General features: G+C 40.8%; 47 protein-coding genes and 5 pseudogenes (1 of these 52 cut by a window edge). 31 read left to right on the top strand and 21 right to left on the bottom strand.

Features of this window, described 5'->3' with window-relative positions; translation table 11 throughout:
* The coding region (locus Q3W56_RS12035) for an IS3 family transposase (protein WP_131121716.1) at positions 1–84 on the top strand (84 nt) is incomplete at its 5' end.
* Positions 85–146: 62 nt separating this feature from the next.
* Here Q3W56_RS12035 and Q3W56_RS12030 read toward each other — a convergent pair.
* Together Q3W56_RS12030 and fdhF are read right to left on the bottom strand one after the other, a co-directional pair.
* On the bottom strand, positions 147–629 hold the full coding sequence (locus Q3W56_RS12030) for a helical membrane plugin domain-containing protein (protein WP_268400163.1): 483 nt from the start codon (positions 627–629) through the stop codon (positions 147–149).
* A gap of 18 nt (positions 630–647) precedes the next feature.
* Complete coding sequence (fdhF, locus tag Q3W56_RS12025; RefSeq protein ID WP_302895622.1) at positions 648–3,590, bottom strand: formate dehydrogenase subunit alpha; 2,943 nt, start codon at positions 3,588–3,590, stop codon at positions 648–650.
* A gap of 314 nt (positions 3,591–3,904) precedes the next feature.
* Here fdhF and Q3W56_RS12020 point away from each other — a divergent pair, with 314 nt between their 5' ends.
* The 7 genes from Q3W56_RS12020 (at position 3,905) to cypB (ending at position 10,891) form a co-directional block, all read left to right on the top strand.
* Positions 3,905–4,273, top strand: a complete 369-nt coding sequence (locus Q3W56_RS12020; protein WP_302895620.1) for a Na-translocating system protein MpsC family protein — start codon at positions 3,905–3,907, stop codon at positions 4,271–4,273.
* Positions 4,274–4,535: 262 nt separating this feature from the next.
* On the top strand, positions 4,536–5,336 hold the full coding sequence (locus tag Q3W56_RS12015) for a formate/nitrite transporter family protein (RefSeq protein WP_302895618.1): 801 nt from the start codon (positions 4,536–4,538) through the stop codon (positions 5,334–5,336).
* 389 nt (positions 5,337–5,725) lie between these two features.
* Positions 5,726–5,875, top strand: a complete 150-nt coding sequence (locus Q3W56_RS12010) for a YrzI family small protein (RefSeq protein ID WP_003237348.1) — start codon at positions 5,726–5,728, stop codon at positions 5,873–5,875.
* Positions 5,876–6,031: 156 nt separating this feature from the next.
* A complete protein-coding gene (locus tag Q3W56_RS12005; RefSeq protein ID WP_302895617.1) occupies positions 6,032–6,190 on the top strand; it encodes a hypothetical protein in 159 nt (52 codons plus the stop codon).
* A gap of 186 nt (positions 6,191–6,376) precedes the next feature.
* Positions 6,377–6,916, top strand: coding sequence for a class I SAM-dependent methyltransferase (locus Q3W56_RS12000; protein ID WP_302895615.1), 540 nt, complete (start codon positions 6,377–6,379; stop codon positions 6,914–6,916).
* A gap of 209 nt (positions 6,917–7,125) precedes the next feature.
* Entirely contained in the window at positions 7,126–7,707 is a 582-nt protein-coding gene (gene fatR / locus Q3W56_RS11995) for a transcriptional regulator FatR (RefSeq protein ID WP_268400159.1), read from the top strand.
* A gap of 19 nt (positions 7,708–7,726) precedes the next feature.
* A complete protein-coding gene (gene cypB / locus Q3W56_RS11990; RefSeq protein ID WP_302895614.1) occupies positions 7,727–10,891 on the top strand; it encodes a bifunctional cytochrome P450/NADPH--P450 reductase CypB in 3,165 nt (1,054 codons plus the stop codon).
* Positions 10,892–11,130: 239 nt separating this feature from the next.
* Here cypB and Q3W56_RS11985 read toward each other — a convergent pair whose 3' ends face one another.
* From Q3W56_RS11985 to Q3W56_RS11965, 5 genes are all read right to left on the bottom strand, one after another.
* Positions 11,131–11,427, bottom strand: coding sequence for a YrhK family protein (locus Q3W56_RS11985; protein WP_302895613.1), 297 nt, complete (start codon positions 11,425–11,427; stop codon positions 11,131–11,133).
* Between the two features lie 122 nt (positions 11,428–11,549).
* Positions 11,550–13,466, bottom strand: a complete 1,917-nt coding sequence (locus Q3W56_RS11980) for an acyltransferase family protein (protein WP_302895612.1) — start codon at positions 13,464–13,466, stop codon at positions 11,550–11,552.
* A gap of 112 nt (positions 13,467–13,578) precedes the next feature.
* Positions 13,579–14,436 (bottom strand): anti-sigma-V factor RsiV, encoded by an 858-nt coding sequence (rsiV, locus tag Q3W56_RS11975; RefSeq protein WP_302895611.1) that lies wholly within the window; start codon positions 14,434–14,436, stop codon positions 13,579–13,581.
* Positions 14,436–14,936: an RNA polymerase sigma factor SigV gene (sigV, locus tag Q3W56_RS11970; RefSeq protein ID WP_302895610.1), complete on the bottom strand. Its 501-nt coding sequence runs from the start codon at positions 14,934–14,936 to the stop codon at positions 14,436–14,438. Before sigV ends, rsiV begins: the two co-directional genes overlap by 1 nt.
* Positions 14,937–15,106: 170 nt before the next feature.
* The gene (locus Q3W56_RS11965) at positions 15,107–15,934 is read right to left on the bottom strand and encodes a TrmB family transcriptional regulator (protein WP_019715187.1); all 828 of its coding nucleotides are present in this window, start codon (positions 15,932–15,934) and stop codon (positions 15,107–15,109) included.
* A gap of 149 nt (positions 15,935–16,083) precedes the next feature.
* Here Q3W56_RS11965 and Q3W56_RS11960 point away from each other — a divergent pair, with 149 nt between their 5' ends.
* Positions 16,084–16,716 (top strand): LysE family transporter, encoded by a 633-nt coding sequence (locus Q3W56_RS11960; protein WP_302895609.1) that lies wholly within the window; start codon positions 16,084–16,086, stop codon positions 16,714–16,716.
* Positions 16,717–16,871: 155 nt separating this feature from the next.
* Here Q3W56_RS11960 and Q3W56_RS11955 read toward each other — a convergent pair whose 3' ends face one another.
* Positions 16,872–18,260 (bottom strand): amino acid permease, encoded by a 1,389-nt coding sequence (locus Q3W56_RS11955; RefSeq protein ID WP_302895608.1) that lies wholly within the window; start codon positions 18,258–18,260, stop codon positions 16,872–16,874.
* 575 nt (positions 18,261–18,835) lie between these two features.
* Between Q3W56_RS11955 and Q3W56_RS11950 the strand changes: the two genes are divergently transcribed.
* Complete coding sequence (locus tag Q3W56_RS11950; RefSeq protein WP_302895607.1) at positions 18,836–20,869, top strand: glycoside hydrolase family 32 protein; 2,034 nt, start codon at positions 18,836–18,838, stop codon at positions 20,867–20,869.
* Positions 20,870–20,910: 41 nt separating this feature from the next.
* On the opposite strand, the gene yraA is transcribed toward Q3W56_RS11950, so the two are convergent.
* Complete coding sequence (gene yraA, locus Q3W56_RS11945) at positions 20,911–21,420, bottom strand: cysteine protease YraA (protein WP_302895606.1); 510 nt, start codon at positions 21,418–21,420, stop codon at positions 20,911–20,913.
* 182 nt (positions 21,421–21,602) lie between these two features.
* Here yraA and Q3W56_RS11940 point away from each other — a divergent pair, with 182 nt between their 5' ends.
* Positions 21,603–21,815 carry an HPr family phosphocarrier protein gene (locus Q3W56_RS11940; RefSeq protein ID WP_302895605.1) on the top strand — a complete coding sequence of 71 codons (213 nt, stop codon included), beginning with the start codon at positions 21,603–21,605 and terminating at the stop codon, positions 21,813–21,815.
* A gap of 159 nt (positions 21,816–21,974) precedes the next feature.
* Here Q3W56_RS11940 and Q3W56_RS11935 read toward each other — a convergent pair whose 3' ends face one another.
* Genes Q3W56_RS11935 through Q3W56_RS11915 form a run of 5 tightly spaced genes read right to left on the bottom strand, consistent with a single transcriptional unit; the run spans position 21,975 to position 24,292 of the window.
* On the bottom strand, positions 21,975–22,274 hold the full coding sequence (locus Q3W56_RS11935) for a spore coat protein (RefSeq protein ID WP_302895604.1): 300 nt from the start codon (positions 22,272–22,274) through the stop codon (positions 21,975–21,977).
* Between the two features lie 15 nt (positions 22,275–22,289).
* Positions 22,290–22,487 carry a hypothetical protein gene (locus Q3W56_RS11930; RefSeq protein ID WP_268400152.1) on the bottom strand — a complete coding sequence of 66 codons (198 nt, stop codon included), beginning with the start codon at positions 22,485–22,487 and terminating at the stop codon, positions 22,290–22,292.
* A gap of 18 nt (positions 22,488–22,505) precedes the next feature.
* Positions 22,506–23,642 carry a zinc-dependent alcohol dehydrogenase gene (locus Q3W56_RS11925; protein WP_268400151.1) on the bottom strand — a complete coding sequence of 379 codons (1,137 nt, stop codon included), beginning with the start codon at positions 23,640–23,642 and terminating at the stop codon, positions 22,506–22,508.
* A gap of 18 nt (positions 23,643–23,660) precedes the next feature.
* Entirely contained in the window at positions 23,661–24,029 is a 369-nt protein-coding gene (locus Q3W56_RS11920) for a spore coat protein (RefSeq protein WP_019715177.1), read from the bottom strand.
* Positions 24,030–24,046: 17 nt separating this feature from the next.
* Positions 24,047–24,292 carry a hypothetical protein gene (locus tag Q3W56_RS11915; RefSeq protein ID WP_019715176.1) on the bottom strand — a complete coding sequence of 82 codons (246 nt, stop codon included), beginning with the start codon at positions 24,290–24,292 and terminating at the stop codon, positions 24,047–24,049.
* Positions 24,293–24,686: 394 nt separating this feature from the next.
* Between Q3W56_RS11915 and Q3W56_RS11910 the strand changes: the two genes are divergently transcribed.
* The 7 genes and pseudogenes from Q3W56_RS11910 to Q3W56_RS11880 form a co-directional block, all read left to right on the top strand.
* On the top strand, positions 24,687–25,046 hold the full coding sequence (locus Q3W56_RS11910; protein WP_302895603.1) for an SH3 domain-containing protein: 360 nt from the start codon (positions 24,687–24,689) through the stop codon (positions 25,044–25,046).
* A 51-nt stretch (positions 25,047–25,097) separates the two neighbouring features.
* A complete protein-coding gene (locus tag Q3W56_RS11905) occupies positions 25,098–25,454 on the top strand; it encodes an SH3 domain-containing protein (protein ID WP_302895602.1) in 357 nt (118 codons plus the stop codon).
* Positions 25,455–25,760: 306 nt separating this feature from the next.
* The gene (locus tag Q3W56_RS11900) at positions 25,761–26,513 is read left to right on the top strand and encodes a metal-binding protein ZinT (protein WP_302895601.1); all 753 of its coding nucleotides are present in this window, start codon (positions 25,761–25,763) and stop codon (positions 26,511–26,513) included.
* 337 nt (positions 26,514–26,850) lie between these two features.
* A complete protein-coding gene (locus Q3W56_RS11895) occupies positions 26,851–28,632 on the top strand; it encodes an acid phosphatase (RefSeq protein WP_302895600.1) in 1,782 nt (593 codons plus the stop codon).
* Positions 28,633–28,782: 150 nt separating this feature from the next.
* Positions 28,783–28,983, top strand: coding sequence for a hypothetical protein (locus tag Q3W56_RS11890; protein WP_302895598.1), 201 nt, complete (start codon positions 28,783–28,785; stop codon positions 28,981–28,983).
* A 288-nt stretch (positions 28,984–29,271) separates the two neighbouring features.
* Positions 29,272–30,399, top strand: a complete 1,128-nt coding sequence (locus tag Q3W56_RS11885) for a Rap family tetratricopeptide repeat protein (RefSeq protein ID WP_302895597.1) — start codon at positions 29,272–29,274, stop codon at positions 30,397–30,399.
* Positions 30,400–30,780: 381 nt separating this feature from the next.
* Positions 30,781–30,923 (top strand): annotated as a pseudogene (locus tag Q3W56_RS11880) (hypothetical protein); the annotation flags it as partial.
* Between the two features lie 90 nt (positions 30,924–31,013).
* Here the strand turns inward: Q3W56_RS11880 and Q3W56_RS11875 are convergent.
* From Q3W56_RS11875 to Q3W56_RS11865, 3 genes are all read right to left on the bottom strand, one after another.
* Positions 31,014–32,057, bottom strand: a complete 1,044-nt coding sequence (locus Q3W56_RS11875; RefSeq protein ID WP_302895596.1) for a nitronate monooxygenase — start codon at positions 32,055–32,057, stop codon at positions 31,014–31,016.
* A gap of 443 nt (positions 32,058–32,500) precedes the next feature.
* Positions 32,501–33,760, bottom strand: coding sequence for a cytochrome P450 family protein (locus tag Q3W56_RS11870; RefSeq protein WP_302895595.1), 1,260 nt, complete (start codon positions 33,758–33,760; stop codon positions 32,501–32,503).
* Positions 33,761–33,887: 127 nt separating this feature from the next.
* On the bottom strand, positions 33,888–35,348 hold the full coding sequence (locus Q3W56_RS11865) for a DHA2 family efflux MFS transporter permease subunit (RefSeq protein ID WP_302895594.1): 1,461 nt from the start codon (positions 35,346–35,348) through the stop codon (positions 33,888–33,890).
* A 229-nt stretch (positions 35,349–35,577) separates the two neighbouring features.
* Here Q3W56_RS11865 and Q3W56_RS11860 point away from each other — a divergent pair, with 229 nt between their 5' ends.
* A complete protein-coding gene (locus Q3W56_RS11860; protein WP_302895593.1) occupies positions 35,578–36,174 on the top strand; it encodes a TetR/AcrR family transcriptional regulator in 597 nt (198 codons plus the stop codon).
* Between the two features lie 202 nt (positions 36,175–36,376).
* Here Q3W56_RS11860 and Q3W56_RS11855 read toward each other — a convergent pair whose 3' ends face one another.
* On the bottom strand, positions 36,377–36,652 hold the full coding sequence (locus Q3W56_RS11855; protein WP_368045774.1) for a hypothetical protein: 276 nt from the start codon (positions 36,650–36,652) through the stop codon (positions 36,377–36,379).
* Positions 36,653–36,866: 214 nt separating this feature from the next.
* Here Q3W56_RS11855 and Q3W56_RS21185 point away from each other — a divergent pair.
* Positions 36,867–36,968: pseudogene (locus Q3W56_RS21185) on the top strand (recombinase family protein); the annotation flags it as partial.
* 139 nt (positions 36,969–37,107) lie between these two features.
* Here Q3W56_RS21185 and Q3W56_RS11845 read toward each other — a convergent pair.
* Together Q3W56_RS11845 and Q3W56_RS11840 are read right to left on the bottom strand one after the other, a co-directional pair.
* Positions 37,108–37,506: pseudogene (locus Q3W56_RS11845) on the bottom strand (sigma-70 family RNA polymerase sigma factor); the annotation flags it as partial.
* Positions 37,506–38,024, bottom strand: a complete 519-nt coding sequence (locus tag Q3W56_RS11840; RefSeq protein WP_095432931.1) for an ImmA/IrrE family metallo-endopeptidase — start codon at positions 38,022–38,024, stop codon at positions 37,506–37,508. The gene Q3W56_RS11840 and the pseudogene Q3W56_RS11845, both read right to left, overlap by 1 nt.
* Positions 38,025–38,390: 366 nt before the next feature.
* On the opposite strand from Q3W56_RS11840, the gene Q3W56_RS11835 reads away from it, so the two are divergent.
* From Q3W56_RS11835 to Q3W56_RS21030, 3 genes and pseudogenes are all read left to right on the top strand, one after another.
* Entirely contained in the window at positions 38,391–38,957 is a 567-nt protein-coding gene (locus Q3W56_RS11835; protein ID WP_302895591.1) for a cysteine dioxygenase family protein, read from the top strand.
* A gap of 12 nt (positions 38,958–38,969) precedes the next feature.
* Positions 38,970–39,080, top strand: a pseudogene (locus Q3W56_RS11830) (transcriptional regulator); the annotation flags it as partial.
* 38 nt (positions 39,081–39,118) lie between these two features.
* Positions 39,119–39,445, top strand: a pseudogene (locus tag Q3W56_RS21030) (transposase family protein); the annotation flags it as partial.
* A gap of 350 nt (positions 39,446–39,795) precedes the next feature.
* Here the strand turns inward: Q3W56_RS21030 and sknR are convergent.
* Positions 39,796–40,146: a transcriptional regulator SknR gene (sknR, locus tag Q3W56_RS11820; protein WP_172850896.1), complete on the bottom strand. Its 351-nt coding sequence runs from the start codon at positions 40,144–40,146 to the stop codon at positions 39,796–39,798.
* Positions 40,147–40,322: 176 nt separating this feature from the next.
* On the opposite strand from sknR, the gene Q3W56_RS11815 reads away from it, so the two are divergent.
* The 8 genes from Q3W56_RS11815 to Q3W56_RS11780 all read left to right on the top strand — a co-directional run.
* Positions 40,323–40,553, top strand: coding sequence for a helix-turn-helix transcriptional regulator (locus Q3W56_RS11815; protein ID WP_302895633.1), 231 nt, complete (start codon positions 40,323–40,325; stop codon positions 40,551–40,553).
* A gap of 35 nt (positions 40,554–40,588) precedes the next feature.
* On the top strand, positions 40,589–40,729 hold the full coding sequence (locus Q3W56_RS11810; RefSeq protein WP_003229902.1) for a hypothetical protein: 141 nt from the start codon (positions 40,589–40,591) through the stop codon (positions 40,727–40,729).
* Positions 40,730–40,802: 73 nt separating this feature from the next.
* Positions 40,803–41,372, top strand: a complete 570-nt coding sequence (locus Q3W56_RS11805) for a helix-turn-helix domain-containing protein (protein ID WP_015714341.1) — start codon at positions 40,803–40,805, stop codon at positions 41,370–41,372.
* Positions 41,369–41,626 carry a YqaH family protein gene (locus Q3W56_RS11800; protein WP_302895589.1) on the top strand — a complete coding sequence of 86 codons (258 nt, stop codon included), beginning with the start codon at positions 41,369–41,371 and terminating at the stop codon, positions 41,624–41,626. Before Q3W56_RS11805 ends, Q3W56_RS11800 begins: the two co-directional genes overlap by 4 nt.
* Positions 41,623–41,796, top strand: coding sequence for a hypothetical protein (locus tag Q3W56_RS11795; protein WP_142393729.1), 174 nt, complete (start codon positions 41,623–41,625; stop codon positions 41,794–41,796). The genes Q3W56_RS11800 and Q3W56_RS11795 overlap by 4 nt, the downstream gene beginning before the upstream one ends.
* Positions 41,756–41,950: a YqaI family protein gene (locus Q3W56_RS11790; RefSeq protein ID WP_103750532.1), complete on the top strand. Its 195-nt coding sequence runs from the start codon at positions 41,756–41,758 to the stop codon at positions 41,948–41,950. The genes Q3W56_RS11795 and Q3W56_RS11790 overlap by 41 nt, the downstream gene beginning before the upstream one ends.
* A 105-nt stretch (positions 41,951–42,055) precedes the next feature.
* The gene (locus tag Q3W56_RS11785) at positions 42,056–43,015 is read left to right on the top strand and encodes a YqaJ viral recombinase family nuclease (RefSeq protein WP_302895588.1); all 960 of its coding nucleotides are present in this window, start codon (positions 42,056–42,058) and stop codon (positions 43,013–43,015) included.
* Positions 43,016–43,017: 2 nt separating this feature from the next.
* On the top strand, positions 43,018–43,101 hold the beginning of the coding sequence (locus Q3W56_RS11780; protein ID WP_302895587.1) for a recombinase RecT. The gene runs 771 nt beyond the window's last position; 84 of the gene's 855 nt are visible here — the first part of the coding sequence; it begins with the start codon at positions 43,018–43,020; its stop codon lies beyond the right edge, outside the window.

Here is a 43,101-nt window from a genome sequence, read left to right as displayed (position 1 = left end):
TACATTCATTATTATAACAATATTCGTATTCAAACGAAACTAAACAACCAATCACCGATAAACTATCGACAATTGGCTGTTTAAAAGGTGTTTTGATCCCTGTCTCAAAAACGGGGGTCAGTCCCCTCAGGGATGGCTGTTTTTTATTATTTTTCCTGCAGTTCTTTTCCCATGCCTTTTAAAAACTGAAGGCCGAAGCCGACGGCTCTGTTGATATCAGGATCGTTCATTGCTTTTAAAAGGTCAAGAATTCCTACTTTCTTATCTTCTTTTAAAAAGCTTTGCGCCTGTTCAGTTCCAGCCATCACGCTTTCTAAAAGCCTTCCTGTGAACACAGGATCTGCTTTTGTTAATGCGCCTCCTGCGGCCATCATCGTGTTAATGAGATTGGTGACAGGCTCACGCGAAACTTGGCCAAGCGCAATCTTGGCGATGTCTTCCTTCGCTCTCAGCATGCTTGTTGCCGCATCAAAAATGCCAAGTTCATTGAGTTCATTCATTAACGTCATCGTTTTAGAGACGGCATCCTCATTTTCCGCCAGCAGCTCTTTCAGCTCTTCTATTTTTTCAAGCTTAATTTGTTCTGCTGTTTTTGTTTCTTTTTTAATCGTCGTAATTGGAGTGGCCATTCGTTTTCCTCCTTTCGTTTAATCAGTCAGATGGACATAGTCCGGACGGTTCCATTTTCTTTCTGCTTCGACCCCGTTTTGCGGATGCCGTTTTTTGTTGCGCGGATTTGTTTTCGGAAGCGGCGCTGTTTCGCAGCCCCCAAGCACCTCCATGCGGACCATCGTCTGTTTATATGCAGGCGTGTTCGTCCGTTTATCAGCTGCAGGTCCCGTCAGGAAATTAATCGCTGACTCTTTGTCTGTTGAGTTCATTGGCAGATAAAGTTCATTTTTCCGCACACGGTCTGTGACCAGCGCGTTTAATTTGACTGCTCCGAACGGTGAAACGAGCCGTACAAGCGAACCGTCACAAACCCCCCGCTCCTGTGCTAGTTCAGGCGAGATTTCAACAAATATATTCGGCACTTTTGATTGAATGCCTTTCGATTTATTTGTCATGTTTCCTTCGTGGAAATGCTCCAGCATCCGGCCGTTATTGATATGAAGATCATATTCTTCCGGAAATGCCGCTGGCTCAGTCCAATCAGAAAGGGCAAAGCGGGCTTTTTTGTCAGGGAAATTAAATCCGTCTTCATACAGAAGCGGTGTGCTTTCACCTGAGTAGCTGCCCCATAGGAAGCTGTTCCAGCCTTCAAGCACCTCATAACTTGCTTTGGCAAACAGAGGAGAAAGGCTCGCCATTTCTGAGAAAATGTCACTTGGATGGCTGTAATTCCAGTTTGCTCCTAAGCGGTTTGCCACCTCTTGAATGATCCACCAATCCGGTTTCGCGTCACCAAGTGTCGGCAGCGCCTGATATAATCGCTGCACGCGGCGTTCTGTATTGGTAAATGTTCCGTCTTTCTCAAGTGAAGGAGTAGCCGGTAAAACGACATCCGCATATTGAGCTGTTCTTGACAAGAAAATATCCTGAACCACAAAGAAATCTAGGCTAGATAAAATATCATGCACATGGTTCGCATTTGAATCAACAAGTGCCATATCCTCACCGACAAGATACATAGCTTTCATTTTTCCTTCTTCAATGGAATGAAGCATTTGAATATTATCTAAACCAGGCTTTCCATCAATCGAGACACCATAAGCCTCTTCAAATTTAGCGCGGGCTTTGTCATCTGTAATATGCTGATATCCCGGCAGCCAGCCAGGCAGTGTCCCCATATCGCAAGCGCCTTGTACATTATTGTGTCCGCGCAGAGGATAAGCGCCGGCACCCGGACGGCGATAGTTACCTGTAGCGAGAAGCAGGTTTGAAATCGCTGCTGACGTATCAGAACCGCCTGTATTTTGTGTGACACCCATTCCCCAAAGGACACAAGTGCCGTCAGCGTCACGGATCATTTCAGCGATTTGAATAATGTGTTCTTTTGAAAGGCCTGTGATGCGTTCTGCATAATCAAGCGTATAGGTTTTAAGCGTTTCTTTATAATCCTCAAAGTAATTGACATTCTCATCAATAAACGCCTGATCGTGCCAGCCTTGGTCGATCATATATTTCGTAACGGCCATCAGCCAAACCTGGTCTGTGCCTTGTTTAGGGCTGATGAACAGATCAGACCGCTCAGCCATTTCATTTTTACGCAGGTCGGCAACAATCAGTTTTTGGCCATGGAGCTTATGGGCCCGTTTGACGCGTGTGGCAAGCACCGGGTGTCCCTCCGCCGGGTTGGCGCCGACAATGATGACGAGACCGGCTTTGGCAATATCTTTAATCGTGCCGGCGTCACCGCCCATGCCGACAGTGCGGAACAATCCGTCTGTAGCAGGAGACTGGCAGTAGCGTGAGCAGTTATCGACGTTGTTTGTTTCAAATACCTGACGCGCTAATTTTTGAATGACATAGTTTTCTTCATTCGTAATTTTAGAAGAAGAAATAAACCCGACAGAGCCTTTGCCGTACTGCTCTTTAATTGATCCTAATCTGCTAGCGACAAGATCGAGGGCTTCTTCCCAAGAAGATTCCACAAAAGCCCCGTTTTTACGGATTAAAGGCTTTGTGATCCGCTCTTCAGAATTGACGAAATCCCAGCCGAATTTCCCTTTGACACATGTAGAAATCGCGTTAACCGGAGCGTCAGAAACAGGCTGAATCTTTAAAATATCCCGTCCTTTTGTCCATACTTCAAAAGAACATCCGACACCGCAGAATGTACATACAGTTTTGGTTTTTTTCGTTCTCGTTTCACGCATTGCCGCTTCGACTTCAGAAATGGCAAAAATGCTGCCATACCCAGGTTCAACGTTTTTCACGAGGTCAATCATCGGCTCCATGACATCCTCCTTGATGCCTGTCATAAAGCCAGCCTGCCCGAGCATTGATTTTTCCATCAGCGCATTACATGGGCATACTGTGACACATTGGCCGCAGCTGACACAAGAAGATTCATTGATCGGAACTCCCTCATCCCATATCACGCGAGGACGTTCGCGTTCCCAGTCGATTGAAAGTGTTTCATTTACCTGAAGGTTTTGACACACCTCAACACACTGGCCGCAAGCAATACATTGGTTTGGATCATAGCGGTAAAACGGGTGAGACATATCAACCGCGCAAGACGGGTCTTCTTTTGGCGTGTATGGGTATTTTTGATGCTCGATCCCCATCATTTCTGCTGTATTATGCAGTGTACAGTTCCCATTGTTATTATCGCAAACTGTACAATACAGCAAGTGATTTTCAAGAAGGCGGTCCATCGCTTCGGTTTGTGCTTCTTTCACACGACTTCCCGAAAGATCAATTGACATTCCATTTTCTGCGGCCGTAGAGCATGAACGAACCAGCTTGCCGTTTGCCTCTACAATGCAAGTATCACAAGTTTGAATCGGGTCAACCTCTGGAACGTGGCAAATCTGCGGATACTCAATCCCGTTTTCATTTAAAATGTCTAATATTGTGGCCCCTGCTCGTGCTTGAATTTCTGTTCCGTCAACACGGACTTTGATCGACTTAACGTCCATCATATTCATATTCCCCTCCATCTTTCTTTCAAGAAGTCAAAAAAAGCCATGTATAGATACACCTGTCCTTAATGCTAAGAAGGTGTAAACACACATGGCGGAATAGTTCACTAGCAAGTCTTACTAACAGACCAATCCTTGATTTTTATAAACCGATAGACTCATAACAAGATCCTATTACAAATCCATCAACACTGCTTTTATTATAAAGTGATATTTATTATAATACAATATATCAGGAAAATTTTAACCTAGTGAAATGTCCTGAGGGGAACCGGGAAAAGCCTTATGAGGCAGTATCGGAAGGGGTAATCAGCATGTCTAAAAAAATTCATGAGTTCAATGATATTATTCGAAAACTTCGCAAAGAATTGTTCGGCAAAGGGCCTGAACGGATTCATACTGTATTTGTAGAAAATATGGCAGTCTCAACACTGTACGGAAATCTGAGTGCAAGCGAGCAGTTTATCGCCCGCACACCTGAAGGCAGGGAAATGGTACATGCGGCCCGGACAAGCCTGATTCAAGATCTTTATTCCAAACAAACGCCGGAAGGAATGGAGGAACTGATGGGGGCTAAGCTTGTCCATTTGTTTTCTGATATTAAAATTGAGGAAAATATCGCTGTATCTGTGTTTGTCTTTGACCAAAAAATAGATGATCAAAAAGAAACTCTGCAAAGCTAGCATAATTGGCATTGACACAAATTTGTCACATTTGATATGATGTTGCTACAGTTATAGAAGGCAAAAAGCGATGGGATTGTATGCACGAATTGTATATATTCTCTTTCAATATCCTAATTCTGCTTGGTATTGTTGTATGGGTATGCACACAAGTTAGGCAGCATTCAAACGCCTGTTTTACACAGGTTATTTGAGTGCTGCCTTTTTTAGTGCCTTTCTGCCATAACTGTGAGAAAAGAAGAAATAATGGAGGCGTTTTAGTATGGCTTTTCGGAAACCGGATGAAATAGCGGATACAGCAATTGAAGCAGGGGTGAAAAAAGTAAAGCTGCCGCTGCCGTCTCTGCTTGTGCTGGGGTTTTTAGGAGGCGCATTTATCGCGCTTGGGTACTTGCTTGATATCAGGGTAATCGGGGACCTTCCGAAAGAATGGGGAAGCCTGTCCAGCTTGATCGGGGCTGCAGTATTTCCCGTCGGTCTGATCCTTGTGGTTCTTGCTGGCGCTGAACTGATCACAGGAAATATGATGTCCGTTGCGATGGCTTTATTTTCGAGAAAAATATCAGTAAAAGAATTGGCGGTTAACTGGGGAATTGTCACGATTATGAACTTAATCGGCGCATTATTTGTTGCTTATTTTTTCGGGCATATGGTTGGATTAACTGAAACAGGCCCTTATTTAGACAAAACAATCGCCGTTGCACAAGGAAAGCTCGATATGAGCTTCGGCAAGGTTCTCATTTCCGGCATCGGCTGTAACTGGCTTGTATGTCTTGCCGTTTGGCTTTCTTTCGGCGCTCAAGACGGAGCAGGAAAAATTCTTGGCATCTGGTTCCCAATTATGGCTTTTGTGGCAATCGGATTTCAGCACGTTGTCGCCAACATGTTTGTGATACCCGCTGCCATATTTGCTGGCTCGTTCACGTGGGGGCAGTTTATCGGAAACATCATTCCGGCTTTTATCGGCAATGTCATCGGCGGAGCAGTATTTGTCGGTCTCATTTACTTTATCGCATATCATAAGAAAGACCGCTCCAGAAAAGAAATGAAGCAGGTATCATGATCAAAGGACAAATCTATTCCATGATTTGAACAATTTTCGTCCATTTTTAGAAAAAGATGTTTACAAAATGGAATTTAGTGGATATACTTACAAAGTAAGAAAAAGCAAAGGAGGCTGAACAAAATGACAATGAGACAACGACGTCAACCTGTACGTGATACACAAGTAAAAGTTCATGGTTCATTCAGCCTGTGGAAGAGTTCGTGTCCTTCCTTAACCGATGCTTATCGCACGCATTAAATTCGGAATTAGTCGGACATACGCAACTCCCCGCAGGCAGTAGAGGCATTGGTGTCTTCTTTTGTCTGCGGTTTTTATTTACCCGCGGCAGAAGGACTGATGCCGCGGGTTATTTCGCTTGAAGCGGACTTTGAAAGGGGGTGAGCGATATGACGATTAACCTTTTCTTTTTAACGTTAACGATTAACAAACGGTTTAAAAGCCCGGAAGAATTCGAACGAGAACAGCAGATTGAGCAGATCTATGATGAAATGAAAGAGTCTCAGTTAAAGCATCTTTATTTAACGAACTGGCGCTAAAAGCAATGAAAAAGCTGAAGGGGGAGATGACATATGCTTAGAATGGAATTATTGATGCATTATACAATGGAGAAGGACCAAGTTTAGCGAAACAGCTGTCAAGAAAATGCCGGCTTGCATATCATAAATCAACGTTACAGCAAGGCAGGTGATGGCATGATGAATGATTATCAAAAAAGGCTGCCGTCGATAGGCCATGGTTATGCGTCCATGCCGCATTCCTTCAAACATGGTTATGGAAATCCATTCCGCCAGCAGAGGCTGATGGCCATACAGCAGCATAGGCTGTATGTATTCCCCTATCATTGGCATTAGAAAGAGGGCAGAAAACATTTTGTTTTCTGCTTTTTTGGCGAAAAAATGAAAAAGTTCAGTTTCATTGAAACATTTTTAAACACATTGCCGTCTAGTTGATATCTTCATATCTATTTAGAAATGAAGATGATGTTTATTTTTCGAATATAATAAATAAACATAGGAAACCAAAAGCAGGTGTTTAAAATGCTAGAAAGTAGACTCTATAAACGATCGAATCTTTTGAAATTATTTTCTCGGAAATATAAGCAAACCAAAACAATTGAGCATATGATGATGGACTCTTTAGACATACAAAAAAATGACAGAATTTTAGAAATTGGAGTCGGAAAGGGCACTGCCTTTAAGTGCATAACCGAGAAACTGGAAAAGGGAAGCTTAAAAAGCATTGACCCTTCAAAGCGAAAGGTAAGGCAAATATCACGCGCGAATCGAAACATGGGAAAAGGGGAGATTTTTCATGGCTATCCTGAGAACATTCCTTTTGATGACCGTACCTTTAATAAAGTGTTTTCCTTACATACGGTTCAGAGCTGCACTGATATGAGGCTTGCATTAAGAGAAATTTACCGGGTGCTTCAAATTGACGGCCGGTTCTACATCAGTATTGATGGAAATACTGATGTGAAAGAGAAAATGTATATTCAACTGCTGAAAGACCAGCATTTCAGGGATCTTTCTGCCATTAGGCGTGATTCTTGTCTATGCATTGTGGCTGTTAAATAAAATCATTTCTCGGGAAATATATTCAGTGACGTCTCTTGGGTATATTTTCTTAATTTATAATTTTTTCCATATATTTTATATTAAAATAAGTTTTTTTATATAAACTGATTACAAAAGGGTAAAGAGGTGATATCAGACAGATTGGAGATTCATTATGAACAAGCGGAATGAATATTCATTCCGTAATAAATTGGAGGTTGTAACAACATATGTTATCCGCATCCAGCAGTAAATACGACATGATTATGAAAGCGTCGGTCTCACTTTTTACGGAAAGGGGATTTAATGCTACCACTATCCCGATGATAGCTGAACGAGCTCATGTGGGAACAGGAACGATCTATCGTTATTTTGACAGCAAAGAAACACTCGTCAACGTATTGTTTCAGGAAAGCATCCAGCGCTTTACGGAAAAGTTGAAGCGAGATTTTTCGGAATTGCCTGTCAGAGAAGGCTTCCACCACGTATTTTGCTGTCTCGTTCAATTTACGAAAGAGAGTGACTATGCGCTATTTTTTCTTGATACGAAAAAAGACGCTCATTACTTAAATGACACTAGCAGAAAAATGATAGAACATCTGACTCATATGCTCGATGACTATTTTAACAAAGGAAAAGCAGAAGGGGTAATTCGCAGCTTGCCCTCTAATGTGTTAATTGCGATTGTGCTAGGGGCATTTCTCAAGATATATCAACTCGTCCAAACGGGTGATATAGAGATGGACATAAATTTAATTACTGAATTGGAACAATGCTGCTGGGACGCCATCAAGCTTCATTCATCACAATAATAGGAGAGGAAGATGTATTATGAAACAGGCAAGTGCAATACCTCAGCCCAAAACATACGGACCTTTAAAAAATCTTCCGCATCTGGAAAAAGAGCAGCTTTCTCAATCCTTATGGCGGATTGCCGATGAATTGGGGCCGATTTTCCGTTTCGATTTTCCAGGGATGTCCAGTGTTTTTGTATCCGGTCACAACCTCGTGGCAGAAGTGTGTGATGAAAGCCGCTTTGACAAAAACCTTGGCAAAGGCTTGCTAAAGGTGCGCGAATTCGGCGGAGACGGCTTATTTACAAGCTGGACGCACGAACCGAATTGGCAAAAAGCCCACCGTATTTTGCTTCCGAGTTTCAGTCAAAAAGCGATGAAAGGCTATCATTCTATGATGCTGGATATCGCAACCCAGCTGATTCAAAAATGGAGCCGGCTTAATCCTGATGAAGAAATTGAAGTAGCGGACGACATGACCCGTTTGACGCTTGATACAATCGGGCTATGCGGGTTTAACTATCGCTTCAACAGCTTTTACCGTGATTCTCAGCATCCGTTTATCACCAGTATGCTCCGTGCCTTAAAAGAGGCGATGAATCAATCGAAAAGACTGGGCCTGCAAGATAAGATGATGGTGAAAACGAAGCTGCAGTTCCAAAAGGATATAGAAGTCATGAACTCCCTGGTCGATAGAATGATAGCGGAGCGAAAAGCGAATCCAGATGAAGACATTAAGGACCTTTTATCACTCATGCTTTATGCCAAAGATCCTGTAACTGGTGAAACGCTCGATGATGAAAACATCAGACACCAAATTATAACATTTTTAATTGCAGGGCATGAAACAACAAGCGGTTTGCTTTCCTTTGCGATTTACTGTCTGCTTACACATCCGGAAAAACTGAAGAAAGCTCAGGAGGAAGCAGATCGCGTGTTGACGGATGACACGCCGGAATATACACAAATCCAGCAGCTGAAATACATTCGGATGGTTTTAAATGAAACACTGAGGCTGTATCCAACAGCTCCTGCCTTTTCTCTCTATGCCAAGGAAGACACTGTTCTAGGCGGGGAATACCCGATTAGCAAAGGGCAGCCTGTCACCGTTTTAATTCCGAAACTGCACCGGGATCAAAACGCTTGGGGAGAGGATGCAGAAGATTTTCGTCCGGAACGGTTTGAAGACCCTTCGCGTATTCCTCACCATGCGTATAAGCCGTTTGGAAATGGGCAGAGAGCTTGTATTGGCATGCAGTTTGCTCTCCAAGAAGCGACAATGGTTCTCGGTCTTGTATTAAAGCATTTTGATTTGATAAACCATACTGGCTACAAACTACAAATCAAAGAAGCATTAACGATCAAGCCGGATGATTTTAAAATTACTGTGAAACCTCGGAAAACAGCAGCAATCAATGTACAGAGAAAAGAACAGGCTGACACCAAAACAGAAACGAAGCCAAGAGAAACAAAACCTAAACACGGCACACCTTTACTCGTTCTTTACGGTTCAAATCTTGGGACAGCGGAAGGGATAGCCGGTGAACTGGCTGCTTACGGCCGCCAGATGGGCTTTACAGCCGAAACGGCTCCGCTTGATGATTATATCGGCAAGCTTCCTGAGCAAGGCGCAGTCGTCATCGTTACGGCTTCTTATAATGGGGCGCCGCCTGATAATGCTGCCGGCTTTGTAAAGTGGCTGGAAGGGCTTGAGAAAGGCAGATTGAATGGTGTTTCCTATGCGGTATTCGGCTGTGGAAACCGGAGCTGGGCCAGCACGTATCAGCGGATTCCCCGCCTGATAGATGACATGATGAAAGCAAAAGGGGCATCACGTTTAACAGCGATGGGGGAAGGCGATGCCGCCGATGATTTTGAAAGCCATCGCGAGTCGTGGGAAAACCGCTTCTGGAAGGAAACGATGGAAGCATTTGATATAAACGAAATATCTCAGAAAGAAGACAGGCCTTCATTATCCATTACTTTTCTCAGTGAAGCGACGGAAACGCCGCTTGCCAAAGCATATGGCGCGTTTGAAGGGAAGGTTTTGGAGAACCGGGAGCTCCAGATGGCTGATAGCCCGCGTTCCACCCGGCATATTGAATTGCAGATCCCTGACGCCAAAACATATAAAGAAGGCGATCATATCGGCATACTGCCAAAAAACAGCCAGAAGCTTGTTCAGCGGGTCCTCAGCCGATTCGATTTGCAGTCCAATCATGTGATAAAAATGAGCGGCGGCCCTCATATGGCTCACCTTCCGATGGATCGGCCAATCAAAGTGACGGATTTATTGGCGTCCTATGTGGAGCTGCAGGACCCGGCTTCAAGGCTTCAGCTGCGGGAGCTGGCTTCTTATACAGTCTGTCCGCCGCATAAAAAAGAGCTGGAACAGCTCGTCTCAGACGATGGCATTTATAAAGAGCAGGTACTGGAAAAACGTCTCACCATGCTTGATCTTTTAGAGGATTACCCTGCCTGCGAAATGCCGTTTGAGCGGTTTTTAGCACTTTTGCCATCACTAAAACCGAGATATTATTCCATTTCAAGCTCACCTAAAGTCAATGCCAATATCGTGAGCATGACAGTAGGCGTTGTTAAAGACTCAGCCTGGAGCGGGCGAGGCGAATACCGGGGCGTCGCCTCTAATTATTTAGCAGAGCTGAATACAGGTGATGCAGCAGCCTGCTTCATCCGAACGCCGCAATCCGGATTCCAGATGCCAGATGACCCTGAAACCCCTATGATTATGGTCGGACCGGGTACAGGAATTGCGCCATTCAGGGGCTTTATTCAGGCAAGATCTGTTTTGAAGAAGGAAGGAAGCGCGCTTGGTGAAGCTCTTTTATACTTCGGCTGCCGACGCCCCGATCATGATGATCTTTACAGAGAAGAGCTGGATCAAGCGGAACAGGATGGTTTGGTGACAATCCGCCGATGCTACTCACGCGTTGAAAACGAACCAAAAGAATATGTCCAGCACTTGCTCAAACAAGATACGCAGAAATTGATGTCACTCATTGAAAAAGGGGCTCACATTTATGTATGCGGTGATGGATCGCAAATGGCTCCTGATGTAGAGAATACTTTGCGTCAGGCATATGAAGCTGAAAAAGGAGCAAGTCAGGAAGAATCAGCCGATTGGCTGCAAAAGCTGCAAGATCAAAAACGTTATGTAAAAGACGTTTGGACAGGAATGTAATAAAAATAAAATCCCGCCATCAATCAGATTGGCGGGATTGCTTTGCATGTGAGAAAAACCGGCACGATAATGAAATCTACTGAAAAGGATGTTATAGGGAGTATCGCGCCGGCCTTATTGTTAATATCGTCTTACGGGGACAAAAGTTTAGGTTTTTTCCTTTTTTTTAAAACGAATAGTCTAAAAGTCTTGTTTGTGATTTAAGGACTGGTCTTTTGGCTTTTGTTCTCGCCTATTTCTCAAGAAGAGCCATCTGTTGAAGATCGATGCTTAAATTGGCGCTCCACATGTTTTTGGTAATGAAAGTCATGAATTAGCCGAATCGTGGGCCTGATTAACAGCAGCAAGCTCCCAATCACAAACAGCCATATCCCTGCCGACATTAGTGGATCATAAAAAAAGAAAAAGCTCCCGACGAGAAACAAAGCACCAATGATAAAATCGTTTACTGTATAAAGAATCTTATATCGTTTTTTGAAGAAAAGTTCATAGCGGTTCAGTTCTTTGTTGATGTTATGCTCTTCATTAGCTGCCACTATCATCCCTCCATTCTATTTTGGCTTACCCTCACGTAAACGACATGTAAACATAAGAATGGCCTCGGAAAATAGAGTGGTCAGATAATGATCAGCAACGTTTTTAAATAGGACTTCTTTTCTTACAAAAACGATTCCATTGCCTCAACAATGAGACCTGTCAAAGCTTTAGCCCCTTGTGGAACCAAGTGTACGCCATCAGGTGTAAAGTATTCTGGATGCTGAAGAGCTTCTGTATGCCAGTCAACTAACGTAACATTTTTGTGAGCGCTTGCCTGGTGCTTCAAAGATTCATTTACCTTGCTTTCCCATTGGCGGGGGACCCTTGTATTAACAAGGTAGATATGAGCTTTTGAGAATGATTGAAGCAATTGTTCAATTTGGCTGTTTGTAAAGTAACCATTGGTTCCCAGCTCAATGATGACAGCTTTGTCCGGCTGATTAAAAGACTTGTATTCCCTTGTTAGCTCCAAAGCTTGAGACATTTGTCTCCCTACCTTTCCATCAATCGTAACATGTGAAAGTGATTGATGAAGATGCGAGGCAATATCAAGCATGACGGAATCTCCTATAGCTAACACTTCTTTATCAGAGTCTATACGTTCTCTCCCCTGCCGAGATTGCGTGTCTTTATTTTTGCTAATCTCTTGTCCATTCTTTTTGTTTTCCTTTTGCTCTTGATTGGAGTCTCTTGTTTTTTGTTCGACATCGTTTTCCTTGTCTTCGACTATAGCACTTTTTCTGTCCTCAGGAGCCTGGTTGTTGATATCAGCGTTTGTTTCTTGTGAGTTATACGTCCATTTGGTGGGGTGCTTTTGATCACCGGCCAGTCCAGACAGCCCTCCCGCAAAAATAAGTAAAGAGAGAATGACGAAACCAATTGACATTTTACTCAGGAGAGTTGTCGTTTTCCATTCTCTGATTCTATGTATAAAAACACGGCGGAAAAAGGGTCTAAATCCTTGTGTCCGTACCGGCTTCTCTATTAAATGATAAGAAAGCTCGGCAAGTATAAAGGTAACAGTAACCTTTAGCGCGATATGCCAAAAAACAGGGTTTCCGATTTCTTGAACTGGCGTGCTTAACACAATAACAGGGTAGTGCCAAAGATAAATACCGTAAGACCTTGTTCCAAGCCAACGGAGCGGCCTCCATGAAAGCAGATTGCCTAAAAAGCTGCACGGATGGCAAATACATGCAATAAGGATTGCGGCGATTATGCTAATCAAAAGCATTCCGCCTCTGTAAAGAAAAGGCTCGTATTCATCTGTGAAATAGACACACAACACTAAAAAACAAAATGCCGAAAGTTCAGTGGCGTGCAAAGTGTGCTTCAGTTTGCTTGGCAGCCTGTTTGAAGACAGCCTTTTCATAGGCCAAACCAAAGCCAAGGCACATCCGATGAGAAGTTCAAACGAACGAGTATCTGTACCGTAATACACGCGGCTCGGATCTGCGCCGGGTTCATACAATATGCTCATCATCACGGCTGAACAAAGCGCAAGCAATGATATCACTGCCGCCAATCTGGCGCGGCTTTTCAATATGTACATCCCAACAACCAAGAACATCGGCCATATCATATAAAATTGTTCTTCAATCGCCAGCGACCATAGGTTCTTTAAAGGAGATGGGGAACCGAAACTATCAAAATATGATAGCTTATGAAAAATAAACCACCAATTACTTATATAAAAGAGAGAAGAAATGGCATCTCCTCGTATAGTATGCAATAGTTCCCAGTCAAACAATACAACCCAAATAACAGCACAAAAGATCATAAGGTAAGCCGCTGGCAGAAGCCGCCGAATTCGACGCTTCCAAAAATCCCGAAAATCAAGGCTGATATCATTTCCATGTGTCGGCAATAATATAGATGTAATTAAATAGCCGGATAAAACAAAAAAAATATCAACTCCAATGAAGCCGCCGTTAGCCCAATTGAAGTTTAGGTGATAAGCGATAACTGACAGGACGGCAAAAGCCCGAAGGCCATCCAGTCCAGGGATGTATCGGTGATGTTGTGTCTTGTGATACATGGGTATTCCTCCAATAATGTGCAGATATTCTAGTTGTTTCTGGATAGCTAGGTTACGATCTCACTTAGTGAAAAAAGAGAACATTCATCATATGAGTTGGATGTTTTTTTTATTATCGAACATAACGATCCCCCACGAGCAAGCTTGATATGATGCTGGTTGGAATTGTAAACTCGGTAACGCCCATATAGCCGGGAGCGACTTCATATTCATCAAATGAGATCACAAGTTTATGGTCTTCATTAATATAAAACGATTGATCAGGAAGAATTTTTTTGAACGGTTCTGCATCTTCGTCAGTGAGCCAATATATTTTATTCGGATCTTCCTTCATTTGCTGTTTCATTTGTTCTTTGATGTTTTGGCTGATGACGTTGATATAGCGTTCATCTTTGAATAAGCTTTTTAATGTCAGTAAGATATCATTCTTTTTGTCAATTGTGATATAACGGCTTTGGTTGTAAGATGATGCTTGTGTTTTTTCAATATTTCGCCGGATAGAGAGTAAATCTGGTGTGTCTGTCACTGTCTCGTAATCACTATAGATACTGAGATGCTCTTTTTTGTTTTTAGATGTGGACTGTATAAATTCCTTGTACAGATGCTTGCTTTCTTTCAAGTATTTCTGGTTGATGCTGTTTTCAAGCTCTTTATTAGAAAGTCCGGACAGGGCAGGTGTTTTGACATCGATGCTCGATTGATCTTTCTCTTCTTTGATCTCTATAAAAGTAATGGCTTTGACAATCTTCCCGATGACAGGAATTCTCGACATCGCTTGAGCTGCGTCAGGGTTGATGTTGACAAGTGCAGTGAATAAAATAGCCGCCGCGACAGCTGCCGATGTCGGCCACATGACGATTCTTTTCTTTTTTGGTTCTTGCTGAAGGGCTTTTTCAACAATGATATCAAGTTCTTTAGGAATCTGGACATTTTTATATTCTTCTCTTAATTGCTGCAATCTCTTATCCATTAAGAAAGATCCTCCTTCGTCAACTGAATGCGCATCAGCTTCAATGCTCTGTAGAGGCGCGTTTTGACGGTATTCGTGTTTTCTCCTGTAATTTTCGCAATATCTTCCAATTTGAGGTCTTCAAAAAAACGCAAAATAATAATGGTTTTATAGCGGTACGGCAATTCGTCAAGCGCTTCATGAAGATCGGTATCCTTGTAATGGTCTTCCTTTCCTTTGCTTAAAAACTCTATCGTTTCGTCATCCATCACTTTTACCTTTTTTTGTTTGCGCAAAAAATCAATAGCTGTCCGTACTAAAATTTTATAAAACCAGCTTTTTATCATCTCAGGGTTTCTAACCGTTTCAACTGAGTTCAGTGCTTTTTTTATAGATTCCTGAATAATATCTAAAGCGTCATCTTGATTTTTCACATAACTGAAAGCCAACCTGTAGAAATCTTGCTTATGATCAGTTATGCATGTGACAAGCGACGCTTTTGTTGTTTGTTTTTTCTTCATTACAATAAAGGGCTCCTTTTTGAATATACGTATATCATAGGCTGTTACCTAGGATAGACGCGGAAGGCAAAAAAATAGTTTGCGCAGAATCGCATTTTTTTAAAGAAGTAAATCAGAGCGGGGGAGTCATGCATAAAAAAACATGGCTTGTTTGTACAAGCCATGTTTTGCTATTCCAAATAATGTTTTTTGAAATCCGAGTGGATAGAAAATTTGCGTCGCAACCGAATGAGATTTTCTCCAAAACTTTCTTCTAAAAGCCCTCTATGCTTTTTCAGAATTTCCATGAGGTACAGATCATGAATGATCACTTCAGTTATAGGCATGACTAAACCTACATGCATTGTCCATGCAGCACGGCTGTCGTTTCCGAGAGAGACGATACCTGCTACTACTTCTGAATCATCCCCGCTATAGACAAGCCACCGTCCGTCATACTCTTCTGTAATTTCACTGCTCATATCATGAAGGTAAACAGTAGCAAAATCAGATACGATGTCTCCGTACGCAATAATGGTAACAATGACACCTTGATTTGCCGCCTGTTTTAACTCTGATTCTATCTCTTCAAAATCCTCTTTCCATATTTCTAAGAGGATTCTTGTTTTGGCGGATAAGATACAAGCTTTCACCTTTTCAAGAATTTCATTGCGTCCGGTGATATTCCAGATATTTTCCCGATCATTTGCAGTCTGCTCGAATTTCTCAAAGTATTTCTCAGCCTGATCAAAATGCTCTTCCGCCTTGAGCCGGCGGTTTTTAATCAGTTCTTTAGCGGGTACAGGGACATATTGAGGCGTATTTCCATGACTTACAAAAACATCTCCCCTGATGACAAGGCTTTCTAAAACTTCATAAATTTTAGAACGGGGCACTCCGGATTTTTTTGCGACGGCATATCCAGTTAAAGGTGATTCTTGCAATAAAGCCAGATAAGCTTTTGATTCATATTCGGTAAAATTGAGGTTTTTTAAAATGTCTAACATATTTTCCTTCATACATCCTCCATATAAAAAGCAGTCGTTGCCTTTGTAATCGCTATTTTAACAAACCATATTGATTTATTCCAAACCCATTGATACACTTTTATAAGTGGTTACTTTTGTAGTCACTATATGTCATGTGGATTTTTTAAGGGGGAGAAGAAATGCACAGCTTACTCACTTACATACCGATCGCTGCCATGATGGTTATTTTACCTGGGGCAGATACAATGCTTGTGATGAAAAATACCCTTAGATACGGCGCAAAGGCTGGCCGTTATAATATTCTTGGATTGGCTACAGGACTTTCCTTTTGGACGGTTATCGCCATTTTAGGTTTATCAGTAGTTATTGCAAAGTCGGTGTTTCTTTTTACAACGATCAAATATTTGGGAGCAGCGTACTTAATTTATTTAGGAATCAAAAGTTTTTTTGCCAAAAGCATGTTTTCTATAGATGACATGCAAACCCAAGCAACAACTACAGAAAATTCTCCGAAACGTTATTATAAAACTTCCTTTATGCAAGGATCACTTAGTAACATTCTCAATCCTAAAACTGTTTTGGTTTATGTTACAATCATGCCCCAATTTATCAATCTGAAGGGGAATATAAACCAGCAGCTCATCATCTTAGCTTCAATCCTAACCCTATTAGCGGTGTTATGGTTCCTGTTTCTCGTTTATGTTATTGATTTCGCAAAAAAATGGATGAAAAACTCGAAGTTCCAAAGGACGTTCCAAAAAGTAACCGGTATGTTATTAGTGGGTTTTGGCATCAAAACTGGTTTGAATTAAAGTTCGGCTCCGTTGGCTGGTCGCCTAAATGAGAATACAATTGCATAAATGCAAGATCTAATAGCAGCCTCAGTGAAGTTTCGGCAGATTAATTGTTTTTGAGTGTCCGAGCATACAAAAAAGACAAGGGAGTGTGTACCCTTGTCTTTTTTTTGTTATTTTATTTTACTTCCTTTGGTGGTCTGTACCTTATACATAATAATCAATAAAATAAACCAGACCGGAGTGACAAACAAAGCAACACGTGTATCATTCGCCAATGCCAATATGACAAGAATGAACGCGAGAAATGCGAGTGTTAAGTAGTTGGATATTGGGTAAAAAGGCATTTTAAATTTGTTTGCTTTCGCTTCATCCTGCCTTGTTTTTCGATATTTTAAATGGCAAATCACCGTGATGCCCCAAATAAAAATAAAACATATTGTAGAAACACTTGTAATCAGTGTAAAGACTTGCTCGGGTATTATATAATTCAGGCTAACGCCAATGAGAATGGCGATGGTTGAAAAGAACAGCGCATTACTTGGAACTTTAGAAGAAGTCAGTTTCTTCAATAATCCAGGTGCGTGATGATCCTTGGCAAGAGAATAGACCATTCGGCTTGTGCTGAATAAAGCGCTATTGGCCGCTGATGCAGCTGATGTTAATACAACAAAATTGATCAGACTGGCAGCGGCAACAATGCCTACAACAGAAAAGACTTGAACAAATGGGCTTTCATTTGGGTCCAAAACATTCCAAGGATAGATACACATAATGACAAAAAGTGCACCGACATAAAACAGTAAAATCCGGACAGGGATTTGATTGATGGCTTTAGGTATCACTTTTCGTGGATTTTCTGTTTCACCTGCTGTCAGTCCAACAAGTTCAATTCCCACAAAAGCGAAGACAACCATTTGGAATGAAAGGATAAATCCATGCCATCCATTTGGTAACAAGCCGCCGTGCTTCCAAAGATTTGTGAGGCTGGCTGACCCGGAAGCTGCGGAAAAACCTTTCGCAATCAAAAAAATACCAGTTACGATAAGAGCCAGTATGGCAATGACTTTGATCAATGCAAACCAGAATTCCAATTCTCCGAAAAGTTTAACGGTGGCAAGATTCATTATCAGCAGGATAATAAGCGCTAGAAGACCCGGCAGCCATTGAGGCACATCGGGAAGCCAATATTGCGTATAAATCCCGACCGCTGTTAAATCAGCCATCGCGAGAGAAATCCAGCAGAACCAGTAGGTCCATCCAGTGATAAACGCTGCCATGTTGCCTAAATAGTCCCTTACAAAATCAACGAAAGAGTGATACCCCGTATTTGATAGGAGCAGTTCTCCGAGCGAACGCATAATGAAAAAGCAAAAGATTCCGGTGATCAAGTAAGCAAATAAAATAGATGGTCCCGCAAAGTGAATGGACTTTCCAGATCCTAAGAATAAACCAGTCCCGATTGCACCCCCAATCGCCATTAATTGTATATGCCTGTTTTTAAGGCCTCTAGACAATTTTTGTTGTTGTCCCAAATTGCCTTTGTTAGAATTGCCTATCAATTTTATTTTCCTCCAATAATAAAGTGAATAAAGTTTTATCGGATATTATATCATCTAAGAGAATATAATGTTTAATTTTTAAATTTTTAAAATAAAGTTTTCCCTTGTTTGTAAAGCTGGTGAATGTCTTTTCCTTTCCTTTATGACTTTCCGGTTCTATCAATAGTAGAAAAAACAGGAAGATTATCAGTATTGCTTATATTGAAAAAAATGTAAAATATTCTTAACCAAAAAAGGAGGAACCAATATGTATCCGTTTAAGAAAGTAATATTGATCAGCATTTCCACACTTGCGCTATTAATGTTATGTACAACAGCGATGTTTCCAAAAAGCTCACAAGCAGCTGTAAGAGCCTAACTCGTTATTTGCGGAATCTTTATTATCGGGATTCTTGGATATTGGGCTGGATTTTTAGCATAAGCTCTGTGATGTAAGAAAGAAGAGGGAAACTGCAGCAGTCTATCATATATCAATCTTTCGGATATCAGTCAAACTGAGGAGAATTGCCAGAAACGAATCAACTCACGCAGCAGTCTCTCTTGGAAGTGTCAAACATGAAGAGAGGAGCGAAAAAATGAAAAAGAGACTTATCCAAGTCATCATCATGTTTACCTTGCTGGTGACTATCCCATTTTCGATTGAGGCAGTCGATTCAAGCTACTATGATGAGGATTATCGTCCACAATATCATTTCACCCCGGAGGCAAACTGGATGAATGATCCAAACGGGATGGTATATTATGCTGGAGAATATCATTTGTTCTATCAATACCATCCATACGGGCTTCAGTGGGGGCCCATGCATTGGGGGCACGCTGTGAGTAAAGATTTGGTGACATGGGAGCACCTTCCTGTTGCGCTGGCTCCGGATGACAAAGGCACGATCTTTTCCGGAAGCGCAGTTGTAGATAGGAATAACACAAGCGGTTTTCAAACAGGCAAAGAGAAGCCTCTTGTGGCCATATATACACAGGATCGGGAAGGCCATCAAGTGCAGAGCATCGCCTATAGCAATGACAAAGGAAGAACGTGGACGAAATACGCTGGCAACCCTGTCATTCCAAACCCGGGAAAAAAAGATTTTCGCGATCCAAAAGTCTTTTGGTATGAAAAGGAAAACAAGTGGGTAATGGTGCTGGCGGCAGGAGACCGAATCCTCATTTATACGTCTAAAAATCTAAAGCAGTGGACGTATGCAAGTGAATTTGGACAGGGAGAAGGAAGTCATGGAGGAGTATGGGAATGCCCGGATTTGTTTGAGCTCCCGGTAGACGGCAATCCAAATCAAAAAAAATGGGTGATGCAGGTCAGTGTTGGAAACGGGGCGGTTTCGGGGGGATCAGGCATGCAATATTTCGTAGGAGACTTTGATGGAACTCATTTTAAAAATGAAAATCCGTCAAATAAAGTTCTCTGGACAGATTACGGCAAAGACTTTTATGCGGCTGTATCCTGGTCTGATATTCCATCCTCAGACGGCCGGCGGCTTTGGTTAGGCTGGATGAGCAATTGGCAATATGCGAATGATGTTCCTACATCCCCATGGAGAAGTGCAGCCTCCATTCCAAGAGAGTTAAAGTTAAAAACGCTTACTGAAGGAGTGAGGGTCGTCCAAACACCGGTAAAAGAGCTGCAAACCATTCGAGGAACCTCAAAGAGCTGGAAGAATCAGACCATATCGCCCACAAGCCAAAATGTGTTAGCAGGCCTATCTGGAGATACGTATGAATTACATGCCGAATTTCAAGTGACCCCAAGTTCAGCAGCAGAATTTGGTTTTAAAGTTCGAACAGGCAGAAATCAATTTACAAAAGTCGGCTATGATCGAAAGAACAAAAAACTGTTCGTTGACCGGAGCGAGTCGGGGAACGTCACTTTTAATCCGACCTTTAACACCGGAAAACAAACCGCTCCGCTGAAACCGGTAAATGGAAAGGTAAAGATGCGCATTTTTGTCGACCGCTCTTCAGTTGAAGTATTTGGGAATGACGGACAGCAGGTCATAACCGATATCATTCTCCCGGATAGATCAAGCAAAGGTCTTGAATTATATGCTGCAAATGGCAGTGTAAAGCTAAAATCTTTCACGATATATCCTTTAAAAAAGGTGTGGGGAACGTCACCTTTTATCTCGAATTTGACTGGCTGGACGACTGTAAATGGCACGTGGGCCGACACAATTGAGGGGAAACAAGGGAGATCGGACGGCGATTCCTTTATCATGTCTTCAGCATCCGGATCTGACTTCACCTATGAATCTGATATCACCATTAAGGATGGAAACGGAAGAGGGGCAGGAGCGCTTCTATTCCGCTCTGACAAAGATGCCAAAAACGGTTATCTTGCCAACGTGGATGCGAAGCATGATCTAGTGAAATTCTTTAAATTTGAGAACGGTGTCGCTTCTGTCATTGCCGAATACAAAACGCCGATAGACGTAAATAAAAAGTATCATCTGAAAACTGAAGCTCAAGGTGATCACTTTAAAATCTATTTAGATGACCGTCTTGTGATCGATGCAAATGATTCCGCATTCGTAGAAGGTCAATTTGGCTTAAATGTGTGGGAAGCGACTGCTGTCTTTCAGAATGTAAACAAGGGGTTTTAACTTTAAAAAAGGCACAGACCTAAACAGTCTGTGCCTTCTCGTTATTTCAACAAATTTAATGATTCGCGGTTAAATGCTTCCAAATCATCCGGTGTTCTGCTTGTAACAATATTGTGGCTGACGACTACTTCTGCATCTTTGTAGTTTGCGCCGGCATTGATTAAATCTTTGCGGATGCTGCGGTAACCTGTGATATCTTTGCCTTTCAATAGATCCGTATCAATCAATACTTGCGGGCCGTGGCAAATAGCGAATACAGGCTTTTCATTTTCGACAAACGCTCTCGCGAATTCTCCCGGACGGTCATCTGCACGAAGTAGATCTGGAGAGAATCCCCCAGGGATTAAAAGTGCATCAAATTCACTAGCATCCACATCTGAGATTGCTTTTTCGATCTTTACTTTCTCGCCATGCTTACCGGTAACTTCTTTGCCGGCTTCCAAATCGATAGCTACGACACTGTAGCCAGCTTCTTCGTATGCTTTTACCGGGCTTGTATATTCGATATCTTCGAATTGGTCTGTAACGAGAACGGCAATTTTTTTGCTCATATCAAAAACCTCCTATAACCTTTTTATGCTCATAGAATAACAGGAAAATTGACCGGCCTTCAAACCATTTGCTTAAGGAGATCGTTTTTCATGCATTTCCAGTAAATAAAAGCGGTCACCTCATTTAAGGACTAACCTATTTTTTAGATTTGCAATGTGGAAATATAAATCACAAATCGATAATGAGACTTGATTTTGCTGCTGAGCATGACATCGCACTCAAAATCGAGGTATTCCGCGCTGACCAGGTGGATGAAGTTTCGCGCTCACATCTTTCTTTTAGCCTGAAAAATCCGACCAAGTCTCTTATTATTGTGATGTCATTAAGCATTACACCTGGTACTCACATTCAAATTAGAGCTGAAGGGATTGACGAGGAGGAACAGGCTATGTAAGCGATTGAAAACTAATGGGAAAAAGCGGAGAGCTCATCGGGAGAGAAGGAGACCAAATTTATTGTCGCTCTCATTTCAATTCAGCTTCTACTTTTAACATACAGAAGCTGAGGAACAGCTATAATCAATCAAAACTGTTCCTCAGCAAATCAAAAAAGGTTAAAGGATTGGCAACTGAATTGCGGTTTCGATATTTTGTAAATTCAGCTTGACTTGTTCGTCTGTATTCCAAGGATGGTACCAGCCCTTTTCCATCATGTAGCTTGAAATTTGTTCATGCATATCGAGGGCTTCCTCTAAATGGCGGACAAGGACCTCTTTTACTTCAGGCGTTCCGGCTTCCGTTGCGGCCATCGCATAATTTCTGACTCCGTTTTTTGCGGCAATCAATAAATCCATGGCGATGATTTGGTCTGTCAGTACATTCATGCCGGTCAGATATTCAATGATAGGATTCATTATTCATTCATCTCCTCATTCATGCTTTGCTTTAGATAAAATCGAGGCGAATTCGTGTAGCTGCCGTGTGGTGGTGTCAACGTCTTGCTGCATGATTTCTTTTAGCTTCGGATCAGATACCAGCGCCTTCATTGTTTTGGATTTTGTTAAACAAAGTGTCTTAAATGCAGTCATTTCTTGAACCTCAAGCACTTCATGTAAGGCATATTCCATTCCAGTCACCTCCGTTTTTTAAGGTTTTAACACAACTTTAATACAATCATCCATTTTGGTATCAAATATGTCATAGCCATGCTTGGCTTCACTAAGCGGCAGGACATGGCTTACAACATCTCCCGGATCAATTTTACCCGTCGACACTAATTCAAACATGTATGGCATGTAGTGGATCACCGGGGCCTGTCCAGAGCGTATATTGATGTTTCGCTGCATGATATCACCTAACGGAAAACCGTTATATCTACCTCCATACACTCCTGTAATTTGTATGGTTCCTCCTTTGCGAACGGCCTGTGAGGCAATGACCAATGCACTCATCGATCCGCCATGAAGCTTTAATCCGCTGGCAAGGAACTCGAGGTCGCTCATTTTCCCATCCATCCCAACAGCGTCAATGACAACATCCGCTCCGCCTTTGGTGATTTCCTTCAAGTAACTCCCTGTATTCTCATGGTCTTCAAAATTAACGATTTCGACTTTGTTGGTTCGTTTGGCGTGCTGTAAGCGATAGTTTACATAGTCAACTGCTATGACGCGTTTTGCGCCTTTTAGCCAACAAAACTTTTGAGCAAACAGGCCGACTGGTCCGCAGCCGAGAACGATAACTGTATCACCGTCTTTTACCCCGGCATTGTCAACACTCCAAAAGCCGGTGGTCATGGCATCAGCAATCACGCTTAATTTTTCATCTGGTTCCTCACAAGTTTCAGGTATTTTAAAATGGGTAAAATTCGCAAATGGCACTCTTAAATATTCAGCCTGCCCGCCTGGATAACCGCCGGTATGACCTGAATAGCCGAAATAGGCACCCATCTCTCCATTGTCATTTGATTGATCACATTGGCTTTCCAGTTGGTTTTTACAAAAGAAGCATTCACCGCAGGCGATCGTAAAAGGAATAATGACGCGGTCACCTTTTTTCACCTTTGTAACTCCCGGCCCAACTTCTTCAACGATCCCCATTGGTTCATGGCCGATGACATAGTCTTCATGAAGATTAGGAATCAATCCATGGATTAAATGTAAATCTGATCCGCAAATGGCTGTACTGGTGACTTTGATAATCATGTCATCGGACTTTTCAATCTTTGGATCTGGCACATCTTTGACAACAACATTTTTAATGCCTTGATACGTTACTGCCTTCATGCTGTAAAACCTCCAGTGTTAGTGTTCATCAGGTGTCCGGTCAAACATCCCTTTTCGATTTGTTTCATCAGGAAAAAGGTTCATGTTGCCGACCATGATCGTGTTATTTGCAGAGAGCTGATCCAGCTTATACTGTTCGCTCAGCTCATACGGATGGAACCATTTTTTGCTTATCATCAGTTCCGTAATCTCTTGGTGCATCGCGATTCCTTGCATCAGCTGTTTGCGCAACAGGGCTCTTACATCTGGTGAAGCGGTTTCAGTCAAGGCTACGGCAGTATTTCTCACGCCTTCTTTCGCTCGAATAAGAAAATCCATTGCAAATGTAGTATCTGCAAGTTCAGGCACATGTAGCGAATTAATAGGGTCTAAGTGATCATGATTCAAAGGGGCTTACCTTCCTTTCAATTGATGATTGGCGTTGGGCGGCTCTGAGGGACAGGGGCCTGAAACGGCGCCCGCTCATAAACCGCTTGTAAATCAGTAAGGTCTTGAATGGATTGCTGTACATCTTTTTGCATCAAGTCCTTCAGTTCTTGGTCAAACACAAGTCCTTGCATTAACTTTGATTTCGCTATACAAAGTGTTTTAAAGTTCACGATTTCATGTAAATCAACAGCCTCGTGAGCTGCTAATGTTTGATGATCCATATTGATGTAACCTCCTTTTATCAACGTTACATTTCCCGAAATTAGGGTGTAGCATACAGAAAGAACGTTTCTCTGCTAAAAATAACATATACGGAATGATCACAAGTCGCTTTATCCTCAAGCACAATTGCTTATCTAAACAGCTTCTGTTGCGCCGGTTAATCACAAAAAGTGTATAAAAGCCTTGTCTTATTAAAAATGGACTCATATTTGCACATTATGAGAATGCAAAATGTCACGTTTTTTTGTGTCGAAAACATAGGAGTAATTCCACTTTTTAAATATCTAGTTTATGGTACATTTGTAAATATATGGAAGGGAAGGGGCGTGGGTTCTGAAAGGTAATTCTTTTACTGGATGTAAGAAAGCAGACGTATAAGGGGGATAGTATAAGGTGAATAAGCTAAAAATGCTAAGTACGCTAACGGTGATGATTGCATCATTGCTCATTTTTTCTAGCCATGCACTTGCCGCTCAGTATTATACGGTATCAACAAGCAGCGGTGCACCTGTAAATATGCGCAGCGGCCCAGGCACAAATTGGGGGATCGTAACGACTATTCCGAGCGGAACCCGCATCCCGATCTATTGCTACAAAACCGGTACAACTGTAACTGGAAAGTATGGAACGAGTAATATTTGGAATTACACAGAGCGGACGCTTGCCAGCGGGGAGATCGTTCCTGGATTTGTCTCTGATACATATATGTATACAGGCTCAGACGGTCCGGTTGTTACTAAATGCAGCTGGTAGCATTGTTCTATTGATTCCTAAAATGAAGAAGTTGAAGAAAGAGGGATGACATTGACTAAACTGAAAAAGCTCAGTATGTTAACCGTTATGATTGCATCATTATTCATTTTTTCCAGTCAAGCGCTTGCCGTTCAGTACTTTACTGTCTCAACAAGCAGCGGTGCGCCTGTTAATATGCGCAGCGGTCCAGGTACAAACTATCCTATTATGCTTTCCATCCCTAGCGGCTCGCGTGTACCTTACTACTGTTACGCTTATGGAACGACTGTTACCGGGAAGTATGGAACGAGTAATATTTGGGATCAGATCCAGTGGAAAGATTCCCGGGGTGTCGTGAATATTGGATATGTTTCTGACACATATGTCTACACAGGCTCAGACGGCCCGGTCGGTTACCGATGCAACTAGCTGTATCCTCCGTACAATAGAGTTTCTTCTTTAGGGCCTATCTAAATGAACCATACCAACTTTGTTGGTGTGGTTTTTCCGTTCTATAAATAACTCAATCGCTAGGATAGCCCACTTATTAATGATAACTTTAAGTACATAAATGAAAGACCGAGGAAATTGTGTTTGTATATGTATGAACAGTCAAGAGGGCAGAAAGTAAGATGATGAAATCATGAAAACATCTCATTTTCCCTTTGATCTTTGCATAAGATAAATGTATAATACAAATCGTAATCATTTCGTTTGAGGAGAAGGAGTGTCGTAATGGGAATTTTATTTGCAAAGAGGTTAGGGATATTAGCGATTGGTTCATTACTAGTATTGGCAGGATGTCAGACTTCAGGTTCATCTAAGGGTGAGTCTAATCAAACAGCATCCTCAGCAGTTGAAGAAGACTCTTCTAAAACGCAGGAGCAACCATCAGAATCTCATCATCATACTCATGATCACGATCATAGTCATGCACATGATGAAGAAACAGAAAAAATTTCTGAAGGCTATTTTAAAGACAGTCAAGTAAAGGATCGGTCACTTTCTGATTGGGAAGGAGACTGGCAATCTGTATATCCATACCTGCAAGATGGTACTCTTGACGAAGTATTTTCATATAAATCAGAACATGAAGGTGACAAGACAGCTGAAGAATATAAAGAGTATTATAAAAAAGGGTATAAAACAGATGTTGACCGTATCTTCATCAAACAAGATACTGTAACCTTTCTCAAAAATGGAAAAGAATATTCTGGTAAGTATACGTATGATGGGTACGAAATTCTAACTTATGATGCGGGCAATAGAGGAGTAAGATACATATTCAAATTAGCTAAAAAAGCTGAAGGACTTCCTCAGTATATTCAGTTTAGTGATCATAGTATCTATCCGACTAAATCTAGTCATTACCATCTGTATTGGGGTGACGACCGCAAAGCTTTATTTGATGAAGTCAATAATTGGCCAACTTACTACCCGTCAGAAATGGACGGACATGATATTGCCCATGAGATGATGGCGCATTAATTGAGAAGTGACATGGCCATGAAGTATGGTAATTCTTTTATACAAAACGGTCATTTTGGGAAACACTCCTAGTCCTTTAAGGAGATTGAATACTGAGATACCCTGTGTTAGCTGCTGACAAAGAGTCAGCAGCTTTTTTTCCCTCTTTATTTTTCTTTCCTTTCTCTCCGCCCGAGGGCAACTTCTATTTCATGAACGCCTAGATAAAATAAACAAAACATTAATAAAACAGCGCTATTTCATTAACAAAGTTAAGATACGATCAATAATAGCTTGACGGGTGAGAATAAGTGTTTTGGCGAGATCGATTAAGAGTAAGGGAGAGTATGGTGAAAAGATGAAATTACTAAGGATGAAGAAGCATTTAGTAGTGGCTTTATTTTCTTTCATATTATTTCAAAGTTCTATGGGTGTATGTTATGCGAGCACAACAGCGAAAGCAAAAACAGTAACGCCGCCGCGCCCCCCTGCTTCCGGTTACTTCGTAGATCATTACAAAAATAACAGCTCTGCTAATACTACAGTGAATTCTAATCCATCGATCGGAGTACTTTCCGAATTTAATAAGCTTTGGACTCCCGGAAGTACTTGGGATAGTGGCGTAAAATTGAACAGCAGCGTGTTGGATGCCAACATTCAAAAAGTTGTTGACGTTGCTGAACGGCGTACTTTCAGCGAGGAAAATGCTGCATATTTTGATGATCGGAGGAATCAGAGCTACAGTGTGATTGAGGGTCTTGGTCCGCTTACCGATGTATATCGAATGAATGCGGGTGCGACGACAACGATCAACAGTATCCCGGCAGATGCCACAACAAATAAATATCATGATGAAGGAACCCATTCTGGCAGCACGAGTTCCAGTCTCGGCAGCATCGTGGGTTTGGTCAATACGTTACGCGGCCCCTATTCTTCAACGAATCCGGCTAAGGGATACTTTCAATATCCCCGCCCATTTCGCTGGGAAAGCAATTCGATTCTTGTTCCGACCCTTGTTCCTGCTGTCAATCCTGATCCGAGCAAAGACGGAGGCTTTCCCAGCGGGCATACGAATGCCGCATATCTCAGCGCTTTTGCTATGGCTTATGCCGTACCGGAGCGTTATCAGGAACTCCTTACCCGGGCTTCGGAGCTCGGCAATAGCCGCATTGTTGCCGGTATGCATTCCCCGCTCGATGTAATGGGAGGACGTGTCATGGCAACTGGCTTGGCCGCAGCTATTTTATCTGATCCTGCCAATAATCGTTTGAAAAAGGCTGCTTATGATGAAGCTCACAGTAAGTTGTTAACACAAACGGGTACAGCGGAAGACCGATTCAGCGATTATGACATGAATAAAAAACAATATATTCAACGATTGACATACGGGTTTGGACAAATCAATTCAACTGCTAAACCAATGGTGGTTCCTAAAGGAGCTGAAGTACTGCTGGAAACTCGTTTTCCTTATCTTGACAAAACGCAGCGCCGCTGGATTTTAGCTACTACCGGCCTTCCTTCCGGCTATCCTGTTCTTGATGACACTGAAGGATGGGGACGGCTTAATCTCTTTTCGGCCGCCGATGGATATTGCGCTTTTACCAAAGACGTTACCGTGAATATGGATACTTCAAAAGGCGGGTTCCATGCAATGGATCGCTGGCGCAACGATATCTCCGGTCCCGGAAAGCTGACTAAAAAGGGGACAGGCACGTTAAAGCTGGAGGGGAACAATACATACTCCGGCGGTACACGGATTGATAAAGGAACACTTGAGGGCGACTCGAAGACAGCCTTTGGGAGAGGTGATGTGTCAAACAACGGAGGCACCCTGAAAGAAGATGTGTCAGGAAAACTGATCATCGGAGGAGACTATAAACAATCTGCAAAGGGGATACTTGAGCTGAATCTCAGCGGGAAAAACGATCTGCTTCACATTAAGGGCAAGGCAAAAATGAAAGGAACTTTACGCCTCCATTTTTCGGACAATTATGTACCGGAAGACGGATCCACGATCATTGCCTATCATAAGCGTCATGGATCATTTTCTTCAATTGAGACCGTAGGATTGCCGAGCAAGTACAAAGTAAAGATGGTCTATAAGTCCAACAGTATCCAATTAAAAGTCAAGGCAAATTAGGTTGGATCCTAAGTTTTTCTAGTTTAAAATAGGAGTAATGGTCTTATTGGAGGAAGTTTACTCCATAGAGAATATGTTTTCAAGCTGGTGCTAAGTTGGTGTCAGCTTTTTATTTATCGGTGCTCGTTATGATTGAGGAGACCGTTTATTATGTTTTTAATTAATAAAATCCTTGCAAAAAGCAGGACTATTTACAGCGCCCGCATTTTTGATAATAAAAGGAAAATGTTGGCGCTTACAAAGACATTTATGGCGCACACAATGATGAACATAGGCCTTTACCTTTTATTGCTATGCGGTAATAAAATGATTGGTCATACAATGATGGTTGATGTAGGATTTAACAATTGATTATGGAAAAGAACTTGCGGAAAGATACGAAGTTATCAACTGGCAGGCGCCTCATTGGGTGCTTAAAGAAATTGATTTTCAACCTGAAGAAGTGGATAAGGTCTTTGTTACTTCCGAGAAACAGTCTGGTCCGTACCAAGTAACTTCGCTAATTCGCCCTCAAACGTTTTCGAAGCCGGGCGTACACATATAAACAAATCGAAGAAAAAGTTTGCGGTATTTTTGCGGTCCAAACACTTTTTGGAAATGTTAGAATATTACAAAAAAAGACGTAAAAGGAGGGGTCCTGTGAATCCGGTTTTATCATCGTCAGAAGTTGGCGTAAAAATCAATGAATGGTATAAAATGATACGTCAATTTAGTGTCCCGGATGCAGAGATTTTAAAGGCAGAGGTGGAGCAAGAGATCCAACGGATGGAGGAAGATGAGTATTTACTCATATACTTCTCCCTAATGAAATTCCGTCATCAGCTCATGTTGGATTACTTAGAACCAGTTACAACACGAATCAGGCCAACTATTGATGAATTGCTTGAAAAAATAGAGGTATCAAATAAAGGCATATCTGGTCTTTTGTCGTATTATTCTCTGTTTTTCAGAGGGATGTACGAGTTTGATAAGAAGCAATACATGAAAGCTATCTACTATTATAGAGAAGCCGAAAAGCAGCTTATACATGTCCCTGATGAGATCGAAAGGGCAGAGTTTCATTTTAAGTTAGCTGAAGCATATTATGGTATGAAGCAAAGTCATGTGTCTATGCATCATGTTAAACAAGCATTGGATATTTATAATCAATATGAACTTTATAAGGTGCGGAAAGTTCAATGTATGTTTGTTATCTCAGGGAATTATACTGATTTTAAACGTTACGAAAAAAGTCAGCCGCATCTTGAAAAGGCATTAGAAATATCTAGGGAATTGAATAACAAAAGGTTGATTAGTTCTGCGTTATATAATTTAGGCACTAATTTTGCTGACTGTGGTGATTACGAGCAGGCGGAAGTATACATAAAGCAAGCTGTGGAGATAACAGAAAAAGAGAAGCTCACAAACTTGCCACATTCTTTATTTTCTTATGCAAAAATCCTTTTTAAACAAGGGAAAATGAATGAGGCTATCCAAGTAAGTAAGAAAGGTTTGTCAGCAGCTCTTTATCAAGGTGATGAGCTTTTCGCAAAATTACAGGGTTATTTAAAAGCTCTTTACGTCGATGCGGTGGATCAACATGGAGTTAATCAAACCATAGAATACTTAGAGAAGAATAAGAACTATTCTTATGTTGAAGACATTGCCTGTGAGACCGCAGCTGCTTATGCAAATTCAAAAGAATTTGAAACATCCTATGTATATCATCAGAAAATGGTTGAAACTCAAACACAAATTCAAAGGGGAGAATGCCTGTATGACTTTTAAAAAGAGGTTAAGCATTATCCTGGGTTTGTCATTTGTTTTAGTATGTGGTTTCGGTACCGACTTTACAGAGAACCAAACTCAAAACACATTTCATATTGCTTCAGATCGTTTTCAAACTTGATAATATTACATTAAACCTCCTTCATAAATGGAGGTTTTTTTATTTGATATCAACATTAAACAATGGAATCCAATGCGATATAATTAGTATCCCCTTTTAAATCCTTGAGGCTTGAGGCATAACCTTATTTTTGGGGGAGAGAAAAAGGCAATAGGGCACCGATAATTAAATTTTCGGTAGACCGCAATAACTTTTTGTTCTCCAAGGCAAATCCTGAATTAGATGTGGAGAGCTCATTAAAAAACTCACTTCGGAGATAAGGTGAATATTTAATTATTGTGAAGGCGATTGACTCTGCAGGAAATTGTCAGCCTTAACTTTAAGACGCAACCAAGTTTCTAGGGCAATGATCTTTGTTCAAAATTCTTTGAATGAGGAAAATCCACATCCTAATTATGTTTAGAGTGAGAAATTACGAAGAAAAAAGCAAACTACATATCGAAGTTTGCTTTTTTGCTATACTTTGTTAATTGATATCAATAATAAGATGCACCTATATTTTTATATCCTCATGGAAAAGCTTATGTAAAAGCTGCTTAACCGAAATTTCCTCAGTCAATGATCGTATTCCTTGCCCTGCCCACAAAGACATCTGATCATGGTTATTTTGAAGTGAAGCCTGCTGTCTCATTGCCTTCGTTAGTGTATTTTGATAAGGATACGGAAGGGCTTGTGTCTCAAGCGGTGCTTTTTCTTCCATCCATTTATTTGCGATTCCTCTGGCCTCTTTACCTGAAAATAATGTCGTAAGCTTTGTATCTGCTTCGTTTGCTTCTAGTATTTTCTGTTTATGCACTGGATAGGCGTTGCTTTCGTGACAAATTAAAAAGGCAGATCCGATTTGTACTCCTTGGGCTCCAAGGGTTAAAGCTGCTTTTACTCCTCTATGGTCTATTATTCCCCCAGCTGCTATGACTGGTACGCTCAGTGCATCTGCTGCTTGTGGAATCAAAGCCATTAAACCCACGGCAGACTCACCTTTGGAAGGCAAAAAAGCTCCGCGATGTCCACCGGCTTCACTTCCTTGTAGGACTACTATATCCATTCCCCGTTCTTCCATTAACAAAGCTTCTTCTACTGTTGAAGCGGTCCCAATTAAACAGCAACCAGAAGTTTTTAGCTCCTTTACAGCGTCTTCCGGCGGCAGATCAAAAGTGAAGGAGCAAGCCTTTACCTTGTATCTTAAAATCATATCAATTTTTTGATAGAAGTCATCCCACTCTTCTTGCACAGATGTAAATTGATTTACTTGGTTAGCTAACGGTATGTTTTCTTTCCACTTTTTAACTTGATCTTCTGGCGGCATTTCTAGACCTAGCGGAACAAACACATTAATTTGAAAAGGAGCATCTGTCAGCTCAAACATCTCTTTAATTTGTTGTTCTAGTTGTTCTGGTGTAAGATACCCCGATGCTAAGCTACCGAGAGCACCCTCATTCGAAACAGCAGAAGCCAGTCGCGGCTTTGTAATACCGCCAGCCATTGGAGCTTGAATAATCGGTTTTGTTAAGGAAAACATCTTCATAAATTCATTCATACCGAATCCCCCTTGTTAAGACATGACTGTTGAAAAAAGTGTCATTAACTATTTTACAAAGACTCGTATTCGCTTAAATATACAATTTTCCTTTTTTTAACTAATGTTCTTCTGGAAATGATCCCTAATATTCATTAGTAATACAGGTCACACAGTAAAAAACCTTGTTGCCAAGGGGAGTAAATTATCTGAAGTGGCTGCTGCTCTGGATTATTTAAGAAATCATTTTTCTGATGAAATAAAGATAGATGGACTAACTAAAAAAGTAAACCTTAGGGGGACTGACCCCATAAGATGAGACAAATAAAAAACACCTTCAAGTTTGAAAAAAACAGGGGTCAGTCCCAAATATAGTATGTTTTTATTTGATCTTATATATTAAGTTCTCTTTTAACTCGGATATTCATGTAATTAGAACAAGCCTCTGGCATCTTGTGCAATTCTTAGAAAGACACTGGCAAGGAGGTTAGTCCTTGTGAACTAAGCATAAAATGCCAATCGACATCTTCCCGAGGGATGCTAAGCCTGAGATTTGGCATGCGTTTTAAAAGAGTTGTAAACGCAACGTCGCCTTCTACACGTGCTAAAGGTGCTCCCAAACACATATGAATGCCGTGGCCAAAGGCGAGATGACGTTTCATTGTGCGTGTAATATCAAGTTCTTCAGGATCTGCAAACTGTAACTCATCCCGGTTTGCAGATTTTAATACAGGGATTACCACATCACCTTTTTTGATCTGCTGGCCAGCGAGCTCGATATCTTCAGTGGCAAAACGCGGTCCTGCAATTGTGGCAGGGCCATCAAAGCGCAGCAGTTCTTCTACAGCTGCGGGCACCAAATGAAGGTCCGCTTTTAGCTTCTTTAGTTGTTCCGGGTGATCGAGTAACATCAGAGAGCCAGTCGCAATTAAATTAGAGGTTGTCTCATGACCTGCAAAAATCAATAGCGAAATTAAGGAGAGCAGTTCTTCTTCACTGAGACGGTCACCTTCCTCTTCAATGGCAATCAATTGGCTAATTAAGTCATCTGCAGGCTGCTGACGTTTGTCGGCTACAAGCTTTGCGATGTATTCCCCAAAGGCGCGTATCTGCTCTGCCACTCCCGGGTCTTGCCTCCCCAGTCCCAGGCCATGTGCAATAGCAGCAGACCAACTACGAATTTTTCCTTGGTCTGTTTTCGGAACACCAAGCATGTCAGAAATGACATTAATCGGCAGGGGATAGGCATAGTCTTTGACAAGGTCCATTTCTCCTTTATGTTGGACTTGGTCAAGTAATTCGTCAGCAATCTTTTGTACACGAGGACGCAGGCTTTCCATATATTTAGGTGTAAAAGCTTTGGATACTAATCTGCGTAACCGCCGATGATCAGGATCATCAACAGAATTTAAAGATTTTCTAGTCAAGAAGGTAGGAGGGGCAGATGAATCAGCCTGGGCTTTCCACATGTTGCTGGTACCGTCGATAGAGCTCTCATCCACAGTAAAGCGGGCATGATCTTTTAGCACTTGCATGGCTTCATCTATACGCGTAACCATCCAAGCTTGGCGTTTTGTCTCGCCCATTGGAAACGTGACAGGAATAACGGCGCCCATGTTGCGCATCTTTGTAAATATATGAAACTGATTTTCTTCACTTCTACCGCTAAATACGTCCAATATGTTTTGCTCAGGTAAGATGTTCTCTGAATTTGAATGATTCATCATAGCATTCCTTTCCCATGTGTTTATTAGCAAAGCTTCTGCTGACTCAATTACAAAATAAGAAATCTTTAGATAACGTTATATACTATATAATGACCTCCTTATTTCAAACTTCAGTTCTTTCCTTCTACATTTCAGCTGTTTTTCTTACAGTCATGTCTCCAGAAGCTTTTTTAGCACGTTTGATAAAGAAGGAAAGGACTAAGCTAATGATTCCAATGATCAGAATGATAAGGTATGCGTCATTTACCCCTTTGATCGTAGCTTCCATCATCATATGCTTGGATGTTTCACCAGCCTCATCCTGAAGAAAATTCTTTGTGCTGTTTGTCATAACAGTTACAAGTAATGCAGTTCCGATTGCACCGGCTACTTGTCTAATCGTGTTTGAGATCGCCGTGGCATGTGCATACAATCCCGATGGCAATTGGTTTAAGCCTTCAGTCTGAATAGGCATAATCACCATTGCCACTCCAATTCGGCGCAATGTTGACATTAGGATGAGATACGTATAGCTGGTTGAATCCGTTAAATTAATAAAACTTATCGTTGATAGGATGATAATCGTTATACCGCAGATGATAAGCCATTTTGCTCCAAACCGATCAAAAAGCTTTCCAACTGCTGGACTTAGCAAGCCCATTAGAAGTGCGCCCGGAAACATCAGGATTCCAGACTCCAGTGCCGTAAACCCGCGAGCATTTTGAAGGTACAGGGGAAGAATCATCATATCTGCATACAACATCATGGTAATACCTAAATTTATAACGGTGGTCAAGGTAAACATTTTGTATGTAAATGCTCGGAGATCCAGCAGTGGATTTTGAGAGGTGAGCTGTCTCCACGTGAATAGGGTAAGGGCGATAATTCCTGCAAAGATGGAAACCATCACTTCTGTACTTGACCAGCCATTGTTACCAGCATCACTAAATCCGTATATTAAAGCGCCAAATGCAATAGTGGAAAGAATCACACTTAGCAAGTCAACATGAGAACGGACAGTTTCGGATACGTTTTTCAGATAAATAAATCCACAGATGATAACAATAGCTGTAAAAGGGATCATGCCGTAAAACATAGCCTGCCAAGGAAATGTCTCCAGAACATAACCGGCAAGAGTCGGTCCGATTGCTGGCGCAAAGATAATGGCTAATCCTACCATACCCATTGCAGACCCTCTTTTCTCTGGAGGAAAGAGGGATAGCACAACATTCGTGAGTAAAGGCATAATAATTCCAGCGCCGGCTGCTTGAATTAACCGTCCGGTTAACAGTACAGCAAAATTGGGTGCCATTGCAGAAGCAATTGTTCCAACAAGAAAAATAATCATAGAGCTCTGGAATAATTGGCGAGTTGTAAAACGTTTCATTAAAAAAGCTGTAATAGGAATCAAAACCCCATTTACTAACATATAACCTGTTGTGAGCCATTGAGCAGTTGAAGCATTAATATGAAAATCATTCATTAATTTCGGAATGGCAACGCTCATAATCGTTTGATTAAAGGTAGCAAGGAAAGCGCCTATTATCATCACAAACATAATAGGTCCTTTTTTGATAGAGTCGTTGATGGCAATACTCTTACTCAAAATTATTCATCCTTTCAAATCCATCATAGAACTAATTTACACAATGTTGTATAATTAACAGTGTATAAATGAAATTATACGGACAATGTAAAGAGTACACAAGCTACAAATATCCATGAAGTGTAAAATAATTTACATATATTAGTTTTGTGTTGGTTACTTTAGAGAAATACGACATATCTCTTTAAAATGTAGCTTTGCGACTCAGGAAGAAAGGAAACAAGATATCATGGAAAAGAAAAAGTCTCAAACAGATCCCCGCGTCATGCGTACACGGCAATTAATCAAGAATGCGTTTGTTGAATTACTTGAGGAAATGGACCTCCCAAAAATAACTGTCAATCGTTTGGCTGAGAGAGCAACGATTAATAGGGTTACTTTTTATCTTCATTATCGTGATATTCCAGATATGCTGGAAAAGATGGCTGATGATATGATTGAGGATATATCACTTCTTTTTAAGACACCATTGGATCATGTTCCAACAAATGAGTGGAGTTGGAGCATTCTGGAACATTTACTTGAGCATATAGCTGAACAAAAAACATTTTATAAGAGTATTCTAGCTTCTAGGAAAGTGCCTATTTTTAGAGAACGGCTATCGATGTTTATGAAAGATGTATTAGTTTCCAGGTTAGAAAGAAGTGAGAAAGAACCTCACATGATAACCAGCGTGGTAAAAAAAGACATTTTTGTTTGGTATGAATCCTCAGCTTTAATAGGGACAATTATTTCATGGCTTCAAAACGACATACCATATACTCCATCATTTTTAGCTGAGCAATTTTCTCTCCTTCATTATAGAGGGATTCATGATAAGGTTTAAATTGTTAAGTTTGCTTAATCTATATGGATACAAATTTAATGACTATTTATCCATAAATTCGTGAAAACATATAGAAATGGAAAATGGAGATGAATATATCTAAATAAAAATCCCAGCTTCATCTTTACAATAGAGAAGCTGGGTTTATTATTTCAGGTAGTTTTTAAAGTGTTAAAAATATTACATGCTTGTTGTTTTCAACTCAATTATTTAAAAAATTAGATTCTTTCTTCTTTCTAACTTTTAAAGTTAATAGCATTAATATGATTGAAATATAGAGTAATAAAAAGAATGCAAAATTATAAGAGTTTGTTATATCTTTTGCAGCCCCAACAAGTATAGGGACAGCGCCACTTATAATGTAACCACCGAATTGAATCATAGCAGTCCATTGACTAGCATCTCTTGGTGTAGTTGTTGCGTCTAAAGGAAGGATCATTGCTATTGGAAATAATCCTTCGGCACCAATCCCAGTCAAAATAGCACTACTAATGGGTGAAATACTTCCAGTTATTAACGTGATTATCCCGATAAAATAACATAAAGGACATAGAATAATCCAAGTTTTTCTATTTGAACTATTATTAATTAAAATAGGGATGTTGAAGCTAAAAATCATCTGTATGATTGAAAAAACAGTAGCAGTTGGTGCTGGCTATGTGTCACTAAAACCTGCTTCTTGTACTTTTGCTGAGCTTTTAGAACGTCCGGCTTTGAATCGCTTGAGGGAGGATGAAAGCAAGGGAGTTAAAAGTCAAGTCATTTGTTACGATCCTGACCGTCTTTCTAGGAAGTAGATTGTTGAGCCAGTGTTATGCGCATTATGGCAGCAAGCTGAAAAACATACTCATCACTTTTCTTTCTCATATAGTCTACCTATATAAAGGTATATAATAGAGAAAAGCCGGAATGTCAGATCCGGCCTCTTCCACATCATTTCCCCTTTGCTTTCTTCCGCTTTTCCTTTTCCGCCCGGTAGAACTCATGGAACATTTTCATCAGCGCCCGTTTCTCAATCCGCGATACATAGCTGCGCGAGATACCAAGCTCTTTGGCAATCTCACGCTGTGTTTTTTCCTTCTTCAAATCAAGCCCAAACCGCCCGACGATCACTTCTTTCTCACGGTCATCTAAGATATCAATGTATTGCTTCACTTTTTCAAGCTCCATATTGAGCTGGATTGTGTCAATCACGTCTTCATTTTCTGATTTCAGTACATCAATCAGGCTTATTTCATTCCCTTCTTTATCCTGCCCGATCGGATCATGAAGGGAGACGTCTTTTTTTGTTTTTTTCAGTGCGCGCAGATGCATGAGGATTTCATTATTAATTACAAAAGGGGGGTGCACAGATTTCCCGTAACTGTTTGATTAAGTAAATGTTGAGTCAGCTTCCTGTAATAAATGCTCAAACGTTTCTTCGCAAACGAAGGGGATACCTTAAATAACCAAGCTATATTTTCAATTGCATGTGATTGTATGTACGAAAGATTAATATTACGCAACATGAAAGTTGGAATGCAAAAGTGATATGTAAAATAATTGGACTGCCACTCTAAATAATCTGTCCAAGTTGCAGGCATTGTTTTTTTATCACCTTCATGTCTATATATATGGCAAAATTCATGAGCGAAATCATACCATTGTTCAGTTCGGCTTTTTCGGCTGTCCAAGCATATATTATAAATCCCGCTGTGTTTAAGTGCGAAGCTTGTAACAGGTTTAAACGAAAGCCGGATATCTAAAGCCTCGGCAATCCGTTCAAAATTAATTTGTTCAGGCTCTGTAATATCAATCTTCCTGTATAAGTTTTCAATCCAATCCTCTAAATGACTGTTTGTATACCTCAAGATGAAAAACCTCCTTAAAGAAGACAATCTAAAAATTGGATTCGTTAAATATTATAGGGAAAACTAAGACTTTTTTCATAGGAAAATGCATCTAAGATAAGGGTGGTGTTTCTTGAAGAGCTGCTAAGTAATTAATGACAATAATTGATAATGAAAAGTGTTTAAACAGAAGGTTAATAATCAATCTCCTATCTTAATTGTTGAAGACCAGAAGCACATCTTTATATATACGAAAAGTACTTTTTCGAATAAAATCTATTACCTCTAATTGGATAATGAGGGGAATTAATCCTTGAAACTCAGCGTGAAACTCATATACAATACAGGGGTAGGGTATGTTAAATTTTGTTTAGGTGGTGTTTGTTAATGACAAATCCTGAAATTGAGTCTTTTATTAAGGATGTGAATCGAATTGTTCATGACGGCGGGACTGAAGAGGTTTTGACTGGCAAGATTGCGGAGAGAATGAGAAATCTGTTAAAGGCCGATAATATTCTCCCTTCACAGTATCTGCAACCGAACCCAAAATACGCTCTGTATCCGTTGTATATTGCTGACGATGAGAGTTTTTCTATCGCGGTTGCGGTTTGGGATGTTGGGCAATCCACTCCTGTCCATGATCATGGAACGTGGGGCGTAATTGGAGTAGTGCAAGGAACAGAACACGAAATACAATATGCATCGCCTTCTAATAAGCATGAGGAACTGATAGCATGTAATGACCGTTATATTCTGCAAGGGGAGGTTGTCGTCTGTTGCTCCACTGACCAAGACCTTCACAAAGTGGAGTGTGCCTCCAATGATCCGTGTGTAGGAATTCATGTGTACGGCGGCAATATTGGAAAAATAGAGCGTCATATCTACGATACACATACGGGGAAAAAACGGGTAGCGGTTAGTCACTGGGTTCCTGTACCAGCTTCCCGACAGTAAGTCGCATCTTTACGAGAATTAATGGAGAATTTTAAAAAGTGGGCAAAATCGAATGGTGTATTTGATAATTCTACTATTTTAGGCATACCACAAGATAACCCAGAGATTACTCCTAAAGAGCAGTAACGAAGCAGGAACATTCCCTACAAAGGATGAACATCATGAGAGGCCTACTATGTATTTCAGATCTAATTGCCATTGAATTACCACAAGAAAATGACACAGATATGATGTTTAAAGTTGAAGCAGTCGATCCACCTGAACGTTGTCCTGAATGTGGTTTTGACAAGTTGTACAAACACAGTTCAAGAAAGAAACTAATTATTGATTTGCCCATTCGTTGAAAGCGAGTGGGCTTACAATTGAACCGCAGACGATACAAGTGTCGTGAATGCGGATCTACCTTCTGGGAACTCCTAATATCCGTTGGTGAAAAACGTAGTATAACCAAAAGGCTTTTAAAATCCATTTAAGAGCAATCCATGTCTTAGACTTTTGTAGAGGTCGCAGAAAGCGTTGGCGTTGACGAGAAAACCGTATTTTTTCACATACACCTTGCAAGGTTTTTAACAAGAAGCCCCCTTTTCCCGTTTAGATACTCTGCAATTTTCCTCACAATAAACGCTCAATTTTTTTACATGAGAATATAAAAGAAACATAAATGAAAATATAAATGAGAAAAACAACAAAAACCCTTGTTATGTAAGGGTTTCTAAAGGGTTCAAAAATCACTTTATAAATGAGGATTTGATCGAGATATAAATGAGAATCTAAATCTTATTAGTAAACAGAATTAAACATAATAAACAGAAATAAATAATAATAAAACTAACTGCGTTTATTTATCCGATTTCCGTCTTTCCTTTAATTGCTCCGTTATAATCTCCAAAGCAGCCTGTAAGATTTCATCAGTTATTTCTCCGTCTTTTGCTGCAAGGAACGTTTCAGGATCGTTTAACACTTTTTTTGCTTCATCCTGAAATTCTTTTTCATTGCTTTCTCCTTTAAGAAGATAATCCAAAGAAACATCAAGTATGTTTGAAATATTAATTAAGGTTTTATAGTCAGGCTCACGACTACCTAGTTCATAGGCGGTGTAGGCAGGCCGAGTGATTCCAAGTTTATCAGCCATATTTTGTTGGGTTAGTTTCTTTTGTTTTCTGCACTTTTTCAAGTTTTCGGAGAACATTTTAATCACCTGACTTTTATTTTTATTCTATCTCTCATTGTAACGTAACAAAGAGTTACATATAAGTTTTGGTAACAAAACGATACTTTTTTATATAAAATGTGTTGACAATGTAACGAATCGATACTATTATCTAAGTAACGAAACGTTACATTTTCTGATTAAGGGGGTGAAACCTGATGAGAAAATGGCTTAAGAAAAACCGCTTAGAAAAAGGGTTTACTCAAGAAGAAGTTGCCAAAGCTGCACAGATTGGTAGAGCATACTACACCATGATAGAAAATGGTACTAGGAAGCCTAGTGTTATTGTCTCAAAAAAAATAGGAGAGAAATTAGGATTTGATTGGACTATTTTTTTTGATGATGTATGTAACGAAATGAAACATAATTCTAAGGATTCAGCATGATTGGAATTTGAATTTACAAAGGAGGCCTTTTAATTATGAAAGTCATCTTGAAAAAAGGACCACTGTTTGAACAGGCAGAGGCCAAAGCTTACAAATACCTCAGTGGCATACTTGTTCAGCGAATGAATGAACACCAAGAGAAGCTTGCGCAAAAAAATAAAAAGGAATCAGCCTAAGTCATTTATAAACAGCATGGTCTTTTAACTTCAATTTTAAAACTGAAAATCCAATATATCAGGAGGCAAACATATGGAGAACAACCCATACAACATGAGGAATTTACCGCAGATTATGCGTAGTGCCCGTAAGGCTGCAGGTCTTTCCCAATACCAAATCGGCAAGTTAATCGGAGGTAAAGATCAAAGGTATGTTTCAGATGTTGAAAATGGACTTGCTAAGCTCACTCCAGAGTTATGTATCAAGTGGTTTGAGAAGTGCGATGCCTATGAACATATTGATCTTGTACATTACTTATTCAAACTTCATCCTACAGCCGCTGCTCCTATTGATCCGGCACTTAATGAATGTGCAAGTAATGCGGTGATTAATATGGTTCACCAATTGGAGGAAGCACTGCAAGCAACCAAACATTTAGCCCGTTGGCTCACGGATAACCGACCAGGTAAAACAGAGGAGCTGCCTATGGCTGATATTAAACAGATTTTTGATTTGATTGCGGCTAACAAAACATTGATTTATTCACTTGTTCGTACTCACGGGTTGAAAATGCAGGAACTTGCAGATAGATGGACGCGGAAAGCTCTAGTTGATCAAGTTGCTATGGCAAAACAAGAAGGAAGGCAGGCGGTTTCAGTATGAATACTAATCATTTCTTGAAGGCAGATGTTCCTATCGCAAAAAGAAAAATCGAATCAGCAGAAGAGCTATCAATCATGTTGTCAGAGGCATTACGTGAGGGTGATTATGAAGAAGCGATTAGTCTCGCTGGAAGCATCAAGGTTCTTACTGAGGATATTAGCCGGCTGGCAAACAAAGGACAGCTTTATGAAACAGCATTGAAAATGCAACAGCGAGGCATCAACTTAACAGTAGTGAGCAGGTGTATAGGATGATGGTTCATTTTGTTCATAAGCCGGCAACTGCTCTAGAAGTTCGTAAATGGTGTGCGATGATTCGTAACAATAGTGAATTCTATCTGTTATGGGATAGACGTGCAGACAAATTCAGAGAGGAGAATATGAATGGTCGAAAACCCAATGGTCATAAACAACTGGCACGATAAGCTGACTGAAAAGGATGTGCAAATAGATTTTTACGGTGATGAAGTAACACCAGTTGATGATTATGTAATTGATGGCGGAGAAATCATTCTCAGAGAGAACTTGGAAAGATATCTAAGGGAGCAACTTGGTTTTGAATTTAAAAATGAGCAATAAAAAAGCCCACTCGGCAAAGTGGACTTCTTTAAAGGCTATCTAAAAAAACTCATGTGCAAATATTTTATCAGATAGCCTCAATAAAAACAATGGGGGTTAGGTGGTATGACAAGCAAACGGGCTGAGGTTCTTGCTAAGACTTCGGAAATGAGCCGTGATGAATGGCTTATTGAAAGGAGAAAAGGAATTGGCGGCTCAGATGCATCCGTTATCTTGGGATTAAACAAGTGGAAGACACCTTTCGAATTATGGTTAGACAAAACAGGACAGGTCCCTGTAAGTGAATCGCAAAGTGAAGCTGCTTACTTTGGATCGTTGCTTGAAGACATTGTTGCAAAAGAATTTGAGATACGTAGTGGCAAGAAGGTTAGACGTAAAAAAGCAATACTCAGACATCCAGAACATGATTTCATTTTGGCTAATGTTGACCGAATGATTGTTGGTGAAAAAGCGATCCTTGAATGTAAAACAACATCAGCCTACAACTTAAAAGAATGGAAAGACGAAGAAATCCCCGAGAGCTATATCGTTCAGGTCCAGCATTATCTGGGTGTACTTGGACCTGAATATCAGAAAGCTTACTTTGCTGTGCTGATCGGCGGGAACAAATTTGTCTGGAAAGAGATTGAGAGAGACGATGAGTTAATTGACATGATCTTTGAAGCAGAGATTGAGTTCTGGAATGACAGGGTCTTAGGTGGACAAGCTCCTGTTTTAGATGGTTCAAGTGCTGCGGAGGAATACCTCAAAAAACGATATGCCGAAACGGAAAATAACAAAGCTATTGATTTAACTGCGGCTAATCGAGAACGTATTCAACAATACTTACTTATTAAAGAACAGATCTCAGAGCTTCAAAGTCAGGCAAAAGAATTAGAGAACCAAATCAAACATGAAATGAAGGATGCAGAGTATGGGTTTATCGGTAACTATCAAGCTTGCTGGAAGCCTGTTGTCTCAAATCGAGTTGACACGAAAAAGCTCAAAGACCAGTTTCCGGATGTATACGAGAAAGTTAAAAAGGAAACTCATTTCAGACGTTTTGGAATCAAGGAGGTTAGCTGATTATGGCTACTAATCAATCAATTAAAAACAACATCCAAAAGAAACAAAAAAACGTACCTGTGCAACAACAAGGAGCAACCATGAAA

Origin of the sequence: Bacillus sp. C28GYM-DRY-1 (assembly GCF_030519405.1) — a bacterium.
GTDB lineage: Bacteria > Bacillota > Bacilli > Bacillales > Bacillaceae > Bacillus > Bacillus spizizenii_A.
The sequence above is the reverse complement of the archived record's forward strand: the minus strand, read 5'-3'. Positions and strand labels throughout refer to the sequence as shown.

Bases quoted from the DNA above. Each gene is read 5' to 3' on its own strand.
- Q3W56_RS12030 (WP_268400163.1), bottom strand. From the start codon at position 629: ATGGCCACTCCAATTACGACGATTAAAAAAGAAACAAAAACAGCAGAA.
- fdhF (WP_302895622.1), bottom strand. From the start codon at position 3,590: ATGATGGACGTTAAGTCGATCAAAGTCCGTGTTGACGGAACAGAAATT.
- Q3W56_RS12020 (WP_302895620.1), top strand. From the start codon at position 3,905: ATGTCTAAAAAAATTCATGAGTTCAATGATATTATTCGAAAACTTCGC.
- Q3W56_RS12015 (WP_302895618.1), top strand. From the start codon at position 4,536: ATGGCTTTTCGGAAACCGGATGAAATAGCGGATACAGCAATTGAAGCA.
- Q3W56_RS12010 (WP_003237348.1), top strand. From the start codon at position 5,726: ATGACGATTAACCTTTTCTTTTTAACGTTAACGATTAACAAACGGTTT.
- Q3W56_RS12005 (WP_302895617.1), top strand. From the start codon at position 6,032: ATGATGAATGATTATCAAAAAAGGCTGCCGTCGATAGGCCATGGTTAT.
- Q3W56_RS12000 (WP_302895615.1), top strand. From the start codon at position 6,377: ATGCTAGAAAGTAGACTCTATAAACGATCGAATCTTTTGAAATTATTT.
- fatR (WP_268400159.1), top strand. From the start codon at position 7,126: ATGTTATCCGCATCCAGCAGTAAATACGACATGATTATGAAAGCGTCG.
- cypB (WP_302895614.1), top strand. From the start codon at position 7,727: ATGAAACAGGCAAGTGCAATACCTCAGCCCAAAACATACGGACCTTTA.
- Q3W56_RS11980 (WP_302895612.1), bottom strand. From the start codon at position 13,466: ATGTATCACAAGACACAACATCACCGATACATCCCTGGACTGGATGGC.
- rsiV (WP_302895611.1), bottom strand. From the start codon at position 14,436: ATGGATAAGAGATTGCAGCAATTAAGAGAAGAATATAAAAATGTCCAG.
- sigV (WP_302895610.1), bottom strand. From the start codon at position 14,936: ATGAAGAAAAAACAAACAACAAAAGCGTCGCTTGTCACATGCATAACT.
- Q3W56_RS11965 (WP_019715187.1), bottom strand. From the start codon at position 15,934: ATGAAGGAAAATATGTTAGACATTTTAAAAAACCTCAATTTTACCGAA.
- Q3W56_RS11960 (WP_302895609.1), top strand. From the start codon at position 16,084: ATGCACAGCTTACTCACTTACATACCGATCGCTGCCATGATGGTTATT.
- Q3W56_RS11950 (WP_302895607.1), top strand. From the start codon at position 18,836: ATGAAAAAGAGACTTATCCAAGTCATCATCATGTTTACCTTGCTGGTG.
- yraA (WP_302895606.1), bottom strand. From the start codon at position 21,420: ATGAGCAAAAAAATTGCCGTTCTCGTTACAGACCAATTCGAAGATATC.
- Q3W56_RS11940 (WP_302895605.1), top strand. From the start codon at position 21,603: ATGAGACTTGATTTTGCTGCTGAGCATGACATCGCACTCAAAATCGAG.
- Q3W56_RS11935 (WP_302895604.1), bottom strand. From the start codon at position 22,274: ATGAATCCTATCATTGAATATCTGACCGGCATGAATGTACTGACAGAC.
- Q3W56_RS11930 (WP_268400152.1), bottom strand. From the start codon at position 22,487: ATGGAATATGCCTTACATGAAGTGCTTGAGGTTCAAGAAATGACTGCA.
- Q3W56_RS11925 (WP_268400151.1), bottom strand. From the start codon at position 23,642: ATGAAGGCAGTAACGTATCAAGGCATTAAAAATGTTGTTGTCAAAGAT.
- Q3W56_RS11915 (WP_019715176.1), bottom strand. From the start codon at position 24,292: ATGGATCATCAAACATTAGCAGCTCACGAGGCTGTTGATTTACATGAA.
- Q3W56_RS11900 (WP_302895601.1), top strand. From the start codon at position 25,761: ATGGGAATTTTATTTGCAAAGAGGTTAGGGATATTAGCGATTGGTTCA.
- Q3W56_RS11895 (WP_302895600.1), top strand. From the start codon at position 26,851: ATGAAATTACTAAGGATGAAGAAGCATTTAGTAGTGGCTTTATTTTCT.
- Q3W56_RS11890 (WP_302895598.1), top strand. From the start codon at position 28,783: ATGTTTTTAATTAATAAAATCCTTGCAAAAAGCAGGACTATTTACAGC.
- Q3W56_RS11875 (WP_302895596.1), bottom strand. From the start codon at position 32,057: ATGAATGAATTTATGAAGATGTTTTCCTTAACAAAACCGATTATTCAA.
- Q3W56_RS11870 (WP_302895595.1), bottom strand. From the start codon at position 33,760: ATGAATCATTCAAATTCAGAGAACATCTTACCTGAGCAAAACATATTG.
- Q3W56_RS11860 (WP_302895593.1), top strand. From the start codon at position 35,578: ATGGAAAAGAAAAAGTCTCAAACAGATCCCCGCGTCATGCGTACACGG.
- Q3W56_RS11835 (WP_302895591.1), top strand. From the start codon at position 38,391: ATGACAAATCCTGAAATTGAGTCTTTTATTAAGGATGTGAATCGAATT.
- sknR (WP_172850896.1), bottom strand. From the start codon at position 40,146: ATGTTCTCCGAAAACTTGAAAAAGTGCAGAAAACAAAAGAAACTAACC.
- Q3W56_RS11810 (WP_003229902.1), top strand. From the start codon at position 40,589: ATGAAAGTCATCTTGAAAAAAGGACCACTGTTTGAACAGGCAGAGGCC.
- Q3W56_RS11805 (WP_015714341.1), top strand. From the start codon at position 40,803: ATGGAGAACAACCCATACAACATGAGGAATTTACCGCAGATTATGCGT.
- Q3W56_RS11800 (WP_302895589.1), top strand. From the start codon at position 41,369: ATGAATACTAATCATTTCTTGAAGGCAGATGTTCCTATCGCAAAAAGA.
- Q3W56_RS11795 (WP_142393729.1), top strand. From the start codon at position 41,623: ATGATGGTTCATTTTGTTCATAAGCCGGCAACTGCTCTAGAAGTTCGT.
- Q3W56_RS11790 (WP_103750532.1), top strand. From the start codon at position 41,756: ATGGTCGAAAACCCAATGGTCATAAACAACTGGCACGATAAGCTGACT.
- Q3W56_RS11785 (WP_302895588.1), top strand. From the start codon at position 42,056: ATGACAAGCAAACGGGCTGAGGTTCTTGCTAAGACTTCGGAAATGAGC.